Genomic DNA, 57,671 nt, shown 5'->3' with positions numbered 1-57,671 from the left:
AACTAGCTCTTTGTATTTTTCGATGGCTTTGTCGTATTCCTTGTTCTGAACTGCCGCTAGACCGGAATAGAAGGTAAGGGTAGTATCACCAGGAAGGTAAACTAAAGCGTCGCTAAAGTCTGAATAAGCTGTTTTATAATCTTGTTTATCCCAAGCTGCAACACCTTGGTTGAATTTGTATTGACCTAAAGTCTGACCCGCAACAGTGATGTTTTCAGCGTGTTTTTTGTCTTTGTCAAGTTCAGTAGCTTTTTTGATTGCGTCTTGCGCTTTGGCAGCGTCTTCTGCATTCTTGTCTAAGCTAGCTAAGTTTGAGTAAACTAGGGCATAATATGTCCATGCTTCTGGATCATCTTTCGTTTTGTCATGTACTACTGCAGCATCGATTGCTTCTTTTGCAGCAGTAAGGTTTGATTTACCTAATTCAGCAGAACCTGCTCCCTTAAGTTCTTCAAACTTTACAATTGCAGCTTTTGCTTTTTTCACATTGCCCGACTGTGCGAAAAGGGCAGTGGAACTGGTTGCAAAAAGCAATCCTACAAATAATATCGATTTTCTTAAATTCATATCTATTTATTGTTTGTTTAATTTGTAAGTTGGTTTAACAAAAGATTCACTCGGTCTAATTGAGCTTCATCTTCAGTCTTTTGATAGAATAAAGCTAAGGATTTCAAAGCATTTATTTCATAAGGCTTAATTTCATTTGCTTTTAGCAAATAATTTTGGGCATTATATTGTGCTTCTTGATTTTCATTATCCTTCAAGAAAGTATTCAAGTTGATTAGACCTAGGGCTAGATTAGACTCATAGTTATTTGGGTCCAATTCAAGTACTTTCTCATAATATGTCTTAGCTATCTCTAAATTATTGGCATTTTCATTTGCATATCCTGCCAAGTAATTTAATTCTATATTTTCCGGCTCGAGTTTGATGGCCTGTTCAATAATAGGAACGATGGCATCATATGCATCACTTTTTGCATATTTATCGATCAGCAAGAACAGCAAAGCTTTGTCATCAGCATATTTGGTCCTTCCTTCTTCCAAGGTTGAGAGCGCTTGTTGCTTCTCATCCAGTTGGTCGTATAGATTGGCCAATTCGATATACTGGTTTGGAGTCATGTTACCAGCTTCATGGATCTTTCCATAATACTTGATGGCTTCCTCCGGTTTACCTGCTTTGCTGGCTAAAAGTGCTAAATTGTAGGTTACATCTCCACTTTTGGCATCTAAGGCATCAACCTTGCTGAAATCTGCAAAGGCTTCGTCAAACTTTTTGTTTTCTAGCGATTTGTTTGCGCGATAAATCAGTGCGGCAGCCAAGTTTTGGTTGACATAGCTTATTTCTCCAGAGTATCCCGGTCTGTCTTTCTTATCGATTTTATCCATCGTCTGATAAGTCAGATCGATAGGGTCAGCATTCAACTTAATGGTCCTTGCAGAATCTGCATAAGCAATTGAACTCAAAACCATGGCTCTTAAGACATTCACGCGCGTTTTGGAAGAGTCGCGTCTTGTCTTGTAGATATTGTCGATTTGTTTCCTGGCATTATCAAGGTTGGCGATGTTACCAGTTTGGGTGTATAATGCAAAGGCATTGCTGGCTTCTTTATAAGCCGACTGTCCGAAAGCACTATTGGCACCCAATAGTAATATAGCTCCTAAAGCACTTGAAATATATCTATTCTTGTTCTTCATTCTCCGTGTTAGCTGATTCATTGTCTGTTGAGTTTTCTGCTCCTTCAGCACCTTCAACGTCTAATTCCTCTTCTTCCTCTTGTCTTTCAACTTTGGTCACTGATGCAATTTCGTCGTTGTCTTTCAAAGTGATCAATTTCACACCTTGGGTAGCACGACCCATTACACGTAAGCTTTCAACTCCGATACGGATTACAATTCCAGATTTATTGATGATCATCAAATCGTTCTCATCAGTAACACCTTTAATAGCAACCAATTCACCTGTTTTGTCCGTAACGTTGATTGTTTTTACACCTTTACCACCACGATTGGTAATTCTATAATCATCGATATCGGTACGTTTACCGTATCCTTTCTCTGAAACTACCAGTACAGTGGTTTCTTGATTATTAACACTAATCATGCCAACTACCTCATCTTTTTCATGCGCTAAGGTAATACCACGAACACCTGTAGCTGTCCTACCCATCGGTCTTACGGTCGATTCATTGAATCGGATCGCACGACCAGAACGAAGAGCCATGACGATTTCGCTCGTACCATTGGTCAATGTTGCTTCCAATAATTGGTCACCATCATTGATGTTGATCGCATTGATACCATTTGCCCTTGGTCTTGAGTAAGCTTCAAGTGAAGTTTTCTTGATGGTACCTTTCTTAGTACACATGATGATAAAGTTGTTCTCAAGGTATTCTTGGTCCTTCAGGTTGGTTACCTTAATATAGGCCTTGATCTTCTCATCTTTTGGAATATTGATGATATTCTGAAGGGCACGACCTTTAGAAGTACGGCTTCCTTCAGGAATTTCGAATGCCCTTAACCAGAAACATCTACCTGCTTCCGTAAATAACAATAGGTAGTTATGTGCAGATGCTGTAATGATATGTTCTGTAAAGTCTTCATCGCGGGTTGTAGAGCCAATAGCTCCCTTACCACCGCGACCTTGTACACGGTACTCGGTTAATGGAGTACGTTTTACGTAACTGTTGTGGGAGATTGTGATTACTACCTCTTCATCATCGATGAAATCTTCCATACGAAGATCTTCTGCAGAATGAACTATATGAGAACGTCTTTCGTCGCCATATTTTTCTTTCACTTCAATCAGTTCATCTTTAATGATCTTGAAGCGAAGGGATTCATCAGCAAGTACTTCTTTCAAGTATTCGATGGTTTTCATCAACTCAGCATATTCTTCTTTGATCTTGTCGCGTTCCAGTCCTGTCAACCTTCTTAGGGTCATGTCCAAGATAGCTCTTGCTTGGATATCAGAAAGCGCAAATCGCTCCATCAAGCCTACACGTGCATCTTCTGGGGTATCTGAATTACGGATCAATTTGATTACCTCGTCCAAGTGGTCTAGGGCGATCAGGTAACCTTCAAGGATATGGGCTCTTTTTTCAGCTTCAGCTAATTCAAACTTAGTTCTACGGATAACCACATCATGTCTATGTTCTACGAACTCGTGGATCATATCCTTCAAGTTCAACATCTGTGGTCTACCTTTTACTAAGGCAATGTTGTTAACCGAAAAAGAGGTTTGCAAAGCGGTATGCTTATATAGGTTGTTTAGAACCACATTGGCATTCGCATCACGTTTTATTTCATAGATAACGCGGATATCTTTAGAGGATTCATCCCTGATTTCCGAGATACCTTCGATTTTCTTTTCTTGAACCAAATCGGCAGTTCTTTTGATCATCTCCGATTTGTTGACTAGGTAAGGGATTTCTGTTACGACGATGATCTCTTTACCGGTCTTGGTAGTTTCGATTTCCGCCTTAGCACGCATCACGATACGGCCACGGCCGGTTTCGAAAGCTTCTTTTACGCCATTGAAGCCATAGATCAGACCGCCAGTAGGGAAGTCAGGACCTTTGACATAGGTCATCAATTCCGAGATTTCGATATCTCTGTTGTCGATATAAGCAATGGTACCATCGATAACTTCGCTCAGGTTGTGCGGAGCCATATTGGTTGCCATACCTACGGCGATACCAGATGCGCCATTGACAAGCAGGTTCGGGATACGGGTAGGAAGAACGGTAGGTTCTTCAAGGGAGTCGTCAAAGTTTAATTTGAAATCAACGGTGTCTTTGTTAATGTCCGCCAACATTTCTTCGGTAATCTTCCTTAAGCGAGCCTCTGTATAACGCATCGCTGCAGGTGGGTCACCGTCAATCGAACCGTAGTTACCCTGTCCATCGACTAGGGGATAGCGCATGGACCAGTTTTGGGCCATACGGACCATGGTGTCATAAACGGATGAGTCACCGTGTGGGTGGTACTTACCGAGTACATCTCCAACAATACGAGCAGATTTTTTATAAGGTTTACCACTCGTTACCCCAAGGTCTAGCATACCATACAATACACGACGGTGTACTGGTTTCAGACCATCACGGGCATCAGGTAATGCGCGTGAAACGATTACCGACATCGAATAATCGATGTAGGCAGATTTCATTTGGTCTTCGATATTGATGGGGATGATCCTGTTTTCAGCAGGAACTAAATTGTTTTCGTTTTCTGTTTCTTCAGCCATTATATTTTGGTTTCAATCAATATAATAAGTGTTATATCTATAAAAGACACGTAACAGGCGAAGATACACATTTTTTTAGGTTTTTGGTACGGATTTCATCATTAAAGATATCCACAATGGAGGCGATTTGTTAATATTTTTCATAAAGTTATTTGTTTAAACAGGTATATTTGTTCAATGAGAGAATGATACCAAATGTCTTTTTAATTTAAGATATTTTAAACAAATATGGATTTTGTTTTAAAAATTTTTAAAAATATTTTACCTTTGGGCATTCAAATTAAGGTCAAACGATTGTTTAATCGTTAACCTCCTAATTTTTAACAAATTATACAAGTCTAATGAAACATAATTTCGGTGCAGGCCCATGTATTTTACCAAAAGAGGTTTTTGAAGAAGCTTCAAGAGCGGTAATTGATTTTAATGGTACAGGTTTATCAATCTTGGAAATTTCGCACCGTTCCAAAGAGTTTGAGGAAGTCGTAATCGAGACTGAGAAATTGGTCCGTGAATTACTGGAAGTTCCTGCTGGATATTCCATTTTATTCCTTCAAGGCGGTGCGAGTCAGCAATTTGCCATGGTTCCTATGAACTTATTGCCTGAAAATGGCAAGGCTTCATACCTAGATACAGGTGTTTGGGCAACAAAAGCTGCCAAAGAAGCTAAAAAAGTAGGACAGGTGGAAATCGTTGCTTCGTCGAGTGACAAAAATTACAACTATATTCCAAAGGATTTTGTAGTACCATCGGATGCTGCATATTTCCATTACACTTCAAATAATACCATCTACGGAACAGAAGTATTTGAAAAACCTAGCACATCGGTAACAACCGTTGTTGATATGTCTTCTGATATTTTGAGTAGAACAATCAATGTGTCTGAGTTTGGTTTGATCTATGCTGGTGCCCAAAAGAATATGGGTCCTGCAGGTGTTACGTTGGTAATCATCAAAGATGATCTGTTTGCTAAGTCTGGTCGTACCATTCCAACGATCTTTGATTATGAAGCACATGCCAAAGCGGGTTCTATGTACAATACGCCGCCAGTATTCTCCATCTATGTTTCCATGTTGAACCTACGTTGGTTGAAAGCTAAAGGTGGAATTTCGGTAATTGAACAAGAGAATATCATCAAGGCACGTACTTTATACGATGAGATTGACCGCAACCCATTCTTCAAAGGAACGGCAGCCGTGGAAGATCGCTCTAGAATGAACGTGACTTTCGTGATGGATACGCCTGAGTTAGAAGCAGAATTTTTGGCCTTAGCTAAGGAGCGCAATTTAATCGGTATCAAAGGCCACCGTTCAGTAGGTGGATTTAGAGCATCGATCTACAATGCATTGAGCATCAGTTCAATTAATGCATTAGTGGATACGATGAGAGAATTTGAAGAAAAGAAGAAATAATTACTATGAAAATTTTAGCTAACGATGGGATTGATCCTATCGGTAAAAAAATATTAGAGGATGCGGGCTTTGTAGTGGATACAAACCATATTCCTCAAGATGAATTGATCAATAGATTGAATGAATATGATGCAGTTACGGTACGTAGTGCAACAAAATTACGTCAGCCTTTGATCGATGCTTGCCCTAATATCAAGGTTATTGGTAGAGGCGGGGTCGGCATGGACAATATTGATGTGGATTACGCACGTTCAAAAGGTATCGCTGTAGTGAATACGCCAGCGGCATCTTCACATTCAGTTGCTGAATTGGTATTTGCACATCTATTGAATGGTGTCAGGTTCTTATTTGATTCTAACCGTAAAATGCCTGTAGAAGGAAACAGCAATTTTGCTGGATTGAAAAAAGCATATGCTGCAGGTTCTGAATTGCAAGGAAAAGTATTGGGTGTTGTTGGTTTTGGCCGTATCGGTCGTGAAACTGCTAAGATCGGTTTAGGATTGGGAATGACGGTGATCTATTCAGATTTGTTTGAAGGACCAAATTCTCTGACTTTAAACTTTGCTGGAGATGTAAGTGTCAATGTCCCTGTTGAGCAGGTTGATATCGATGCCATCTTCAAGAAATCAGACTTTATTTCCCTGCACGTTCCATTCACAGACAAGCCTGTTATTGGTAAAGAAGAGTTTGCATTATTAAAAGATGGTGTTGGCTTGGTAAATGCTTCCAGAGGAGGCGTTATTGAAGAGTTAGCTTTAGTGGAAGCGTTGAATTCTGGTAAAGTTGCTTTTGCTGCGCTTGATGTGTTTGATAATGAACCGACTCCAAGAGCGGAAATATTGAATCATCCTAAGGTTTCCTTGACTCCCCATATTGGTGCTGCAACCAATGAGGCGCAAGAACGAATCGGAGAGGAACTAGCCCAGTTATTGATCGATAACTTGAAGAAGTAGTTCTTCCGCATTAAATTATATGCGGCACAAAAGCTTTTATTTGCATTTGTGCCGCTTTTTTTTGTCAAAAGACTTATATTCACAACCTCGTAAAAACAAATAGTTTAAAATAGATATGAAAATTCTAAAATTCGGTGGAACATCCGTAGGGAGTGCTGAACGTATCCAGAGTTTATTGGATATCGTTAATCCCGCAGAGCGTCAGATTGTGGTGCTTTCAGCAGTGGCTGGAACGACAAATGCATTGGTTGAAATCTCTAAAGCTTACTTGAATGGTAAGAAGGATGAAGCCAAGGAATTGATCAAGGAACACAAGAACAAGTACGAAGCTTTAATCAAGGAACTCTTCAGCACTGAGAACGGATATAAGCAGGGTAAGGAATTGATAGATTATCATTTTAACTTAATTGCATCTTTGTCGAACGATCTTTTTACACCTACGGAAGAAAAGATCATCCTGGCACAGGGTGAATTGATGTCCACTACATTGTGGCATCTTTACCTGAGTGAAAAAGGCATAAAATCCGTATTGCTTCCGGCTCTTGATTTTATGAAAATCGACGAGGACAATGAGCCAATGGTTCCATTCATCAAAGAGAAATTGGAAGCGATTTTGGCTGAGCATCCTGATAATAGCTTATTTATCACGCAAGGATATATCTGTAGAAATTCCTTTGGTGAAATCGATAATTTACGGCGTGGTGGATCAGATTATACCGCATCATTGATCGGTGCTGCCATACAAGCCGATGAAATCCAGATCTGGACGGATATCGATGGTATGCATAACAATGATCCTAGAATTGTAAAGGGCACTACGCCGATTGCAGAACTGAGTTTTGACGAGGCTGCCGAGCTGGCCTATTTTGGTGCTAAGATCTTACATCCGCAGAGTGTGTTTCCAGCGCAACGGTATAATGTGCCAGTTCGTTTGTTGAACACGATGGACCCCCAAGCTTTTGGAACCTTGATTTCTAAAAACGGTGGACAGAAAGGGTCGATCCGTGCGGTTGCAGCGAAAGATGATATTACAGCAATCCATATCCATTCATCAAGAATGTTGTTGGCATATGGTTTCCTGAGAAAGATCTTTGAAATTTTTGAACGTTATAAAACGCCAATCGATATGATTACCACTTCAGAGGTGGCTGTATCCTTAACAATTGATGATACCAAAAATTTAGATGATATCATCCGAGAAGTGGAGGATTTTGGAAATGTAAGTGTCGATAGAAATCAAACGATCATCTGTGTAGTGGGTGATTTTGGAGCTAATACACATGGTTATGCTGCGCGAGTTTTAGATGCAGTGAAACATTTGCCATTGCGCATGGTTTCTTATGGAGGTTCAGATTACAATGTCTCCATGCTTTTGGATTCTGAGCACAAGGTAGAAGCATTAAGGTCGTTACATAATAGAATTTTTTAAAGAGAATGAACATCAATCAAATTGATTTAGGACGTTTAAACGAATTTGAAACTCCATTTTATTACTATGATCTGGACCTGTTGAATGAAACATTGGACAGGGCCAAGGCAGCAGCTGATAAAAGAGGATTTCATGTTCATTATGCACTAAAAGCTAACTTTAATGACAGGATTTTAGGTTTAATCCAATCTAAAGGCTTTGGTGCGGATTGTGTAAGTGGAAATGAGGTTCAAAAATCAATTGATTCTGGTTTTCCTGCCAATCAGATTACCTTCGCTGGTGTTGGAAAATCCGACAAGGAGATTAATTTGGCATTAAGGCATCATATTTTTGCTTTTAATGTGGAATCTATCCAAGAGCTGTTGGTGATCAATGAATTGGCGGCTAAACAGAACGTTAAGGCTCAAGTTTCTTTGCGCATTAATCCGAATGTAGATGCCCATACGCACCATTATATCACCACCGGTTTAGATGAAAATAAATTTGGTGTGCCCAATTCTGAATTGGAAAAGGCGGCTTCCGTATTAAGGGAATGTGATCATATTGATCTGTTGGGTCTGCATTTTCATGTAGGTTCGCAGATTACCGATATCAATGTGTTCAAGAGTCTTTGTGTAAAGGTAAATGAGTGGAAGAATTGGTTTGAAGAGCGCGGAACTACCATTAAAGTATTGAACGTAGGTGGTGGGCTAGGCGTGGATTATCATGAACCAGATGCCCATCCTTTTGCTGACTTTGAAGCTTATTTTGATGTATTCGATAAGTTTCTGGAAAGAACTCCACAACAAGAGGTGCATTTTGAACTGGGCCGTGCTTTGGTAGCACAAGCAGGAACTTTGTTGAGCAGGGTATTGTACACTAAAAGCGGGGTTAAGAAAAACTTTTTGATCCTTGATGCAGGTATGACCGAGCTTATGCGTCCAGCATTGTACCAGGCATTTCATAAAATCGAAAAATTAGGCAAAAACGAGGGTGTTGAAAAATTGAACTACGATGTGGTTGGGCCAATCTGTGAGAGCTCAGATTGTTTTGGAAAAGAAGTAACACTTCCTGTTTCAGAACGTGGAGATCTGATCGCTATCCGTACTGCAGGTGCTTATGGCGAAGTAATGGCTTCGAAATATAATCTTAGAGATGAAATCAGGTTTGTGTTTTCTAACGAGATTTGAGAAATGAGATTTGAGATATGAGATAGTAGAAAGGGATTTTTAGGGATTTTTAGTTATTAGACAGGGGATATAGAAATTGTGGGACGTTTAATATCTCAATACTCAAATCTCAATACTCATATCTATATCTCGTTTGATATCTCAATACTCATATCTAAATAAAAAAGAACTCCTGAGCTAAATCAGCTCAGGAGTTCTTTTTTATTTATTCCTCATTCTTGTTGAGGAAGACGAATTTTCCATCAAATGCATCCAGTTTGATTACGGAATCTCTGGATATTTTTCCTGATAGGATCTCTTTAGACAGTTCGTTGAGGATTCTTTTTTGGATGACACGTTTCAATGGTCTTGCACCATAGACAGGATCGTATCCTAATTGTGCTAACCAATCTAGGGCTTCGTCAGAAGCTGTTAGGAAGATGTTTTGTTCAGCAAGTTGTTTTTCAACCCTGTTAAATTGCATCCTAACGATATCACCAATTTCTGTTCTGGACAGTGGAGTAAACATGATCACCTCATCAATACGGTTCAAGAACTCTGGACGGATAGATTTTTGCAATAGATCCAGGACTTCATCCTTAGTTTTCGCTACGACTTCTTCTCTGTTCTCATCATTCAATTTAGAGAAATTCTCTTGGATAATATGAGAACCGGTATTGGAGGTCATGATGATGATGGTGTTCTTAAAGTTTACTACACGGCCTTTGTTGTCTGTCAAATGGCCATCATCCAATACTTGTAATAGGATATTGAATACATCCGGGTGTGCTTTTTCGATTTCATCTAATAGCACCACTGAGTATGGTCTACGACGTACGGCTTCGGTTAACTGTCCGCCTTCGTCATAACCCACGTATCCTGGAGGCGCTCCGATCAAACGCGATACGGCATGTCTTTCTTGGTACTCCGACATATCGATCCGGATCATGGCCTGTTCGTCATCGAATAGATATTCTGCCAAGGCTTTTGCAAGTTCGGTTTTACCGACCCCTGTTGTACCAAGGAAAATAAAGGAACCGATTGGGCGTTTAGCATCACTCAATCCGGTCCTTGATCTACGGATCGCATCAGCAATAGCTTCAATAGCCTCATCTTGTCCTGCGACACGCTTATGTAATTCTTCTTCCAAGTTCAATAGTTTTTCCCTTTCGGATTGAATCATTTTACTGACAGGGATACCGGTCCATTTTGAAACCACATCAGCGATATCTTCGGAAGTTACTTCTTCCTTAAGCATACGGCTGCTGTCTTGTTTCTCTGAAAGTTCTTTTTTCAAAGCATCCACTTTGTCCTGAGCTTCCTTGATCTTACCGTACCTTAATTCTGCAACCTTTCCGTAGTCGCCCGCACGTTCAGCCTGTTCAGCTTCCAGTTTGTAGTTTTCTATGTTTTGAGCCTCCGCGTTGACCTGATCTACCAAGGTCTTTTCAGATTGCCACTTAGCCCTTAATGAATCTCGTTCATTGGAAAGGTTGGCGATGGTTTCTGAAAGTTCAGAGATTTTCTTCTCGTCTTTTTCACGCTTGATCGCTTCTCTTTCAATTTCCAGTTGCATGATCCTTCGTTCCAGTTCATCGACCACAACCGGAACTGAGTTCATTTCGAGCCTCAATTTGGACGCTGCCTCATCGACTAGATCAATGGCCTTGTCTGGTAAGAATCGGTCCGTAATGTATCTTTGTGAGAGTTCTACAGCCGAAATGATAGCCTCATCCAGGATCCTAACTTTGTGGTGGGTTTCGTAACGTTCCTTGATGCCACGTAGGATAGAGATCGCATCTTGGGTATCTGGTTCTTCCACCATCACTTTCTGGAACCTACGCTCTAAGGCTTTGTCCTTTTCGAAATACTTTTGATACTCGTTTAGGGTCGTTGCACCGATTGTCCTCAACTCACCACGCGCCAATGCAGGTTTCAGGATGTTTGCAGCATCCATAGCGCCCTCACCGCCACCAGCACCAACTAAGGTGTGGATCTCATCAATGAACAGGATGATTTCACCGTCGCTGTCGGATACTTCCTTAACTACAGCCTTTAGGCGTTCTTCGAATTCACCCTTATATTTCGCACCGGCAACCAATGCACCCATATCCAAAGAGAATACGGTTTTGGTCTTCAAGTTTTCAGGAGCATCACCTTTTATGATTCGGTAGGCAATACCTTCGGCAATCGCTGTTTTACCTACTCCAGGCTCACCAACCAAGATCGGATTGTTCTTTGTCCTACGGGATAAGATCTGCATGACGCGTCTGATTTCTTCATCGCGACCGATTACAGGGTCGAGTTTGCCAGATTCAGCATATTCATTAAGATTCCTAGCATATTTGTTCAATGCATTGTAGGTTGCTTCGGCATTTTGGTCAGTTACCCTTGAATTTCCCCTCAATTCTTTTATTGCGGTTTTTAGGTCTTTTTCAGTGACTCCTTGGTCTTTCAATAGGCTGGCAACCTTGTCGCCGGATAGCAATAGTCCTAACAGGATATGCTCAATGGAGACGAACTCATCGTTAAATTCCTTCAAAAAGCTCTGAGCTTTCTGTAATACAGCGGTAGCGGAGTTGCTTAGATAAACATTGCTTCCGCTTACCTTAGGGTAGGATTCGATAATTTTATCGACCTCTTTGCTCAGGTAGCTGATATTGACGTTTAGTTTCTTGAGTAAATGGGAAATGACATTCTCATCTACTGATAATAAGGCTTTCATGATATGCGCTGGCTCGATCGCTTGTTGCTGATGGCCAGATGCAATTTCTGAAGCTTTTTGTATTGCCTCTTGGGCTTTGATTGTAAAGTTGTTAAAGTTCATATGTAGTTTCGCTATATGTAATAAGAGGTTAACAAAAGGAATGCCTACAGTGTTTTTAGTTATTTTACTGTAATATTGACAGTTAAATTTAAATACACATGCCAAAAAGACATACGGTAACTAGTTTTTGTAAAAATAATGGCTTGTAGGTCATTTAGTTAGTATTTTTGTAAGAATGAAGGAGTTCAAAAGATTTGTAAAATTGATATGAAGTTCACATATTTGCATCGCTTTTAAGGGAAATGCCTCCTTAGCTCAGCTGGTAGAGCAACTGACTTGTAATCAGTAGGTCATTGGTTCGATTCCGATAGGAGGCTCAAAAAGAGGGTATCAATTGATACCCTCTTTTTTGTTTTTCTATTTTTTTTCTATTTGAGCATCATCGCCTCTTTATGGTTCAGTACCTGTTTAAAGGTTGGTGTACCGTTTTGGAAAAGGCTTTTATGGTGCGGGGCAGGGATCAGGACTTTTACTTCATATTTTTCGAGTGGGATAAAGAATAGAATTCCATGTTCGACAAAGTTTTCATCTGTTATCTCTGTGAATTTCTCTGCTTTATCGTTGATACGATTTAATGATTCTAATTTTTTAATGACCTGCTGCATGTTTATTTTTCTTCATGAAAAACCAATATTGGCACCTTTGAATGCAGAGCAAGGTTATTGCTGATGCTGCTGTTGAATAGGCGATCAAAGAAGCTTCGGTTTCTCTTAACGACACCTAATATATCAATATTGTTTTCAAGGATATAATTTGCAATGGTATTTTCTATGCTTTCAACCTCATCCAGGAGAACATAATTAATGTTTTCTTGTGGAAATTCCTTTTGCCAAGCTTCCGTCTGCAATAGTACATCGGCCACTTTATCATTGTGCATCACGTGTAAGCATTCGATTTTAGCATCCACAGCTTTTGCCATGATGAGCATTTCCTTCAACGCGGATTTGTCCTTTTCACGGAATAGAGTCGTGAAGACAGTGCGCTTGATACCTTGATATTTAGCATGTGGAGGGACAGCAAGAACTGGGTTTTGGATAGACTTGATAACACTTACGGTATTGGTTCCGATTAATTTGGAAAGAAATCCAGATTCACCATGTGTTCCCATAACCACCAAATGGATCTTTTCGCGTTCTACAATGCTTTTTACCACTGAAGCGACCGGCCCTTCTTCAAAAAGAAAAACTAATTCAACTTCTTGCATCCCGATCTCGGAAGCGATCTCTCGGAGTTTTTGGGTTTTCTTTTTATAGACCTCGAATTGGTTGAGCTCAATGGTCTGATAGACTTCTCCTAAAAGTTCCGGTTGTCCACCGTGCGTTGCGGAAAGTACCGGCTCTAGATAGGAGTATAGCACATAAATCTTGGCATCAATCGATTTGGCAATATGTAATGCATAGAGGAACGCATTATTGGCGATTTCGGAAAAATCTGTAGGAAATAAGATGGCTCTCATAGTCGTTAATTTTGTGTTTGTTAAATTTACCAAATAATGGGCAAGGAATTAATGACCTTTATCATTATTTTATACCAACTGTAGCATGGAATTGTTTTATATCGTTATCCTAATATAGAATATTTATAGCAGGATTTGTATGAATAAAGCTTAGCTTCATCTATAGTTTTTTTAATTACAGAAGATTAGAGAAGACATAGGTGGGAATTTTAAGGAAATATCTCAGTAACAGTACAGCATTGAACCTAAGGACAGCTTTGGAGCAATGTGCTATGTCTAATTCTGAGAAGAGTAAATCCTTCCTATACAAGAAATTCTATGGTTATGTGATGGCTATCGTGATCCGCTATATGAAGCATGAAATGGAGGCTGAGGAGCTCGCCAATGAATGTTTTGTGAAAGCCTTCAATAAGATCGGGACCTTTTCATTGCATGAAGATCCCAATGTTTTAGAGAAGACTTTTAAGTCTTGGATAGCGAGGATCGCAGTTAATACGTCGATCGATGCCCTGCGGGTTCGGAAGCAGATGTATATGCTGGACGATTTGAGTAGTAGTGATACCATACATTATTCCGTAGATAATGGAAGCAGGTTGGAATATGAGGATATGCTTTCCTTGATACAGCAGTTGCCAGATATTCAGCGATCGATCTTCAACCTGTATGAAATTGAAGGTTATTCGCATGAGGAGATAGGGAAGGAGCTGGGAATCCCAGAGAGTACTTCCAGGACTTATTTGACAAGAGCGAAGCAAAAGTTGCGCAAATTGTATTTGAGTCAAATTGATTTAGAAAATATTAAATCCTGATTCGTTTAGATAATGGAAGAGAAGAATAAAAAAGATATTGTCGAACAGATCGTCGAAAAGATGAAATCCATGGAAGAGCTTCCATATAAGGAAGGTGCATGGGAGAATTTTCAGAGTCGATATGGTGCTGCCCCGGTTAAAAGGAACAAAACTTTCTATTGGGCTGCCAGCGCTGCGGCAATTTTATTGTTGGGAATTGGAACGGTTATGTATTGGCCGGAAAATACCTCTAACAATATTGATAATCAAATTACCGCTAACCAAGATCCTGTTGTAGACAATGAAACCGGTTTTCAAGATAACGGCGGTGACCAGGATGTTGTAAGCGGTCAGGATGAAAGTGTAATTGGTTCCCAAGGTAATTTAATTGCAAGTCAATCTGATTTGAATACTCCAGTACAAGGGAATGGCCTAATAGCTCAAGCGAGAGTTGAGGATGCAAATGCAGAGATTAGAGGTTACCAGGACCTGGGATTGATATCCAATTATTCAAATGATGGGATTTATCCGAGCGGTATCCAGATCCCTAATGCACTTCATTCCTATAATCTATCCAATAAAAGAGCGAAGATTGAAATGGATAACGACCTGAGAGGTTTCAGGGAAAATAATGTCAATAGCGAATTGGCATATCAAGCCCAAGAGGCAAAGAATGGTGCTGAGCCCTTAATAAAAAATAGGAAATTCAATTTTAGGGAGAAGTTTGATTTAGGGCTTTTCGTTTCTCCGAATTCCACCAATGAACGGTTCAATTTTGGAGGCGGGATGTTGTTAGCCTATAATATCAATAAGAATGTAAGTGTTAGGACTGGATTGGCTTACAATCGCTATGATGTTTCTCAAATGAAAGATCCAGTGGCGAATTCAGAAACTCCTGTAGTGGCCAGTAAAGATGCCCTGCAGAAAATTACGGCTAACGGTCTGACCCAGAATTTTGCAAGCAGTAATGCCATCATTCTACCGAATGTAAATGCAATTTCGGGAAATGTCCAAGCATTGGAAGTTCCCTTAGATGTTCGAGTAAAGTCTAAGTCTGGGTTTTATGCTTCCTCTGGTATAACTTATGCCGCTGTATTCAATCAGAACAGATATGCACATTATGTAGAGAATGCCAATACTGAATTGTTTGGCAATGGTCTTCCTGAGAGTGAGGCGGATGTAAAAACGGCTGTTAAGCAGGTTTCCAGAGCAATCAAGACAGAGGATGAAAACGTGAGCAGCAATGGATTTGGTGGTTTTGTCAATTTCTCCATCGGTAAAGAAATGAAGATGAACAAAAACATCAATCTTTCGGTTGAGCCTTATTTTAAAATGCCTGTAGGCAGTTTTAAAAGAGCAGATATGAATTATACCAACGGTGGTATAAGGATCATCACTAACTTCTAAGCTACAGTTGGTCGATACGGACCCAAGCCATTCCAGCAGAAATTGCTCCTTGTACTCCAGGATCACCGTCTTCAAAGACCAAGCAGTCGCTTGGATTGACATTTAAGTGTTCCGCAGCCAATAAAAAAGGTTGAGGAGAAGGTTTACCTTCAGGCGTGTCGCCTGCACAGACCAAAGTCTCATATCTTCCGACTACGTTAATGACATCCAAAGTAATGTTGAGGGTAGATCGGCTTCCACCAGAAACAATCCCAATTTTTCTTGATTCAGCAAAATCATAAAGGACCTGTCTGACAAATTCTACGGGTTGTGTCTTTTGAATAAAATGTTCAATAAAGATGGCAGACTTTCGTTTTGCAAATTCAAATCTATCCAAAGGAACTTGATAACGGGAAGAGATTTCATCTGCCACATCCACTGTAGGCCATCCTGCCGTTTCATCGATCAGATCGGGGTTCAATAGAATGCCGTGTTCCTTGGCAGTTTCTACATAAGCAGCTTTATGGGCATGCATATTATCTGCTAGGGTGCCATCGACGTCAAACAGTAATGCTTTGAAAGGGGATGCGATTTCTTTTAGTTTAAGGTATTTCTGATAATTTTCTTCCGTCATGCCGCAAAAATAAGAAAGTCTCCATGAATTGGAGACTTTCGTGATCATTTTATGGTCATACCTTGAATCAAGGTATGTGTGTTAATCTTATTTTTCAGATTTACGACGTTTCAGCTCTTTCATGATTAAGCTCAACTCACGTCCAGTCTGTCCACCTACGGAGGTGTTTTCCTGAGCTCGGCGGAACAGATAAGGCATTACTGATTTTACCGGTCCGTATGGCATATACTTAGCCACATTGTAACCTGCAGCTGCCAAATTGAAAGAAAGGTTGTCCGACATTCCTAAAAGTTGTGCGAAAAACACGTTAGGAAGATTGTGAGGGATGTTTCTTTTTTCAAGTTCATTAGCCAATAACCTGCAGCTTTCCTCATTGTGCGTACCTGCCATCAGGCCGACTGTACCAATGTTGTCAAGACAGAAGTCCACAGCGGCATTGTAATCGGTATCAGATGCTTTTTTGTTAGGTTGGATCGGAGAAGGGTAATTGTTCTCTTTTGCCCTTTCTCTTTCAATTTCCATGTAGGCACCGCGAACAAGTTTGGCACCAAGGTGGAAACCTTGAGTTTTAGCATAGGCAAAATCAGCTTTAAGGGAAGCTAATTTGTCATGACGGTACATTTGATAGGTATTATATACAATCGGGCTTTCCGAATTGTATTTTTCCATCATTTCTCTAGCGATATCATCAATGGTATCCTGGATCCAGGAGTGTTCAGCATCGATAAGCACGCGGATGTCGTTATCATAACAAGCTTTACAGATACGGTCACATCTCTCCATCAGGCGTTTGTATTCCGCTTGTTCTTCAGGGGAAAGTGATTCTTTAGCATCGATTTTGGCCAATAGGTCAATTCTTCCCAAACCAGTAGGTTTGAACACACAGAAGGAGATCAGAGGGTTTGCTTTAGCAGCTTCTACGGTCCTGAGGATTTCAGCGCAGCATGCATCGAAGCTTTCTTCCGAGTCTTCGCCTTCCACAGAATAGTCAAGGATAGTAGTTACATGACCTTTACCAAGGTCTTGGATTGCGGTTTGGCAATCTTGGATACTTTCTCCTCCACAGAACTGTTTGTAGATGGTGTTTTTGATAATGCCTTGAATCGGTAATCCGATATTCAACGAAAAGTTTGTAATTGGTGTCCCTATCTTAATTAGGGTATTGCTCGCGACCATTTTAAATAACCAATACGCTTTGTTAAGGTCTTTGTCGCTTTTGCCTTGAAAGGCAATTTCGGTGTTGTTAAAGTCAAGCTTTAAGGGTGAAGCTATGTCCATATTACTTTAATTTGATGTTGGTAAAATTAGGCTTTTTTTATGAATTAAAAACATAGTTATAATGTAAATACTGTCAATTAAAATTACTTTTGTTTATGCAAACGTTTACATTAGAAGGGGACTATATCCAATTGATCCAATTATTGAAAGTCATGAACTGGGTTGAGCATGGTGCCATGGCTCAATGGGTGGTGGAAGAAGGACTTGTAAAGTACAATGGCCAAGTCGATTACAGGAAAAGATTAAAAGTTAAGGTAGGAGATGTCGTGGAATTCGATGGGAATAAAGTGAAAGTTCAATAATTCTTAAGCTCTGTAAAATATCTGTTTACAGTTTTAAAAATCCAATTACATTCAATAAAAAAATCTATCTTTAGGTAGAAATTATATATGAAGAAGATTAATAGTTTAGGATACGAAGTCGTATTCGATGATGAGTTAGATGAACTGCAGTCCTTTCTCATTGATCATGATTATTCGCAACTCTTGATTCTCGTAGATCGAAACACGAATGATCATTGTTTACCTGTCATTCAGGCTGCCATACCTGATATTGTTGATTATGATATTATTGAGGTAGATCCAGGAGAAGAGAACAAGAACATAGACTTCTGTATAGGTGTTTGGAAAACCATGTTGGACTTTGGCGCCGATCGAAAAGCCCTCATGCTAAACTTAGGCGGTGGAGTAGTAACCGATATGGGCGGATTTGCCGCTTCTACCTATAAACGAGGTATTGATTTTTTAAATGTTCCTACAACCTTGCTTTCTCAAGTTGATGCCTCCGTGGGTGGTAAGACTGGAATAGACTTGGATAATGTAAAAAACATAATAGGTACGTTCAGCCAACCAAAGGCTGTGTTTATATCCAATAAATTTCTTGAAACATTAGATGACCGTCAGGTCCTTTCGGGATTTGCTGAGGTCATCAAGCATGGTTTGATCCAGGATAAAGATTTATTTAGCCGTTGCAAAACAGTTAGTTTGCCTGTTATACCTGAAGGTATGGTGTACGATTCTGTTGTCATTAAGAATAAAGTTGTTCTAGAAGATCCTACTGAAAAAGGCTTAAGGAAGATCTTGAATTTTGGACATACGATAGGACACGCTATTGAAGGATATTCCTTGGTAACTGATGTAAATCCATTATTACATGGAGAGGCAATTGCTATTGGAATGATTTGTGAAGCTTATCTTTCACATAAGGTTAACAATTTGGATAAAGCCGAATTGGATGAGATAGTCAATTACCTATTGTCAATCTATCCTAAATACAATTTAAATTCAGCAGTTTATCCTGAGTTATTGGCATTGATGAAGAATGATAAGAAGAATGAAGGCAATAAACTTGGATTTGCGCTGTTAAGAAAAATAGGAGATTGCGACTTCAATAAATATGTGGAAGAGGATTCCATCATTGAGAGTCTAGATTTTTATCAATCAAAAACCAAATAAATCAAATGAAAAGAATTTGCATACTGACCCTAGTCTGTTGTTTAAGTATCTGTTTTACTTTTGCTTCAGGAATTGTAAAGCCAAAGAAAGTTTTAGTTTTTACCAAGACAGCAGGTTTTAGGCATGACAACATTGAAGAAGGAGTGAAGGTCCTGACCAAATTGTTGAAGGATGAAAACATTGGAATGTTTCATACGGAGGATGCAAATGTCTTTTTAGCGGATTCATTAAAGGATTTTGATGCTGTTTTGTTCTTTAGTACTACCGGTACCATCTTAGATGAGCAACAAAAGGTTGCTTTCCAGAATTTTTTGAAATCTGGTAAAGGTTTTATGGGTGTTCATGCAGCGACAGATACAGAACACGACTGGCCATGGTACAATAATTTAGTAGGAGCATATTTTGCCAGCCATCCTGCTGTGCAAGAAGCGAAAATTGATGTAAAGAACAGGAAACATTTGGCTACAAAGCATTTACCAAAGGTATGGATGCATAAGGACGAATGGTATGACTTCTCCAAAGTTAAACCTGATCTTAAGATTTTGATGACCATCGATGAGAAATCCTATGAAAATGGAAAAATGGGTGATTTTCATCCCATAGCTTGGTACCAGAAGTTTGAAGGAATAAAAGTCTTTTACACAGGCTTAGGACATACGAAGGAATCTTTATACGAACCGAACTTCCAAAAACAGCTCGTGGGAGGGCTAAAATATGTTTTAGGTTATTAATTGATTCTCAATAAATGATAATAAAAAGGAGGTATTTTACCTCCTTTTTTTATTGTAAATAAATTGTTGCGGAAAAGTCTTGTTTATTAAAAATTATTCATAAATTAGTTCTAATTGTAAACTTAATTCTAAACAAAATCAATTCCTGTTAATATTGTATTATTCCATTTTTATATGAAGGAAAAGTACAGCAGAAATTTAAAAGTGTTTGATGTACACTTTGTTAACATTAAGCAGAGGGGGTGAAGTGAAAGGGAAAGTACCATAAATACCGATAACTTTAATAAACTAAATAACTTTAACTAACAGCTTATGACACACGAGTACTTAAATCCAATTAGTAAACCAAAATAACTTAAAAGACTACATTTCTTTTTAGGAAGATAGAAATCCCATAAATGGGATTTCTATGGCTTTAAATAATAAATATTTAATTCATGGCTTTGCTATGCCTTGAGATTAAGATTTATTGCATCATTGAACTAATAATTTAACAAACTAACTAACAAATTCTATTATGGGAAGATCAATGAAGTTCCATAGCAATTCTTTTATTCCCAAAAGACTGCTAAAAAATGGACTTCTGATTTCAATGGGCGTGCTCGCGATGAGCAGTGTCTCCGCATCAGAAGTTTCAATTTGGAATAAAATCGCTATGCATCCATTATATGCGATGCAAAGTCCAGTAAAAGGTAAGATTATTAACCAGGCAACTCAAGAGCCAATTGCTGGAGCTACCATTAAAATCGTCGGCAAGACGTCGAGTACCTCATCAGATGCTTCTGGAAATTTTGAAATCGATGCGCAAGCAAACGATGTCCTAATCATTTCCTATGTAGGTTTTGCTTCTGCTCGTTACACGATCAGCTCTACCACTCAACCAATTACCATTACGCTTACAGAAGATAGCAGTAATCTGGAAGAAGTGGTTGTAACTGGTTATGGTACGCAAAGGAAGAAAGATTTGACAGGATCCGTTGCAGTTGTAAACGTGTCGGAATTGAAGTCTCAACCTGCAGGTAGTGCCGTTGAAGCTTTGCAAGGACGTGCAACAGGGGTTCAGATTGTCAATGACGGTGCTCCAGGTTCAACTCCTCAAATCCGTATCCGTGGTTATTCAACCATTAACAACAACGAACCACTGTACATCATCGATGGTGTACCTTATGAAGGCAAGTTGAGCTGGTTGAACCAAAATGATATTGAAAGTATGCAGGTGTTGAAGGATGCTTCTGCAGCTTCAATCTACGGTGCCCGTGCGAACAATGGGGTTGTAATCGTGACGACCAAATCTGGAAAAGAAGGAAGTACCAAAATCACCTTAGATGCTTATGCAGGTGCAGGTGTTCCAAACAAGGGCTCCTTTCCCAAGATGCTGACTCCTCAGCAGATTTTGGATATCGACAATAAATTCAATGGAACGAGTTTACAGCTTCCTGACTATCTATTGGCCGGTTCTAAAACCAACTGGGATGTGACAGCAGCAGATGCGGACATGAACAAGTACAATTATTTTGCTAAAGATCGTGCATCGTTCTATCAAATTACTAAAGCCAATAAAGCAGGTACGAAGTGGTTTGATGAATTATCGCAAACTGCTCCAATCCAATCGTATCAATTAGCTGCCACGGGAGGAAATGAAACTTCTCAATATGCTTTCTCAGGAGGCTACCTTGATCAAAGAGGTAGTATTATACATACCGGTTTCCGTCGTTATAACGTAAGGACCAATACCCAATTCAATGCCTTCAATAAGAAACTAAGATTTGGTGAAAATCTTTCTTATGCTTATACAGAAGGTCATGGTATGGGTGTTAACCCAAATACTGCGGGTGGTTATCAGGGAGAAGGATCTGTATTGGGATTCGCTTACCGTATCCAGAACATTATCCCAGTGTATGATGAGGGAGGAAACTTTGCGGGTTCATTTGGTAAGGATTTAGGAAACGGTGAAAACCCAGTGGCTTTAGCTTATCGCGCTAAGGATAACATGAACCGTTCGAATTTCTTCTTCGGTAATGCATTTGCAGAGTACGACATCATCGATGGTTTGACATTACGCTCAAACTTCGGTTTGAGATATGAAAACTACAATGGCGTAAGTTACACTTATCCAAACCCAGAGTTCTCTGAAGGTAGTTTCAATAACGGTATGAGTGAGTACCAGGGATATACCACAGAATGGACTTGGACCAATACGTTAAACTACAAACCTAATCTAGGTGAAGATCATAGTCTTAACGTAATGGTAGGTACTGAGGCCATCAAAAACCGAAACCGCGGTATTGATGGAAGTAGGAATGGTTATTTTATCATGAACAGTTTAGACTATTTGTATCTAAATGCAGGTAGTTCGAACTTCAACAATAATGGTTCAGGTTCAATTGGAAGTATGTTCTCATTGATGGGAAAAGCAGACTATGCTTACAAAGACCGTTATTTATTGAGTTTAATTGCTCGTCGTGATGGTTCATCCAATTTCGGTGAAAACCATTTATACGGGGTATTCCCAGGGGTAAGTGCTGCATGGCGTATTTCTCAAGAGGAGTTTGCTAAAAGCGCAGAATGGTTAACTGACTTAAAACTTCGTGCAGGTTACGGGGTGACAGGTAACCAACGTATCCCAGGATTCCAGTATTTGAACAGATATTTAGCTTCCTTGACAGAATCTTCATACCCGATCAATAATGGTGTAGTGAATGGTATCTGGCAAAACTCTTACTCTAACCCAGATATTAAATGGGAGCAGGTTAAATCATTGAACGTAGGTTTGGACTTCACGGTATTGAACGGTGATTTAGACGGATCGATCGACTGGTTTGACAAGAAAACAACTGATATGTTGTTCTTGGTTCCACTTCCAGCTGCTGCTGCAGGTAGAGCTGCCTCTCCGTACCAAAATATCGGTGATATGAGCAACAAAGGATTTGAGTTCTCTTTGGGCTACCACTATGGACACAGACAAGAGAAACCATTTACTTTGGATTTAGCTGCTAATTTCTCAAACTACAAAAACGAAGTGGTTGCATTAGCTCCAACCGTATCACAGGTTAACTATGGTGCCTTCCGTTCTATGGAAACTTCAATCTTACAGAAAGGTCAACCATTCGGTTCATTCTATGGTTATCAAGTAACCGGTATCTATCAAAGTGTGGATGATGTAAATAATTCACCTTCATATGATGATGCAAGACCAGGAGGTTTGAAATATGCAGACATAAATGGAAACGGTGAGATCGACCCAGGTGATAGAACTATTATTGGTAATCCACACCCAGACTTCACTTATTCATTGAATATTAACGCTGCTTACAAAAACTTTGACGTATTGTTATACTTCTATGGTTCCCAAGGAAATGACCTGTATGAAGCTACTCGTTACTTTACAGACTTCGGGGTATTCCGCGGACAAAAGAGCGTAAGGGTATTAGATGCATGGAGTGAATCAAACAAAGGTAGCAATATCCCATCTCTACCTAATCCAGCTGACAAAACAAGTGCGATGGAATACGCAACATCCTCTTATTATGTACAGGATGGTAGTTTCTTGAAGCTTAAGAATTTCCAAATTGGATATAACTTACCAACTAAAAAGCTGTTTGGTGAGAACACTACATTCAATAGGTTAAGATTATATTTAGGTGTTACCAACTTATTCACGATTACCAAATACGAAGGCTTAGATCCTGAGGTTTCAGCTACTCCATCTGCCTACCCAGCATTGGGTGTTGACTTTGGGGTATATCCACAGGCTCGTCAGTACACATTTGGACTTAATTTAGGATTTTAGTAGGTAGAGAATATTAAATAGAACAATCATGAAACGAAATAAATTAATGATTCTTTTAGGCGCGGGAATGCTACTTGTTACTTCCTGTGGAAAAGAATTTTTACAGAAATTACCTCAAGGCCAGTTGTCTGAGCCTCAGGTAGGGAATAAAGATGGTGTGGAAGGTGCGCTGATCGGTGCATACAGTATTTTAAATGGTAATGTAAGTGGCACTTGGGGCAACTATGCTTCTGCACCTAGCCAGTGGCTATTTGGTGAAGTTGCATCGGACAATGCACACAAAGGTTCGGAGCTTACCGACCAGACACCAATGAACATGATCGAAACCTATAATGCGATCAGTACAAATGACAACCTGTCCCAAATGTGGCAAGTATACTTTGAAGGGATTTTACGCTGTAACAATACCTTGAAGTTACTTACCGCAGATCAAGCAGGACCAAAGGAAATCTCTGCCGAGCGAGCTAAGGAAATCGAAGCTGAGGCAAAAATGTTGAGAGGCCATTACAACTTCTTCCTATGGAGGATTTTTAGAAATGTCCCAATCATTACCGAAGCAACGACTACTGCTGAAGCACAGACCATTCCAAATGACAAGGATATTACTCCGGCTATTGAAGAGGACTTCAAATTTGCGGTCGCTAATTTGCCAGCTACCAAAATCAAAGATGAGTTTGGTCGTATGGACAAAAATGCTGCAAAAGCATATTTAGGTAAGCTTTATCTATACCAAAAGAAATACGCTCAAGCATTGACTTTGTTTAAAGAGGTTATGGCAGGTAAGGATATCACGACCATGCCTTACTGGAATAACTTTGATGTAACGAAAGAAAACGGACCTGAAGTGGTGATGGTTTCAAAACACGCCATCAATTCCAATGGTGCTGCTGATAACTCCAACGTAGGGGATATGTTATCCGGTCTGTATGGAAGTTCACCAGTAGGATGTTGTGGATTCTATCAACCAACTATTGATTTGGTAAATTCATTCCAGGTAGATGCCAATGGTCTTCCATTATCAACTACCGCTTACCGTGCTACTCCATACCTTTCCGATTTGAAAAACCCAACAGATTCATACGTATTAGATGTGAACTTGAAATTCGACCCGCGTTTAGATTATACCGTTGGTCGTAGAGGTGTTTCATATTTGGACTATGGAATTATGCCAGGTAATGCATGGATCCGTGACGCTAAATACGCTGGACCTTTTGTAACCATCAAAACCATGATCCCTGTATCTCAATTTGCTACCAATGCAGCTCCGGGAGCCAATTACCTTACCGGTTTGGATGTGAATATCATCCGTTTAGCTGATGTGTGGTTGATGGCTGCAGAATGTGAGGTTGAAGCAAATAACCTTCCAGGAGCTTTGAAATTGGTGAATGATGTTCGTAAGCGTGCTGCTACGCTTCCTGCAAAGAAAACAGGAACCGGTGCCAATGCCGCAGCATATAACGTAAAGCCATATCCAGCCTTTGCATCCCAAGCTGATGCACGTACTGCCGTAAGAACGGAGCGCCGTATCGAATTGGCAATGGAAGGACACCGTTTCTTTGACCTTGTACGTTGGGGAGTAGCTAAATCAGTATTAGAAAGCTATTCAACATTTGAAGGTTCATTTCTGCCTGCATACAAAGGTTTAACCTTCTCTGCAAACAGTGAATACTGGCCTGTTCCTCAGGTAGAGATCGACCGTAGCAACGGTGCTTTAAAATAGAACTATTAGGTTAATTCAATAAAAGAAGATGGGGCTGGTCGAAAGATCAGCCCTTCTCTTTTTCTATAAAATCTTTGTTTCATACTTCCTTAAATTCTAAACAATGATTATGTTTACAATATGAGAAGCATACTAATCCTAATGGGGTTATTGGCCTGCTTGACAACCAAAGCGCAATCTACCCTCAACCTAAATGATGAATTCCAAAAATCAACCGTTTTACCAAAGCATTACTACGGCTTTAGTCTTTACGATGTCGATCAACAACGCTTTGTTTACAACCATAATCAGGACAAACATTTTACTCCAGCATCAAATACCAAGGTTTTCACTTTATTTGCCTCCCTAATGCTCATTGGTGATTCTATCCCAGGGATTGCATATGTTGAACGTGGAGATTCCTTGATTTTCTGGGGAACCGGTGATCCTAGCTTCTTACATCCAAGGTTAGATAATGGAAGAGTATATAACTTCTTAAAAAACAGCAAGAAAAAACTATTCTACTCAAGTTCTCCTACGCAAGAACCAACCTACAGAAACGGTTGGTCGATCGAAGACTATGAATTCTACTACCAACCAGAACTGTTTCCTTTTCCGATCTATGGTAATGTTGTGCAGTTTAGGGAGGTTGATGGCAGACTCAGATTATTCCCTTCCTATTTCGAACGCGATGTCAAACAGCTATCTGATACAACAACTCGATATAGAATACATAGAGCAATGGAGAATAACAGCTATGAAATCAATGAGCTTCCTTTGCCTAAGAATTATGTCAATGAAAAACCTTTCCGCCCTAGTGATAGCCTTTTGGTGCTATTGCTACAGGATACCTTGAAAAAGGATGTCGGATTGGTAAATCAGAAGCTGCCTCAAGATTTCAAGATCTATAATTCTGTAGAAAAAAGAGCAGTAGAGCGTGAAATGATGCTTCCAAGTGATAATTTTTTGGCTGAGCAACTAAACATGGTTGCATCCTTCTTGAAATACAATAGCTTCAAAACAGAAGACTTGCGCCAATATATGACCGACACCTATTACAGCAAATTAAGTGATAGCATTGAATTGAGAGATGGTAGCGGTTTGTCGAGTTACAATAAAATAACACCAAGGAGTATGGTGGAGGTTTTGCTTCAGATCAGTAATGAAGTCCGTGATGAGAACGCCAAGCTATATTTATTTCCAGCAGGAGGATTAGAAGGCACGCTAAAGAATGTTTACCCAACACCGGGAGGAAAGGCCTTTGTTTGGGCTAAAACAGGAACAATCAACAGTGTTCACTGTCAGAGTGGTTATATCATAACCAAACGAGGTAAGCGCTATGTTTTTTCTTTTCTGAACAATAATTACTTGGGGAGTTCAAGTCCAGTTCGCAAGGAAATGGTACGGATAGTTACCCATATCTACGAAAATTTTTAAACCAGTTCTAAAATCAAATGGTATATTCGCATAAGCAAATCTTATGAAAATATTCAAGAAGAATGATAAAAGATTAATCAGATCATGGTCCATGTACGATTGGGCCAATTCTGCCTATAATCTGGTCATCAACTCCACCATTTTTCCAGTATATTATACGGCCATCACGAAAAATCCGGAAACCAATGACACGGTTTCCTTTTTTGGTATTGAGGTCATTAATACTGCACTATCCAATTTCGCACTTTCCATTGCTTATTTATTGATGGCTTTAGGCTTGCCGTTTATTTCAGCATATTCTGATGCGGCAGGAAAGCGTAAGTTCTTCATGAAGCTCTTTACCTATATCGGTGCCATTGCCTGCATGGGATTGTTTTTCTTTAAGATAAATACCTTGGAATGGGGGATCTTCTGCTATGCAATAGCTGCTATGGGCTATATTGGCGGAGTAGCCTTCAATAATTCCTACCTGCCTATTATTGCTACGCCAGATCAGCAGGATAGGGTCAGTGCACAGGGATTTGCCTATGGCTATGTTGGATGTGTGACACTTCAGATCATTTGTTTCGTGTTTATTTTTAAACCAGAGTGGTTTGGGATCAGCGATGCTTCTTTCCCTGCAAGATTTTCATTTCTATTGGTGGGACTTTGGTGGTTGCTGTTCGCGCAGATTCCATTCCGATTCTTGCCAAGAAATAGACCTACTGTAGGTTCTGAGCGCTTGCCTTTCTTTACGAAAGTGAAGAAGGAATTCAGCAGTGTATTGGGACAAATAAAACAGATCGAAGCCATCAAGACCTTTTTACCGGCCTATTTTTTCTATTCCATGGGAATTCAGACGCTATTGATCGTTGCTGCGGCATTTGGAGAAAAAGTGTTGAATTTAGGTGCAAGTAAACTGATTGCATCCATTTTATTGATACAGATCGTAGCAATTGGTGGGGCATACATCATGTCTGTTGCAGCCAAAAGGTTTGGAAACATCAAGGTTTTGCTTGTTGTGGTGTTCTTCTGGATACTGATTTGCTGTGCCTCATTCTATATGACTACGGAATATCAATTTTACGGAATGGCCTTTGCTGTAGGATTATTGATGGGAGGGATACAGTCCTTGTCTAGGTCGACCTATTCTAAGCTTATCCCAGAACATATTGAAGATACCACATCCTTCTTTAGTTTCTATGATGTTTCGGAGAAGGTAGCCATAGTGATCGGCTTATTCAGCTTTGGTATCATTGAACAGATCACGCAAAACATTCGATATTCGGCATTGTTCCTGTCTGTATATTTTATCATCGGGTTTTTGTTGTTGTTTCGTGTTTTAAAATTTAATAAATTACAGATTATTGAAAGCGATTAATGCATAAAGTAGAGTTATTTATCCCTTGTTTTATTGATCAATTATATCCTGAAACAGCCTTTAACACCGTAAAACTATTGGAGAAGGCAGGTTGCAAGGTCATATACAATACCGATCAGACCTGTTGTGGACAACCAGCATATAATGCCGGATTTTGGGATGATGCCAAGAAAATTGGCCAGAAGTTCCTGAATGACTTTCATGAAGAACATCCCATCGTCAGTCCATCGGCATCCTGTGTGGGAATGGTTAGGGGAGGTTATGATGATCTTTTTACCAATTCCATTGAGCACAATAAGTGCAGGGCCATACAGCGCAATATTTTTGAAATCAGTGATTTCTTGGTCAATGTTCTGCAGAAGGAATACTTCGGGGCAGAATTAGTCGGGACAGCGGTCTATCATGATTCCTGTTCAGCATTACGGGAGTGCAAGATCAAGGATGAACCAAGGCGCTTATTAAGCCATGTAGGAGGATTGGATATCGTAGAAATGAGAGATCAGGAAACATGCTGCGGTTTCGGTGGTACCTTTGCGGTTAAATTTGAAGGAATATCGACGGCCATGGCGGAACAGAAAGTTCAAAACGCCCTGGATGTCAAGGCGGATTATATTATATCTACTGATTCGTCCTGCTTATTGCAATTGCAGGCTTATATTGAAAAAAATCAACTTCCCATTAAGACCATGCATCTTGTCGATGTATTGACTTCTGGATGGGCTAATATCTAATAACTTTATATAACAAAATCATGAGTTCAAGAAGAGAGTTTTTAAGAAACTTAGGTCTAGTAACAGCTGGAGTAACATTAGCACCTTCGCTAGATGTATTCGCTGCTAAGAAAGACTGGTTTCAAATTTCATTAGCGGAATGGTCTTTACATAAAAAACTATTCAAAGGGGATTTGAAAAATATTGATTTTCCTGAGTATACAGCAAAAAACTTTGGTATCCATGGAGTTGAATATGTAAATCAATTCTTCAAGGATAAAGCTAAGGATATGACTTACTTAAAAGATTTGAATAACCGTGCTAAGGACAATGGCGTGAAAAACGTATTGATCATGGTGGACGGGGAAGGAAGTCTAGGAGATCGTGATGAAACTAAACGCAAGCAGGCTGTAGAGAACCATTACAAATGGATCGATGCCGCTAATTTCCTTGGATGTCATGCCATCCGTGTAAATGCTGCGGGTGAAGGAACTAAAGAAGAAGTTAAGGAACAAGTGGTTAAAAGCTTGTGTACCTTAGCTGATTATGGAAAAAAAGGGAAGATATCTGTAGTCGTTGAAAATCATGGTGGAATTTCTTCCCACGGTGATTGGTTGGCAGATGTATTGAAAACTGTAGGTAAGAAAAACTGTGGTAGTTTACCAGATTTCGGTAACTTCTATGAGTACGACCGCTATCAAGGGGTTAAGGATTTAATGCCGTATGCTAAAGGCGTAAGTGCTAAATCTCATGCTTTCGATGCGAATGGTAATGATACGGGAATCGACTATGCCAAAATGATGCAGATCGTTAAATCCGCTGGCTACAATGGTTATGTAGGTATCGAATTTGAAGGTGATAAGATTTCTGAAGACGAAGGAATCAAATTAACAAAGGCTTTATTGGAGAAATTCAAATAATAGTCAAGAATATGATAGAAAGAGGCAAGGATTTATATTCTTGCCTCTTTTTTATTTGATTTAACCAATTCCATGTTTTGTCGTAGCATCGTAATAAATTGTTTACACAACTATTTTATTTTTTATTTTCCGAGAATTCGCTGTTACTGCCTTTTGATTTTAATTGAAATTCTAAAAACAAGAAAAATAAATTTATTTCTAAAAAAGTATAGATTCTTTACCTTTTTTACGCTCTAATTTGTGTTGCGTTTCAAAAATATCAACAGAAGGATTGTTTTCATTTAAATCTTTCATTAAAAAAATTAATAGGACTTTGGTGGATTGATTAAACTTTTGGCTGAAATTGATATCTTAACAATTGAATGTTAAATACCGATAGGCCTGTTAACTTAGTATTAATTGTAAATAAAAATTTGTTAATTTGCTATCCGTAAAAAATATTGTTCTAAAAAAATCTTAATTAACGTAAATATCAATAACCGATGAATCAAGAAAAAGACCAAGAGTTGGTCCAGCACCTTGCCAAACAAGGAGTTGACGACAAAATGGTAATGGGACATCCTGCAAGTCTATTTGTCCTATTCTTTACTGAGATGTGGGAGCGTTTCAGTTATTACGGAATGAGAGCCCTTCTGACCGTATTCCTAATCACTGAAATTTCTAAGCAAGGCTGGGGATGGAGCAATAAAGATGCCATGGAATTGTATGCTTGGTATACAGGCTTGGTTTATTTGACACCATTAATTGGAGGGATGATTGCCGATAAGTTGACCGGTTACCGTAAAGCCATCCTTTTAGGTGCCTTAATCATGACCCTAGGTCATGCCTCAATGGCTCTCGAAGGGACTTCGCAATCCTTTTTCTATGTCGGACTTGTCTTGATGATCTTAGGTAATGGTCTATTCAAACCAAATATTTCATCCATGGTAGGTCAGTTATATCCAGATACATCTGCGAAAAAAGATGCAGGTTATACAATTTTCTACATGGGTATTAACTCAGGTGCATTCTTAGGAATGTTATTATGTGGTTATATCGGTGAAAAAGAGGGTTGGCATTACGGATTTGGATTAGCTGGGGTATTTATGTTCTTCGGTATGATCCAATTCTATTTCGCACAAAAGATCTTTGGTGTAATCGGTGAAAAACCAGGTACTGTTCATTCACCAGAAGAACATGTCCACAACATTCAGGAAGAAGACCATACGCCTAAAAACGTGGTTAGAGACCGTTTGGTAGTGGTAGCCGTATTGATGATTGCCAGTATCTTTTTCTTCTTTGCCTTTGAGCAAGCCGGTGGATCGATGACCATTTTTGCAAAGAACTACACCCAACGTGTCCTTGATGGGGATACCGGTGAGATCTTTAAATGGGTAGATGCAGCCTTGACCATATTCCCGATCCTGATCGTAACATATGTCCTTTTCAAACTATCACAACAGATTTTCAGCAAGTATCCTTTGACCGTAATTTTTACAGCCATCTCTTTTGCTATCATCTGGGCATTGGGTATTTGGAAAGTGAATAAGGAATTCTCTGTTGAAACGACAGAAGTTACAGTTTCTTGGTTCCAGATCTTGAACTCCTTCTTTATTATCACGCTTGCTTCTTCCTTTTCTAAATTATGGGAAAAGGTATGGAATCCTTCAGGTCCAGTGAAGTTTGCTTTCGGATTGATCTTGGTAGCCGTAGGTTTCCTTGCTTTGGCATATGGATCGATGTCTATCCCTTCAGGTGCGCAGACAGCCTCAGTGAGCATGATCTGGTTAATCTTGGCCTATTTCTTTCATACAACTGGAGAATTATGTGTATCGCCGGTAGGTCTTTCTTATGTAAGTAAGCTTTCGCCTAAGAAATTTGCTGGTTTGTTATTTGGATTATGGTTCACTGCCTCTGCGATTGCTAACTTTATCGCAGGTATGACCGGTTCATTTATTGATAAGATTACCGAAACTTACTCGATGACCGTTTTCTTCTTGATCATCGCAGCTCTTCCAATTTTGGTTGCTTTCCTATTGTTGATCTTTAATGGTAAATTAAAGAAAATGATGCATGGCATCCAATAATTGAAGATTTTAATTCATTTTGAAAAATTTTTGAAACAAATATAAAAGCCGAATCCTAACAACATTCGGCTTTTTTCATTCAAAATAATAGACCCTTAGAGGCCTTAAGAAAATTTAACCTTAAAATTGAATCCTAAGGAATCCTGAAAGTTTTTTTATTTTTACAAATTCAAACTTAGCGTTTGATTGAAATTACAGTTTATGAGTCAAGCTTCAGATGCTTCTTTTTCAGAAGAATTAGAAAAACAGGGAATCGATGGAAGCCTTGTATTAGGTCACCCATCAGGTTTATTTGTTTTGTTTTTCACAGAAATGTGGGAGCGTTTTTCCTTCTACGGAATGCGCGTGTTACTTATCAATTTTTTAACCAGTGCAATTATTTCAGGTAGTCCATTTTCCGGATGGGGTTGGGATCCAGTCCAAGCCGGTGCATTATATGGTACCTATGCCATGTTGCTGTATATCTCACCCATATTTGGTGGTATTTTAGCCGATAAGTATTTGGGGTATCGATATGCCATCGTTATCGGGGCTGCCATCATGACCCTAGGGCACCTGTTCATGGCTTTTGATACGCCGCTGTTTCTTTATCTAGGTCTCGGAGCATTGGTTGTCGGTACGGGATTCTTTAAGCCGAATATGACCTCCATATTATCCGAGATGTACAAGAAGTTCCCTCAGAAGAAAGATGCTGCCTACACCATATTCTATATGGGGGTGAATTCAGGCGCTTTCTTTGGTATGATGCTTTGTGGTTATTTAGGGGAAAAGGTCGGTTGGCATTGGGGTTTTGGTTTAGCAGGTATCTTTATGTTTTTAGGAACATTACAGTTCTGGTATGCCAAGCCAATCTTCGGAAAGGTTGGAGATAAGCCAACGGCAGAGATAAAAGCAGAAAAAGCTGAAGCTGCAGCCTTGGCAAATCCAGATGATAAACCAAATCCATTTACAAAATTAGATATCTTCCTGATTGTTATCATGACCATCCTAGGATTGGGTTATGCATTCAATGACCCACTATCTAAGATTTCAGGCATTGATATCTTCTCCAGTCTTCAGATGGGATCTATGGCTGGCCAAAATGTTGCCATATTTGCAGCATTGATCATCTTCCTGTTTGTTGTTATTTCAAGATTGTCCAGATATACAAAAGTTGTTCGAGACCGATTGATTGCCGTCATAATCTTTGCGTTTTTCGTTATCTTCTTTTGGATGTCCTTTGAGCAAGGTGCCTCTTCCTTGGTCATTTTCGCTCGGGATAGTGTCGATAGAAGTTTATCAGGAAATTCCCTAACTATTTTCAATGTGGTCAATAGCTTATTGACTATCGTTCCATTAATCTTCGTGACCTATGCGGTCACCATGCTAACCAAAAAGACTTTTGGCAAAGCACCACTTTCCAATATAGTTCAGGTGATTTGTTTTACAGCAGTATGGGGTTTAGCCTTATGGATGCTGTACCGTGAGTTCACTGCCGAATCTTCAGAAATTGCGGTTTCATGGTTTTCCATCATGAATTCCTTCTTTATCATCACATTTGCCAATTTTGTGTCTAAAATATGGGATTCCAAATATAATCCACCAGCAACCGTGAAATACGGAATGGGCTTGATTGTCATGGCGATAGGTTTCGGGTTATTGGCCTTTGGTGCAAATGGACTTCAAGAAGGCGTAAAGGTTTCTATGGTCTGGTTGATTCTGGCCTATATGTTCCATACCCTTGGCGAGCTCTGTCTTTCACCGGTAGGTCTGTCCTATGTTTCTAAACTTGCCCCTGCCAGGATGATAGGATTTATGTTCGGGATGTGGTATTTGGCATTGGCTATCGGAAATAAATTAGCGGCCATTATTGGTGGGCAAATTGAAATCATTACCAATCAGTATTCCTTGAGTACGTTTTTCTTGATATTTACCATTGTGCCGATCGGAGCTGGGATTATCGTGATGTTGCTCCACCCAATCGTGAAGAAGCTGATGCATGGCGTAAAATAGAATCTTAATACAATTAATATAATGGCTACTGAGGCGCATAAAACTCTTGAGGAGATTCAAGATTTTAAAGGCAAATATCCGAAACAGATCTGGAGACTTTTCTTTTCCGAGATGTGGGAGCGATTCTGTTTTTACGGAATGCGCGGGATGTTGGTCTTCTTTATGATTACACAACTGAATTTTGGCGAAAAAGAAGCCAATCTTCAATATGGAGCTACCCAGGCATTTGTTTATGCCTTTACCTTCATCGGGGGGCTCTTCGCAGACAAAATCCTAGGTTTCAGAAAATCCCTCTTTTTTGGAGGATTATTGATGATCGTGGGGTCTGTGTTACTAGCAATTGATACCCACCAATTTTTCTTCTTTGGTTTGGCCTTTATCATTATAGGTACAGGATTCTTCAAACCTAATATTTCAACCATGGTAGGGGAGCTCTATAAGGATAATGACAACCGCCGTGATGCCGGATTTTCACTGTTCTATGCAGGGATTAACCTAGGTGCATTTTTAGGTGGATACATCTGTGTTGCTATTGGAAAGGGCTACATGTTGAGTTCTGTCATTGATGAGGCTTACCGTTGGAATGTCGCTTTTGGTCTTGCTGCCTTAGGTATGTTGATCAGTTTGATCAATTTCCAATTTACCAAGCATGAGTTAGGACCGATTGGTCTGCAACCTGGACATCCAGATGCTATTGTTAAGACTAAGCCCCTCCCAAAATGGGTGGAATATGCCGTGTATGCGAGTACCTTGATTTTCGTGCCCTTGATCCAAGTGATGGTCTCCAAAACCGAGTACACAGACTATTTTATGTATACCATTGGTCCATTGACTTTGATCTATCTTTTCTATGAGATGTCCAAAGTCGAGAAAAAGGAACGCCATAAATTGCTTGCCGCATTGATATTCATTTTATTTTCTATTGTATTCTGGGGTATCTACGAACAGAGTGGAGGTTCATTGAGCATCTTTGCCGCCAATAACCTAAATGATTCTGTGGCAGGCGGAGCTTTCCGTTTGGACCCTAATGGAGTCAATAACTCAGGTGGGGCATTCTTCATTATTATTTTGGCACCGCTGTTTGGACTGTTATGGTTGTGGTTAGCAAAAAGGAAAATCGAACCCAATACCATTATTAAATTTGGTTTAGGCTTTATCTTCCTTGGCTTGGGCTATTATGTATTGTTCGCTACGCGTTTCTTCGCGGTTGAAGGTATGACATCCTTAGACATATTTACTGCGGCACTATTGGTGATTACGATAGGGGAGCTTTGTCTTTCACCAATAGGTCTATCCATCATGACCAAATTATCCCCAGCTAAACTACAAGGGATCATGATGGGAATGTGGTTTTTGGCCAGTGCCTATGGGCAATACGTTGCGGGTCTAATCGGAGCCAATATGGCCGAAGCCCGAGAAGGTGCATCTTTGATGGATAAGCTATTGACATATACCGAAGGCTATAAGCAATTGGGCTTATATTCCTTGATCGCAGGTGCAATCTTGATTATTCTATCTCCATACATTAAGAAATTAATGCATGGCGTAAATTAATATTTAATTCAACAATTAATCAAAGGCCGGGTGAGAAATCATCCGGCTTTTTTGTATGTGTTAATTAATCCTGTATTTGGTCTCAACGGATATCGAGCGAAACCCAGATCCCGCTCGACCATCGGAATAGATCTTGGCCCATCCTCCAATCCATTCTATCCTGGTTCTCGCCCAAATCTTGGTCCATCCTCTAATCACTTGCATCCTGGTTCAATCCCCCAATATCTTCTGGTACCGAACCCAATTGTTTGAGACTAATTGCTTAACTTTACGCCATCAAAATTTAAGGCGTGTCAGATAGCATTGTAATCATTCCTACATATAACGAAAAGGAAAACATAGAACGAATCATACGAAAGGTCTTTTCATTAGAAGTAGATTTTCATATCCTTATCGTTGATGATGGATCTCCGGATGGAACTGCAAATATCGTGAAAGAACTTCAGGCTACTGAATTCGCTGATCAGCTCTTTATCGAAGAACGAAAAGGTAAATTGGGATTAGGTACAGCCTATATCCATGGGTTCAAATGGGCTTTGCAGCGTTCGTACGAATTTATCTTCGAAATGGATGCTGATTTTAGCCATAATCCAGATGACCTGATCCGTCTGCGTGAGACCTGTAAAACAGGCGCTGCCGATATGGCGATTGGTTCCCGATATATTAAGGGTGTAAATGTAGTAAATTGGCCTATGAACAGGGTTTTGATGTCTTATTTTGCATCAGCTTATGTTCGGTTGATTACCCGGATCAAAATTCAGGATGCTACAGCAGGCTTTGTTTGTTTTAGGAGAGAGGTTCTAGAAACCATACCTTTAGACAAAATAAAGTTTGTGGGTTATGCCTTTCAAATTGAAATGAAGTTCACGGCCATACAATATGGTTTCAATGTTGTGGAAATTCCTATTATTTTTACAGATAGGACCTTAGGTACTTCAAAAATGAGCACCAAGATATTTAAAGAAGCTTTCTTTGGAGTAATCCAGATGAAAATCAATAGCTTGTTTAAAAAATACGAGAGATAATTGTTCACTAAAGATTTGTGTTCTAAGATATGAATGAAAACCTTGACCCCAATCCTGAAAGATTAACCTCGACTGATAAAGACTTGGAGAGGGTGCTTCGTCCGCAGACTTTCGAAGATTTTACCGGTCAGGCTAAGATATTGGAGAACCTTTCCATCTTTGTTAAAGCAGCTAAGCTCCGTGCCGAAGCGCTTGACCATGTACTGTTACATGGCCCTCCCGGATTAGGCAAAACTACCTTATCCCATATCATTGCCAATGAAATGGGCGTAGGGATCAAAATAACTTCAGGACCTGTATTGGATAAACCGGGCGATCTAGCTGGGCTATTGACTAATCTTGAAGAGGGAGATATTCTTTTTATTGATGAGATACACCGTTTAAGCCCCTTGGTTGAAGAATATCTGTATTCCGCAATGGAGGATTTCAAAATCGACATCATGCTCGAAACGGGTCCAAATGCACGTTCTGTGCAGATTTCTCTAAATCCTTTCACCTTAGTGGGAGCAACGACACGTTCTGGTTTATTGACAGCACCGCTAAGGGCTCGTTTTGGAATCAATTCCAGGTTGCAATATTATGATTCCAAACTATTGACGGATATCGTCATGCGTTCTGCCCAGATATTAAAGGTTCCTATTTCGGAAGAAGGGGCTTATGAAATTGCCAGAAGAAGTCGAGGAACCCCGAGGATCGCCAATGCTCTTTTGAGAAGAACACGTGACTTTGCACAAATCAAAGGAAATGGATCTATTGATAAAGCCATCGCTCAATTTGCCCTTAATGCCTTGAATGTGGATGAACATGGCTTGGATGAGATGGATAATCGTATCTTGAGTACCATTATCGAAAAATTCAAAGGTGGACCTGTAGGGCTAAAAACCATTGCCACCGCCGTGGGAGAGGATGAAGGGACCATTGAAGAAGTGTATGAACCATTCTTGATCCAAGAAGGCTATATCATGCGCACTTCAAGAGGAAGGGAATGTACGGAATTAGCTTTTAAGCATTTGGGGAAGACACATTTCAATAAAGGAAATACCTTATTTTAATCCCATTTTAGCTAATCTATTTAAGATATAGGTACCTCTGCTCCTTAAAGCAGGGGTATTTTCTTTTTCTAGGCTCAGTTCAATGATAAGCTTTAATTCTTTCGCAACCCATTCAAAAGAAGGGATTAACCTATACAGGATATCGAAGGCATTGACCTTTACAGCAACAGGACAATCGTTCAGGTCAATGATGGCAAAGCTCTTTGCCAGGATTATTTCTCTTTCTTTCTCAGTTAAGGTGATACATGTGTTGGATTTGGATAGCATCCACATCAATAGCTTAGTATAGCTCCTTAAACTGCTCCAATTTTTCAGGTCTCGATAATTTATTATCAATCTTTTATAGATAGCATTAAAGTGTTCTGGGTTCTTCAATAGGATATGTTCCATTGCCCAGGCACTGCGAAAACATAAGCGGGGATTATTCTCTTCTATACTCCATTGAAGAAGTTGATCTAGGCTGATTACCTTTAAAATTTCCTTATTTAAATCAGAAGCCCCAAAATGCATTAGGGCTTCTTTAAATTTATCTTCAGTTTTTTCGCTCATATTTTACCCACTAAAATGGATCATAAAATAAGGATAAAAACTGTTTATATAAAAATGGAATTTTTATTTGAGCGGTTTTTCCCGATTCATTTCCATCATATCGACTTCATTCATTTCAGATGCACCTAAGAGATGCTGACTGAAGTAATCTGCCATTCTCCAAAAGAAATATTCGGTCATATCGCCAAATCCATGTCTTTGACCTGGCAATAATAGGAAATCAAACCTTTTATTGGCTCTGATTAAAGCATCTACCATGCGGATTGAATTCGCTGGATGCACATTATTGTCAATATCCCCAGTTACGATCAATAATTTTCCTTTTAAATTCTTTGCCAGTTCTGTGTTCCGTTGGATATTATAGCTAAAGGTGGTGTCGCCTTTTGCACTGATTTCTTCTTTCACGCCGTGGTGCCTTTCGCTCCACCAACGGTTATAGATGTTGTTTTCATGGTTACCTGCGCCAGAAACAGCGACCTTAAAGAAATCTGGGTAGACCAACATAGCGGCCGTAGACATGAAACCTCCGCCTGAATGCCCGGTAATCCCAACTTTACTGATATCTATAAACGGATATTTATCGGCTAATTGTTCAGCTGCGACCTTTTTATCTTCCAATCCATAATCGCGAAGGTTTCCATAACCATAGGTATGGTACCATTTTGAACGGGAAGGATGTCCGCCACGGTTACCTACTGAGATCACGATAAAACCCATCTGTGCCAATCTGTCGATCCTGTCCATGGATTTTCCAAAGCTTTTGTTTACTGCTTCAGTCTGTGGTCCTGGATAAACATATTCAATGATAGGATAGGTTTTTGTTGAATCAAAGTCGAATGGCTTGTACATCACGCCATATAGGTCAGTTATCCCATCTCCAGCTTTAACCTTAAAAGGCTCAGGGAATTTATAGCCTGCTGCAAATAGGTTTGATAGATCGGTTTCTTCCAGTTTCATAATCAGCTGTCCGTTAGCATTGTATAGGTTGCTAACTGGAGCTGTATTTACCCTAGAATAATTATCAATGAAGTAATTACTGCTTTCACTGCTCACGACCTGATGGTCGAAGTCTCCCGGGGTCAATAATTTTATCGCACCACCGCTCTTATTTACGGAGTAATAATACGAATAGTAAGGATCCATGTTTTTTTCCTTACCATTCGCCTTGAAGTACAAGGTTCCTGATTCCTCATTGTAACGGGTCAAATCGTCACAGTGGAATTCACCTTTGGTGATCTGATTGATCATTCTTCCATTTTTATCATACAGATAGAAATGTCCCCAACCATCTCTCTGGGACCAATGGATAAATTGACTGCCATTATTGACGAAATAAGGCTTTTTGATATCTTGGTAAACATTCGAACGCTCTTCTAATACCGTTCTGCTGTTTCCGTTCACATTTACGGCAACAATATCTATACGCTTCAAATCGCGACTGGATCTGGCTATATAGAATTCTTCATCGTTCCCCAACCAATAGTTGATGTAATGTTTGCCTTTGTAGCTTTCTTTTGTTCTGTCCTTATTCCAGTTGCTGATCGTTTGATTTTTGAAAGCAGCTACATTGATCTGCTTTGCTTTTAATGTACTACTATCGAATAAATAAAGCTCAACTTCAGTGGAATCGGTTTCACCTGGCATCAGGTATTTGTAGGTTTCCAAGGTAGGGCGTTTTGCTGCTACATTGTTAATCACCCATAATGCGCTGTATTCTCGGTTATCTTTGCGGGTCAAAGTGAAATATTTTCCATTAGGTGACCAATTGATCCAAACAGGTTTTCTTTTTTTCTTCTCCTCATCTTCGGATTTCTTATCACCTGTCGTGACACTGTATTCATCCCCACCCCAGGCATAATATTGTACACCATCTGTGGTGATCTGATGCTCAACTATCGTGGAATCCTTCTCATCTTTTTGGGCCTTTAGGTAATTGCTATAATCCATCCAATATAGATTATAGTTCTTGGCATAATAGACCCTGCTGGTATCCGGATTGAAATTTGCCCAGAACAGTTTGGTCTTTTCCTTACTGTCTTCACCTAATTCCCTTAGATTGCTGTTGCTGATGTTATATTCGAAATAATACAGCTTCTTTTTGATGGTATCTTTCTTGTTCGTCAGCTTTTGGATTTCTTCTTTTGTTTTTACTGTATCCTTTGTGCTTTGTACTTCGAATCGAATCAGGTTTTCATTATCCATGAAACGAAGGTTCCTGATTTCTAGATGTTGTGCATCAAATGGGTTTTTGACAATGGAAGTGATCCTGGAAGCCATATCAGCATGGTCAAACAATTCAGACTTCTTTTTGGTTTTTGGATCTACCAGGTACCATTTTTTGCCTGATGGACTATTGTATTCGTACCAGAATTTATCACCAAAATTTATCCAATTGGGATTGACCTCTGTAGAGAAGATCAATTTACTAAGTTTGCTTGGTGAAAACTTAGAAGCCAATTGGTAGTTTGGTTTGGTTAAGGTAGATTTTTCTTGTCCTTGAGAAATTATAAAACTTAGCAATAGGACAAAGGTTAAAAAATGCTTCATTTGAGTAATTTAGTCAATATTTGATTCAGCGAAAATATCCAATTATTGACCCAAAAAAGAAGCTATCATGTATTATTTTTGATAGGATTAGGCTTCGTAAAACTTTTCGTTGAAATTAACCAGGAATAGCTCTTGGCTTGCACGGGTGATGGCCGTATATAACCAGCGCATGAACTCCGTGTTCAGCATTTCATCGTTCATGTAGCCTTGGTCAACGAAAACCAATGGCCACTGTCCACCCTGGGCTTTATGACAGGTTATCGCATAAGCAAACTTGATCTGTAGGGCATTGTAATAGGCGTCTTTTTTGATGGAATCCATCCTATCTTTTTTGGCAGGAATATCCTGATAATCCTCAGCGATACTGTTATACAGTTTCTGTTGTTGCTCGTAAGGAAGATTTGGAGAATCTACATAGAGACTATCCAATAAGACCCGACATCGGATTGCATCCCCTTCATTGTTGTCCATAAACTCGAGGTAGAGATCGGCAAACCTAAAGCCGTGCATCTCATGTACATTACTTACTTTCTTGATGACTGCCATATCCCCATTGGCAATAAACCCAGTGTTCTTCTCATCGTTGTCCTGTAACCAATAATAGTTATTCTTGACCACCATGATGATGTCACCACCAGTAATTTCCTCATCTCTAAAGAGGATCTGGTTTCGGATATGCTGATTATAAAGGTTTGCTGATTTATTGGAGCGGCAAATGACCATGGAGTTTTCGATGCCAAATTTATCATAGGCATAGTGCAATCCTTCAATCAGCCGCTCACCATTCATCCGAAAGATATCCTTGAAGGCTTTGGTGACAAACTGAGGATAGCTGTATTCTACAAACTCCTCATCCAATCGGATCTCATTCCTGATTTTGGTGGCATTATAGAGAATTCCTGAATTTTTGTCCTGACGGACCACATCGGTCATTTCATAGGTGAATATCTGCAAACCGAATTCTGCATTCATATATTCAGCGTCCAATGCGGGGCTCTGTTCCAAGCCTATGGGTGGCAACTGCGCCGTATCTCCAACCAGCATCAAGCAGCAGTTCTCACCGGATTGCACAAACTCGATCAGGTCATGCAATAGTCCATTGGAAAACATACTATGGCCTTCATTGCTGATCATGGATGCCTCGTCAACAATAAAAAGCGTGTTTTCGTGTATGTTTTCAGCTAAACTGAACTGCATGTCCAGGGAAACCGCATTTTTCTTTCTGTAGATTTTTTTATGGATGGTCAGTGCATTCCTGCCCGAATAGGAGGACATCACCTTTGCAGCTCGTCCAGTCGGTGCCAATAATACAGATCTCTTCTGGAATTTTGGAAGTGTTTTGACCAATGCACTGATGATGCTGGTCTTTCCTGTACCTGCATAACCTTTTAGTATAAAGCATGATTCCTCAGAAAAGGTATGCAAAAATTCCCCCAGTAGGGCAAATACCTGTTCCTGCTGTTGCGTTGCTTGGTGTGAAAACTGTTGTAAAAGGCTGTTTTTTATCTGCACAACCCAAAGTTATCCAAAAGGTTGGTCAATCCAATTTTAAAAACTAATTTTGTGTTTATACCATCTGCAAAGAATGAATTATACTTCAAAACAATTTCATATTCATTATATAACGCAATACACCCTGATCGTTAAAGCAAATTATCAGTATGATAAATTATATGTTTTGGATCAAGACAATCAACTTTTGCTGTACATGAACTTTGAAAGCCATAATCCTTCTGAAGAGGCACTCAAGCTATTGAGCTTACCTTTTCAAAATGTTTATGTCAGTATTCCAAGCCATAACCTGACTTTTGTACCGGATGACCTTTATCAAGAAGTAGATCTGGAGAAATATCAGGAATTTATGGAGAATCCTGCTCAGGAAATGAATCGCACTTCGATCGATTTCTTGCAAATCCAGGCATTTTACCAATCGGATGTATTATTGCAACACCGATGGAAAACACTTTTTCCTGACGCTAAATTTGTTCCTGAATTTAAACTCAACCTGCTTCAGGCTAGACAATTCATTCCTTTAAAAGGCGATGTGTTAGGTGTTGTTTTTGATGATAACTCAGCTGATATCTATCTATTTATAAATGGTCATTTCAAGTTTTATAATACCTTCGAGATTGTAAGCGATGATGACCTGAGTTACTTTATCTTGAACATCTTCGATAACTTTGGAATTGAAGGAAAGGTTAATAAAGTCCTATATTCTGCTATCCATGCAGACCAATCCTTTATTCAAAAACTGAGAACCTATTCTAACGAACTGATTGAAATTTCGGCAAGTAAACCAGCTGTTTCTTTAGATGATGAATCTGAGGATTACAACAAAAGCTACTTAATAGATTTACCTACATGCGAATAATAGGAGGAAAGGCTGCCGGACTGCGGTTAAACCCTCCGCAAAACCTTCCTGTAAGACCAACGACGGATATTGCAAAAGAAGCCCTGTTCAATATCTTGAACAATAGGATTGATTTTGATGGACTGGAATGCTTAGATTTATTTGCTGGAACAGGTAATATATCCTTTGAATTGGCGTCTCGAGGGGTTAAGAAGGTAAATGCTGTGGACTTGCATGGAAAATGTGTCCTATATATTTCGGAGACTTCTAAAAAATTAGATCTTTCCCAGATCAAGGCTAGAAAGGCTGATGTTTTTAAGTTTATTAAAGCGGATAAGGAAAGCTATGATTTGATTTTTGCAGATCCTCCCTATGATTTAGGTCAATTGCCGATGTTGGCTTCCATGGTTCTTGAAAATAACCTCTTAAAGGATGGAGGTCTTTTGATTGTCGAACATCCTAGTAACCGCAAAATGATCGATCACCCCAATTTTGTCGAAACCAGGCAATATGGGAATTCCTCATTTAGCTTTTATTCTAAATAATTATGAAAATAGCTGTCTTTCCAGGATCCTTTGATCCTTTCACCATTGCCCATCAGGATTTAATAAAAAGAGCATTGCCTCTCTTTGATAAGATATATATTGCTATTGGTGTAAATAGTTCCAAGGTGGGAATGATGGATGTAGAAAGCCGCCGATCTTCAATTACGGACCTTTATAGAGACAATGATCAAGTGGAGGTCGAATTCTATAATGGTCTGACCGTTGATTACTGTGAATCTATTGGAGCTAATTTTATTTTAAGGGGTCTGCGAAATGGTACCGATCTCGATTACGAAAATATCATTGCTCAGAACAATTTGTTATTGGCCCCTCAGATCGAGACTTACTTTTTGGTAAGCAGGAGCGGAGAGGCTCATATTTCTTCTACTATTGTTCGCGATATCTGGAAAAACAATGGAGATATCAGTCACCTTGTTCCCGATATCATCCTGCAGTATATCAAGAAATTAGATTAGGTTTATCCTGACTTTTTGTCCCTTGATTTTACCGTTAGTGCCATTTTTGACAACCTTATTGGCGACTTCTGAACGGATAGCCACATAGGAATCATGAGGTTTCACTACGATCAAACCTAAATCATCTTTGCTAATCTCGGGTAAGTTCAAGATATATCCTACGATATCGATCTTGTTGACCTTCTGTTTCTTCCCGGCATTGATCCTTAAGGTCTTAAATTCTGGTTCTTCAGGAATAGGATAGAAGCCATCCAATTCAAGGGTCTCCGCACCTTCTAGATAATGAGCTGCGCGATCCTCATCGGTCAGGATACCATATACATAGCCCTTTTGTCCATTTCTGCCTGCACGTCCGTTTCTATGGATAAATTCATCCTCCTTATAAGGGAATTGATAGTGTACCACATGGTTCATTTCAGGGATATCCAAACCTCTGGCGGCTAAATCCGTGGTCACCAAAATGTTCTGGCTGCCATTCTTGATCTTAATGATTGTCAACTCACGGACAAACTGTTCCAATCCTCCATGGTAAGGAATGCTCTCGATCCCTTTCCCTTCCAATATCTCGGAAATATTATCTACAGCTTCCCTATGGTTACAGAAAACCAAAACCCGTTCGTTCCCAATTTTACAAAGCAATTTGAACAGGGACTCCAGTTTTAATTTAGTACTGCTCATGACCTTATAGTAAGTCAGGTCTGGTCTTAAACCGTGGTTATCTACATAATCCAATTTAATTGGGTCATTCAATTCCAGGAACGCTGGAATCTCTTCCATATCTGTTGCAGATGTCAGGATCTTATGCTTCACATCTCTACATGCCCTGACGATATAGCTTAATTGGTCCTGGAAACCTAATTCCAGTGATTTATCGAATTCATCCAATACCAATGTATGGCAACCTTCCAAAAGTGTAGGAACGCGGTCGATATGATAGATGATCCTTCCGGGAGTACCGATGATCAAAGTAGGTTGCTGTTTTATTTTATCTTTCTCCAGTTGGCTGTTGTTTCCGCCATATAATAAGGCAACATTGATAGCACTGTTCATTTGCTTGATAACCGATTCGATCTGCAATGCTAGCTCACGAGTAGGCACAACGATCATGGCTTTAGTACCTTTACTGATGTTGTCACCCAATAATTTGAACAATAACAAACTAAATGCTAGTGTCTTACCAGAACCAGTAGGAGATAGGAGTACAAGGTCACGGGATGTACTGAACTCTTTTAATACCTCTTCCTGCATAGGATTTAGTGCTTCGATGTTCAGATTTTTTAGATAGGTGTTCAAATGTTGCATGGACAAAATTATCATTAATGATCGGTATTTAAGCTTCCTAAGCTAAATTGAGCAAAAAAATTATAGGTTTGATTTTTTGGCATAGGTTTTGAGTATAAGATAGTATTCATAATTTAGGTTAATAATTGGTTAGTTAAGGATTGAAATCTCCCCGATTTCAATCCTTTTTTCTTTGAGACTAATTTGACCTTATTCGAGGCATATTCCGAAAATTCGCAAAATGGATAAAATAATTTCAAACAGATGTTCGAATGTGTCCCGACTATGTCTCGAATAAGGATAAGATAGAAACTATGCAATCGACAGAATTTTATCCTCCTTTGGGAAGGTAATTGGTGAACTATTCTTTCCTTCGGTTAGCACCTAATTGTTATCCTGACGTAGGAAGGATCTCGGAACAATGAAAACCTAAATTTAGCTATGATTGTCTTGGTGAATAGTTCCTTTACCTTCGGTTGCCACCAAATTGTCGTCCTGACGCAGGAAGGATCTCGGAACAATGAAAACCTAAATTTAGTTATGATTGCATTGGCGTACAGTTCACAATTCTTCAGTTACCACCAAATTGTCGTCCTGACGCAGGAAGGATCTCGGAACAATGCGAACCTAAATTTAGCTATGATTGCATTGGCGTACAGTTCCTGTACCTTCGGACCAGAATGACAGGCAGTTTTGGGAGGAGAAACGTACAGATTCCTCACTGATCGTTCAGAATCAACATGCGCTAAAGAGGGATTCAGAGTGAAACGAAGAATCTATTGTTGTTAATTTTAGGAATGCTGTCATCGTGAGTAGAGCGAACGAACTATTTTTCTTTCTTCGGGAAGATATTTGGAACAACATTTCGTTGAACAATCCGATTTTCTACAAAGATGTCACCCCTTCCAGGGGTTCTCAATTTATACAAACAACAATCCTTCCGCAGGAAGTCCTTTAGCAACCGGCTCATTTCCAGTGGCGGAGAGATGGAAAGAATGCCGATGCCCCGTGCGATGGGATTGGCCTTGGGATGCTTCCTTCAAAATTCTCCATCAAAAAGGAGAGTTTTGAAGGAAGATATCCCCGACAACAAGGCATTCTTGTCCATGTGCGGATGACCGTGCGAAAAGCCACCTTAAATGGGCCGAAGCGTTTTGGTTACTTTTGGGCTTCAAAAGTAACGGAGAATAAGTATTTTTTTCCTTAACTTAATGACATTGCCCGATGGGGTTCCTATCTCTAAATTTCAATACCCATTTTCTTATTACTTACCTACCTATGTCATCACATTCTAATAAAAATTACATGCCTTTGTTACTTGTCCATTACCAAAAAACAAATTGCTTTACAGCTTACCCTTGATGGAATTGAATAGGATGTATTTTTTATTGTTTTGTAATAAAACTATAAGATTTTCTTTTGGTTTATTCAAAGGAAAGAGCTTAAATTTAAAATAAAATATTTTTAAATATTCGCTGCTTATAGGGGTAAAACAGGGGATTATTTAGAAAATCTGTTTTGGCGGAATGCTAATTTTGCATAAAAGGCATTCCTTTTGCTTAACAGTAGCGTAACATTATAAGAATACAAATAAAATCAAGCGTTATGATTAAAAGAATTAGCGTACCATTACTGTTGATGTCAGCCTTGTTTATTACCTCATGTGGTGTAAGCAAGAAGACTCACCGAGCTTTGGAAGCTCAATATAAGGAACTGGGTGATAAATATAATCAGAGTCAGTTAGACCTTGCAGAAAGTAAAACCAGAGTGAAGAGCTTGGAGGAACAACTTGAGCAAGAACGCAAGAACAATGCGGGCTTAAGAGAGGCCTTAGCTAAACTTCAGGGAACATTGGATAACAGTATCAACCAAAATACCCAAGGAAATGTCAATATTTCCAAATTGGTCGATGAAATCAATGCTTCCAATAAATACATTCAGCACTTAGTAAACACCAAACAAAAAAGTGATTCACTTAATATGGTGTTGACAAACAACTTGACACGTTCATTAAGTCGTGAAGAAATGAACGATGTGGATGTTCAAGTATTAAAAGGTGTGGTTTATATTTCATTGTCTGATAATATGTTATATAAGTCAGGTAGTTATGAGATTTCAGACCGTGCAGGAGAGACCTTGTCGAAAATTGCCAAGATCATCCAAGATTACAAAGATTACGATGTGCTGATCGAAGGTAATACCGATACGGATCCGATCTCAAAGCCTAATATCCGCAACAACTGGGATTTAAGTACATTGAGAGCCTCATCAGTCGTTCAAGCATTGCAGAACACCTATGGAGTTGATCCTAAGCGTTTGACAGCCGGTGGACGTGGTGAATATAACCCTGTCGCCAGCAACGCCAGCGCAGATGGTAAATCTAAAAACCGTAGAACACAGATTATCATTACCCCTAAACTGGATCAGTTTATGGAGTTGATCGATAAAGCTCCTGAAACCGAAAATTCAGAAGTTCCGGTGGATACAACATCATTTTAATAAAAACCAAAAAGGGAGTCGTAGAAGACTCCCTTTTGGTTTTTAGACATAAGACAATAGACACAAGAAATTAGAACTTTCTTGTGTCTTTTTTTGTTTAAACCAGGATGGAAAGGATGTGAGGATGGGCCAAGATCTGGATTTGAACCAGGATTAAAGGGATTAGGGAAGTGTTTTTTGTTTACTCTTATTCTGAACGATCAGTGAGGAATCTGTACGATTCTCCACCAAAATGTCCTGTCATTCTGGACCGAAGGTCCAGGACCTGTACGCCAATACAAACTATATTTTAGATTCAAATTAACTATAGTTCCGAGATGTTTTGTGCCTAAACATGACAGGCATGGAGACAATAAAAGGCATGGTTCCGAGATGTTTCGTACCTCAACATGACAGGCAAGGGGACAATAAAAGGCATAGTTCCGAGATGTTTCGTGCCTCAACATGACTGGCGCAGGGAAAATAATAGGCATAGTTCCGAGATGTTTCGTGCCTCAACATGACTGGCGCGGGGAAAATAATAGGCATAGTTCCGAGATGTTTCGTGCCTAAACATGACAGGTGTGGGGATAATAAAGGGTATGGTTCCTAGATATTTCGTGCCTCAACATGATGGATTTGAGGATAATAAAAGGTATGTTTCCGAGATTTTTCGTGCCTCAATATTTCTGATGGTGAAAATGCTCTAATGTCTTATGTCTTGTGTCTTATGTCTAAAATCACCCAAACATCAACATCAGCGATGATATAATCACCAATGCCAGAATGACGATCTTAAATTCTTTTTCAGGAATGATCTTGACCAGTTTTATGCCGATGTAGCCTCCTAGAAGAATAAAAGGAATGGCAAGGCAATTTAGGATGATGCCTTCCCAGGTCAGGTTTTTCCAGACAAAAAGCTGGAGGGGTATCTTGGAGAAGTTGAGGATCATGATAAACCAAGCTCCGGTTGCGACCAAGGTTACTTTGTTGAGCTTGCGGGTCAGCAGGTAAATGGTGAGGGCTGGACCTGCGGCATTTCCGATCATCGTTGAGAACCCGACCAAGAGACCGAAGGAAGGAGAATACCACCAATTGTCGGTGAAATCCTTAGCGTCCTGGTTTTTCTTGGCTTTGTTGGTTCCCCAGATCATCAACAGGACGGAGATAAAGATACAGGCCCCCATGATAAACTTAAAGGTGCCATCGTCTATATATTCTCCGACAAAGAGACCTATTAAGAGTCCGATCATTGAAAAGGGGAGCATGGATTTAATTTCGGACCAAATAAATTGTTTCCTATAATAGATCACCGCAAGGAGATCTGCCATGCAGAGGAGAATCAGAACGATCCCTGTAGAGAATTTGGCTCCAAAAAGAAGAGCAAACATTGGGATCGTAAAAGTTCCTACGTTCTGGATGCCGGTTTTAGAAACGCCAATGAGCATGGCACAGAAAAAGTAGAGTATCCATGCAGCTGGAGTTGGGATCAGTTCTAATGCATTATCCCACATTCTCTTTGTAAAGTGATTTTAGCCTGTCGACATTCATGTATTTATAGTCGTCGATATATTCGAGACAAACAGGCAGATCTTCTTTCTTATGGGAACTTAGGACCCCAATGACATTCATATTGGCATTTAGGCCAGCAGTAACACCGGAAAAAGAATCTTCAAATACAAAACAGTTTTGCGGATCCATATTCAGGTTATTTGATGATTTCAGGTAAACTTCAGGATGAGGTTTGTGCAGTTCCACATTTTCGGATCCGAGGGTTGACTTAAAGAAACTACGGATGTCCAGGGCGTCCAATATCAAGTCCATATTAGCACGTGGAGCGGAGGTCGCAACTCCCAGTTTAATGTCGTTGTCTATTAAGTTGCTCAGGAAATCTGGTAGGAAGGGGATTGGTTTCGCTTCCACTTTATATATTTCCCTGAACAGGCCTTCTTTTTCCATTTCAAGGTTTAAAAGTTCCTGTCCTGCAATGGGTCTTTTAAAGAAGTGGGTAAATATATAGCTATTATGTTTGCCATACATATGTTTTTCAAACTCCTCATCGGAATAAGGGATTTGGTACTTATCAAAAAATGCTTCAAAGGCTTTGGCGTGGTATGGATTAGTGTGGGCAATTACACCATCCATATCAAAGATGACGGCTAATTCTTTCATTGGGGCAAAAATACAAATATTATCTTTAAAACTGCTTTAATTCAGTAGTTTGGCTAATTTTCTTTGATTCTGTCGCCAAGCATGATATAGGCTTGGTCAATGAAATTATAAAATGCGGAATCTGGATTGGATCTTGGCTTGCCACCGATGCCATGACCTAAACGAACAATGATCAAGTCATCCTGCGGGATCGAAATAACATATTGGCCAAGGTGGCCATCCATATAGAAATAATCTTTGTCCTTGTATTTACCAATCCACCAGCCATATCCATATTCCGGAGAGTCCGCAAAGGTATTGGTGACAGATTGTTTGATATAGGCAGAGTCCAAAAGCTGCTGACCATTCCAGTTTCCGTGGTCCATGTACAATTTGCCGAATCGGGCAAAGTCGCGGGCATTGGAAGCTACACAGCAATAGGCTTTTTCAATTCCGTGTTTTTTGCTGTCAACCTGCCAAAGTGCAGTATGCTCAGCGCCCATTGGCTTCCAGAAATATTGGGAAAGCAATTCCGATAAGCTCTTTTTCGTAGCTCGTTGTAACGCTATTCCAAGTAATTGGGTATCTCCGCTTTTATAGATGAACTTTTGTCCCGGTTGGTTGTTGATGGGAAGCTGGTCTAAAGTTCCAACGATATCTTTATCAAAGTACAATCTTGTTGTGATGGAAAATGGGTCGTAATAGCTTTCGTCCCATTTCATACCGGAGCTCATGGAAACGAGATCAACCATTTTAAGTGAGTCTGCATAGGGACCGATCAGTTCTGGAACAAAATCCTTGACTTTCTGTTGCAAGCTCTTTACCTGTCCGCTTTCAATTGTTTTTCCCAAGAGGGCGGCGACCATGCTTTTGGCCATGGAGAAAGAGTTGGATCGGGAGGAATCAGAATATCCTCCATAATACTCTTCAAACCAGATACTGTCTTTATGGATGATCATATAGGCCACAGATTTCCATCTGTCATGAATGCTCCTCAAGCTATCGGTTATTTTAACGCTATTATATTCTTTGGAGATGTTCCAGGGCTGCGGGGTTCCGGTTTCAATTTCATGGTTGTCGAAAAAGCGGTAATCATCGAGATAGGCCGTTTTATGGCCATGTAGGTAAGTGACATAGACCCCTTTGAGCAGGAAGTCTTTTCCGGTGGCATATAAATACACAACGGCGATGAGGAGAACCGACACAATGACGATTCCCAACCATTTAAGGAGCTTCAAAATAATTTGCATACGACAGGTTTTGTACCGTATTAAAGTTATCAAGAAAAAAACACAAGTACAATTATTTCAGCTTTTTAGCTTCGTTCCAGTACACATCCATTTCTTCCAGGGTCATGTCCTTTAATACCTGTCCGTTCTTGGCCGCTTGGGTTTCTAGATAGGTAAAACGATGGATAAATTTTTTATTGGTTTTTTCCAATGCATTTTCCGGATTGATACCGATATGTCGAGCATAATTGATCAAGGAGAATAGAAGGTCACCAAATTCCTCTTCCGCTTTTTCTGCATTGATAGTTCCGTTTTTAAGGTCAAATTCAGCTTTGAATTCCGCTAATTCTTCCTCGACTTTATTCCAGACTTCGGTTTTATCTTCCCAATCAAATCCTACACCACGAACCTTATCTTGTATCCGGTAAGCTTTAACCAGAGCTGGAAGGCTTTGCGGTACTCCCTGAAGGACGGATTTGTTTCCTTCTTTAAGTTTGATGGCTTCCCAGTTCTGCTTTACATCTTCATCATCCTTTACTTCCGTATCCGAATAGATGTGTGGATGTCGTATGATCAGTTTGTCACATACCGCGTTTAGGACATCTACGATGTTGAACCTGTTTTCTTCCGCTGCAATTCGAGCATAGAATACCAAGTGCATCATTATATCACCCAACTCTTTTTTTATTTCTTCATAGTCTTTTTCAAGGATTGCATCCGTAAGTTCGTACAGCTCCTCAATGGTCAGGTGCCTTAAAGATTCCATAGTCTGTTTTTTGTCCCAGGGACATTCAATCCTTAATGTATTCAGGACTTCGAGTAATCTTTCAAAGGCTTCTGAAGCTGTATTTTTTGCTGGAGGAGGTGTGTGAGCCATAGTGAGGAAATAAATTAAATGATCATTTTGAAACAATAGCCAAAGTTATGTGTTTTTAAAGAAACGTACATTAAGAATATAAAATGGATAAAACATTTAAATATGCAACAATGACAGAAGCTTTAGATAATCTGTCGAAGAATGGGTATTCAATTGATTATAATGTTGAGTTTGATAAACTTTCGGATGAGGCTGCAGTTTATGAAATTGATGTGCTTTATCGCTATGAAGGCGAGTCAGATCCGGCAGATGAATCATCGGTCTATGGTATCCGGAATACCAAGACAGGGGAGAAGGGCGTATTTGTTGCCGGAAACCTATCGTTGATCGAAGGTAAAAAGAGGGATATAATTTTAGATTTAGAAATGAAATACAAGCAGCATCATCATTAAAATGAGCTGTTGATTAACACAAAGCCTGGGGATTCCCGGGCTTTGTTTGTTTTATGTCCTTTTTAAGTTAGGATTCTAAATGGCATAATAACTTCATTACATTTGTATAGTTAAAATTTATAACATGACCCTAGTCCAATTAGAATACATAATTGCCGTCGATACCTATAGAAGCTTTGTGGCTGCTGCTGAGAAATGTTTTGTAACCCAACCCACTTTGAGCATGCAGATCCAAAAATTAGAAGAATCATTGGGTGTAAAGATTTTCGATAGAAGTCGGCAGCCCGTGGTACCCACTGAAATTGGGGAAAAGATCATCGATCAAGCGCGTACAGTCCTAACGGAGAGCAAAAAGATCTCTGAGATACTGCAAGCTGAAAGGGGCGAGTTAGCTGGAGATCTAAAGATAGGGGTAATCCCGACTGTTGCTCCTTATTTATTGCCGAACGTGATTTCGAATTTCATGAAGAAATACAACAAGTTGAAATTGCAGATCTGGGAATATACAACGGAGCAGATCATTCAGGAATTAAAGATAGGTACACTGGACTGTGGTATCCTTTCCACACCATTACATGATCCGGGTATCCAAGAAATCCCGTTGTTTTATGAAACTTTTGTAGCCTATGTATCGGATCGCAGTTCTGTTTATGAAAAGAAAATGATCAATGTGGAGGATATTTCCAGTGAAAAGCTATGGCTATTGAATGAAGGACATTGTATGCGGGGTCAGGTCTTGAATATCTGTAATTTCAAGCACAACCAATCCAAAGAAGGTACCTTTGATTATAATACGGGCAGTGTAGAAACGTTGAAGCGGATGGTAGATCTCAATGGCGGTCTGACGATCCTTCCAGAGATGAGTATTTCCAACTATGATGAAGACCAATTGGCGCATGTACGCTATTTCCGGAATCCGGAGCCAGTGCGGGAGATCAGCTTGGTGACACCGCAGAATTACGTCAAGAAACATGCGATAAACATGTTGAAGAATGAAATCCTGAATATTGTACCGGAGAAATTTAAGACAAAACGCAAAAAAGAAGTAATGGGCTTTTCAATATAAAAGCCCATTTTTTTTTATTGTCTCATAGCGAGCAGTTTGCTTACATACTTACCAAGGATATCAAATTCCAGATTGACGGTGGAACCAATCTCGATGGTTTTGAGGTTGGTGTTATCCAGTGTATAGGGGATAATTGCTACGGAAAAGCTATTCTTGCCAGAATTCACTACTGTTAAGCTGATGCCATTTACGGTAATGGATCCTTTTTCTACAGTCAGGTTATTCAAAGCGGCATCATATTCAAAAGTATATACGACACTTCCTTCCTGAGGCTCAACGGCGGTACAGATGGCGGTTTGGTCCACGTGGCCTTGAACAATATGTCCATCCAATCGTCCATCCACTTTGACACATCTTTCAAGATTCACTATATCGCCAACTTTGAGTTTTCCTAGATTACTTTTTTCAAGTGTTTCATGAATCGCCGTAACCTGATGGGTATTTTCTTCAATACCGACCACTGTTAAACATACGCCGTTGTGGGAAACACTCTGGTCGATTTTAAGGTCAGGGGATATGGGCGATTCGATGAAGTAATGAATGTTGCTTTGTTCCAACTCAATTTTCTTAACCGTTCCTAAAGTTTCTATAATGCCTGTAAACATATTTCTGAATGTTTTTTTCAAATATAATATAAACAATTTTCTTCCTAAACGGGCAGGGTTGAAAAAATATTTTAAAAAAGATTTGCATATGTGTAAAATGTACACTATCTTTGTGGTATCATAATTTAGGTTTATAATTGGTTATTAAAGGTTTTCATTCTCCCCGTTTGAAAACCTTTATTTTTTTAATTTTATTCTCCTGATTTCCAACAAGTTAAATATTTTATATACAAGAATACGGTTTAAATCCTTCAATAAATTTGGAATTTATATAAGTAAATCTCTATCTTTGTCTTAGGTTTAGGTTGATTACCTCATAAAAGAGGTTATTTTTTAAAGCTTGAGCAGTCGCCCGATTGACTCAAGCTTTATTTTTTTTATGGCCTTTTTTCCTTATAAATTTCCAGATATCTGTAGCTTAATATTTCCCATAACGATAATCCGATTGAATATAATATTTATTAAAAGTAGAATGCGCGCATATTATTTTATATAAGCGCGCATTCTTTTAATATATATGCAAAAAGGACGTTGTAACGTCTATTTTTTAATCAACTTTAAATTTATCTTTTTTTGCCACAAAGGATAGGTATAAATACCCGCAAGTACCTGATATTAATGAACCTATGAGAACTGCGAATTTTGCTTCTTCTATAAATACAGGGTCTTTGAAGGAAAGCATGGAGATGAAGATAGACATGGTAAATCCAATACCACCCAACATACCTACGCCGATCATGTGTTTCCATCCGGCCATATCTGGGAGATTGGCCAATTTGGTTTTTACACAGATCCAGGTGGTCAGGTAGATTCCAATGGTCTTTCCGAAGAAGAGGCCTAGGATAATTCCTAACCCAAGTGGTGTATTGAGGCCGTGGACCATTTCACTATGGATGGTAATATTGGTGTTGACCAGGGCAAAAAGAGGAATAATGATAAAATTTACTGGATTTGCCAACGCATGTTCCAGTTTTTCCAATGGGGATTCTGTTGCATCCGGTGTTGTTGGCAAGGTCATGGCAACCAATACACCGGCAATGGTAGCGTGGATTCCAGAGTGATGGATAAAGTACCAAATGAAGAGTCCTGGGATAATATAGGCCCAAACGCTTTTTACACCGGTACGATTTAAAACTACCAATAATCCGGTAATACCTGCGGCGTATAGCAAATAGGTGTAATGCAGTTCCGTAGAATAAAAGATGGCAATGACCAAGATTGCCAAGAGGTCATCGACAATGGCCAAGGCAGCCAGGAATATTTTCAGGCTTGGTGGAACTCGTTTATCGAGTAGGGATATAATGGCCAGAGCAAAGGCAATATCAGTTGCCATTGGAATACCCCAACCGTGATGTGAAGCTTGGTCATGATTAAAAATGGTATAGATTACGGCCGGAACAATGGCACCACCAACAGCAGCCAAAATAGGCAATATTGCATTTTTAGGGGAGGAAAGTTCGCCTTCCACCAGTTCACGTTTTATTTCCAGGCCTACCAAAAGAAAGAAAATGGCCATCAAACCATCATCAATCCATTGCTTAAGGCTGTAGCGTAGTTGGATGGTTTCGTTTTCGAAACCTAATTTAACTTGTAAAAGCTCATTGAATGCGGTTGAGGAGGAGGTGTTTGCAATGATCAGGGAGATCACAACACATAAAAAAAGTAGAATACCGCCGGATGTATTCGAGGAGAAGAACTTCTTGAATACCGACAGATTAATTTTATCAGTCATTTGAATTCTGTTTGTATTTAATTACAGCGATGGTAAAGGTATAAAAAATTTAAAAGCCCTTCCTAAAATTAACTTTCAGAAGGGCTTTTAAAATGTATCTTTTTGGTTGCTAACTTTTGTATCGGAACCATTTAATAAGTTCCTTAAAGCTGGCTTTCTTGCCGTACATCAGAATACCGATACGGTATATCCTTGCCGCAACCCAAGTCGTGAAAATAAATCCGGCGACGAGGAGGATAAAGGATACGATGATTTGCCAAGTTGGCACGCCAAAAGGAATCCTAACCAGCATAGCAATAGGGGAGGTCAGCGGGATAAAGCTCAACCAAGTCGCAATTGGACCATGCGGATTATTCACCAGTACGCCGAAAGATAGGATGTAGGCCAATAATAAAGGTGTTGTAATGGGCATCGTGAACTGATTGGCCTCTGTTTCATTATCTACGGCTGAACCCACTGCTGCAAACAGTGCGCTATAAAGCATATATCCTCCAATAAAGAACAGGAAGAACGTTATCAAAAGTTCTGGGATATTTACAGCGTCCATTGCAGTACTGATTTCAGTAATGATGGAATTATTGTCCATTTGGATTTCAGCACCTTGTGGCGCATTCTGCATCATTTCTTTTTGAAAGTCAGATTTATCGATCAAGGTATTGGAAGCAATGCTGATCAATCCAAAACTTAGGATAATCCAAAGGACGAATTGGGTGATGCCTACCAAGCCGATCCCGATTATCTTTCCCATCATCAATTGGAAGGGCTTGACAGAAGAAATAATGACTTCAATGATCCGGTTTGATTTTTCTTCAATAATTCCCCGCATCACCTGGGCTCCATAAAGGAAAAGGGATAAATAGATCAATACGGAGAGCGCCATGGCAATTCCCATTGCAATCCTTGTATCACTGTCTTTGGCTTCACCTGAGGCTGTGATTTCTTTAGCAGCAGTCTTGATCTTGGTGTCGATGCTTTTGATCTTGGAGGCGTCTATATTGAGTTCCTTGTACTGATAATTTAGCAAGATATCCTCCAGTTGTGATTCTACTGCGGATTTGGTGCCAATATTCGGTTTTCCGGAAGAAAGGAATTCAATATGGTGGGTTTGATAAAAGTCATCAGGGATCATGAGGATATTGGTATTTCCATCAAGGTCCTTGATTTCCTGGATCTGCTGATTGAGTTCTTGGGTGGATTGGGTAAATGTAATCTGATCTGTATTCTTGAGTTGTTGACCGACTTCTTTAGTGTTGTCGACTACATATATCAATGCTTTGGAGTCTTCGAAACTCTTTTTGGTCAAAAAGAATACACCAACATACATCCCTATGAAAAATAGAGGCACCAGAAAGGTAGTGAGCAGGAAGGATTTTTTCTTGACCCTACTTAAATATTCTCTTTGAATGATTAATAATATCTTGTTCATATACTTTTCGGCTGTTATTTAGTTACTTTATCAATAAAGATATCGTGCATGGAAGGGATGATTTCAAAGATCTGTTGGATTTCGATCTGAGGAATCAAATGGGTCAATACATCATTTAAGGATTTGTCTTCAGGAACCTGGATAGTGAGGGCATTGCTGCCGTTGGATTCGTTTTCCATGATTTGCCATAAAGTTGGATCGAGCTGAATGCGCTCGGTTTCTGGTTTCAAGCTGTATTCGATCTTATAGGTTTGATTTCTATAATTATTCTTGATTTCCTTAACGGAACCTTCTAGTATAACCTTTGATTTGTTTAGGAGTGCGATGTTATCACATAGGGCTTCCACAGACTCCATACGGTGGGTGGAATAAATAATGGTGGCACCCTTTTTATTGAGTTCAAGGATTTCATCTTGGATAACCTGGGCATTTACGGGGTCAAATCCGGAGAAAGGTTCGTCTAGGATAATGAGGTCAGGTTCATGCAGGACAGTTGCAACGAATTGTACTTTCTGCTGCATCCCTTTACTCAAATCCTCTACTTTTTTGTCCCACCAGCTTTCTATTTTCAATTTTTCAAACCAGTATTTGATCTTTTCCTTTGCGTCGTTTTTGCTAAGGCCT

The 57,671-nt window shown here is 39.5% G+C and carries 48 protein-coding genes and 1 tRNA gene (2 of these 49 only partly in view); 29 read left to right on the top strand and 20 right to left on the bottom strand.

From position 1 onward, the window contains the following. The 3 genes in view from ACWIB3_RS06650 to gyrA are tightly spaced (at most 17 nt apart) and all read right to left on the bottom strand, a layout consistent with a single transcriptional unit that may run on beyond the window. Positions 1 to 567, bottom strand: the beginning of a protein-coding gene (locus tag ACWIB3_RS06650) for a tetratricopeptide repeat protein (protein ID WP_185212215.1). Its footprint begins 609 nt before the window's first position; 567 of the gene's 1,176 nt are visible here — the first part of the coding sequence; it begins with the start codon at positions 565 to 567; the stop codon falls past the left edge of the window. A 17-nt stretch (positions 568 to 584) separates the two neighbouring features. Next, the gene (locus ACWIB3_RS06645; protein ID WP_214648410.1) at positions 585 to 1,718 is read right to left on the bottom strand and encodes a tetratricopeptide repeat protein; all 1,134 of its coding nucleotides are present in this window, start codon (positions 1,716 to 1,718) and stop codon (positions 585 to 587) included. Further along, positions 1,681 to 4,245, bottom strand: a complete 2,565-nt coding sequence (gene gyrA, locus ACWIB3_RS06640) for a DNA gyrase subunit A (protein WP_454291225.1) — start codon at positions 4,243 to 4,245, stop codon at positions 1,681 to 1,683. Before gyrA ends, ACWIB3_RS06645 begins: the two co-directional genes overlap by 38 nt. Before the next feature lie 341 nt (positions 4,246 to 4,586). On the opposite strand from gyrA, the gene serC reads away from it, so the two are divergent. From serC to lysA, 4 genes are all read left to right on the top strand, one after another. Further along, positions 4,587 to 5,654: a 3-phosphoserine/phosphohydroxythreonine transaminase gene (gene serC, locus ACWIB3_RS06635; RefSeq protein WP_185212212.1), complete on the top strand. Its 1,068-nt coding sequence runs from the start codon at positions 4,587 to 4,589 to the stop codon at positions 5,652 to 5,654. Between the two features lie 5 nt (positions 5,655 to 5,659). Beyond that, positions 5,660 to 6,607, top strand: coding sequence for a D-2-hydroxyacid dehydrogenase (locus ACWIB3_RS06630; RefSeq protein WP_454291224.1), 948 nt, complete (start codon positions 5,660 to 5,662; stop codon positions 6,605 to 6,607). Between the two features lie 115 nt (positions 6,608 to 6,722). Continuing rightward, positions 6,723 to 8,036, top strand: coding sequence for an aspartate kinase (locus ACWIB3_RS06625; RefSeq protein ID WP_185212210.1), 1,314 nt, complete (start codon positions 6,723 to 6,725; stop codon positions 8,034 to 8,036). 5 nt (positions 8,037 to 8,041) lie between these two features. Beyond that, a complete protein-coding gene (gene lysA / locus ACWIB3_RS06620; RefSeq protein ID WP_454291223.1) occupies positions 8,042 to 9,205 on the top strand; it encodes a diaminopimelate decarboxylase in 1,164 nt (387 codons plus the stop codon). Between the two features lie 205 nt (positions 9,206 to 9,410). Here lysA and clpB read toward each other — a convergent pair whose 3' ends face one another. Then, positions 9,411 to 12,011, bottom strand: a complete 2,601-nt coding sequence (gene clpB, locus ACWIB3_RS06615; RefSeq protein WP_454291222.1) for an ATP-dependent chaperone ClpB — start codon at positions 12,009 to 12,011, stop codon at positions 9,411 to 9,413. A 244-nt stretch (positions 12,012 to 12,255) separates the two neighbouring features. Here clpB and ACWIB3_RS06610 point away from each other — a divergent pair. Continuing rightward, a tRNA-Thr gene (locus ACWIB3_RS06610) sits at positions 12,256 to 12,328 on the top strand. Between the two features lie 51 nt (positions 12,329 to 12,379). Here the strand turns inward: ACWIB3_RS06610 and ACWIB3_RS06605 are convergent. Further along, positions 12,380 to 12,616 (bottom strand): hypothetical protein, encoded by a 237-nt coding sequence (locus ACWIB3_RS06605; protein WP_185212207.1) that lies wholly within the window; start codon positions 12,614 to 12,616, stop codon positions 12,380 to 12,382. 2 nt (positions 12,617 to 12,618) lie between these two features. Further along, a complete protein-coding gene (locus tag ACWIB3_RS06600) occupies positions 12,619 to 13,467 on the bottom strand; it encodes a universal stress protein (RefSeq protein ID WP_185212206.1) in 849 nt (282 codons plus the stop codon). Between the two features lie 200 nt (positions 13,468 to 13,667). Between ACWIB3_RS06600 and ACWIB3_RS06595 the strand changes: the two genes are divergently transcribed. Together ACWIB3_RS06595 and ACWIB3_RS06590 are read left to right on the top strand one after the other, a co-directional pair. Next, positions 13,668 to 14,276 carry an RNA polymerase sigma factor gene (locus tag ACWIB3_RS06595; RefSeq protein WP_313189320.1) on the top strand — a complete coding sequence of 203 codons (609 nt, stop codon included), beginning with the start codon at positions 13,668 to 13,670 and terminating at the stop codon, positions 14,274 to 14,276. A gap of 12 nt (positions 14,277 to 14,288) precedes the next feature. Continuing rightward, the gene (locus tag ACWIB3_RS06590; RefSeq protein ID WP_454291221.1) at positions 14,289 to 15,662 is read left to right on the top strand and encodes a hypothetical protein; all 1,374 of its coding nucleotides are present in this window, start codon (positions 14,289 to 14,291) and stop codon (positions 15,660 to 15,662) included. A 1-nt stretch (position 15,663) separates the two neighbouring features. On the opposite strand, the gene ACWIB3_RS06585 is transcribed toward ACWIB3_RS06590, so the two are convergent. Both ACWIB3_RS06585 and ACWIB3_RS06580 read right to left on the bottom strand, forming a co-directional pair. Next, positions 15,664 to 16,275, bottom strand: coding sequence for an HAD family hydrolase (locus ACWIB3_RS06585; protein ID WP_185212204.1), 612 nt, complete (start codon positions 16,273 to 16,275; stop codon positions 15,664 to 15,666). An 87-nt stretch (positions 16,276 to 16,362) separates the two neighbouring features. Then, positions 16,363 to 17,553, bottom strand: coding sequence for a proline dehydrogenase family protein (locus ACWIB3_RS06580; protein ID WP_454291220.1), 1,191 nt, complete (start codon positions 17,551 to 17,553; stop codon positions 16,363 to 16,365). A 95-nt stretch (positions 17,554 to 17,648) separates the two neighbouring features. Between ACWIB3_RS06580 and ACWIB3_RS06575 the strand changes: the two genes are divergently transcribed. The 14 genes from ACWIB3_RS06575 to ruvB all read left to right on the top strand — a co-directional run bounded on the left by ACWIB3_RS06575 (position 17,649) and on the right by ruvB (position 37,343). Further along, a complete protein-coding gene (locus ACWIB3_RS06575) occupies positions 17,649 to 17,855 on the top strand; it encodes an RNA-binding S4 domain-containing protein (protein WP_313259335.1) in 207 nt (68 codons plus the stop codon). Positions 17,856 to 17,942: 87 nt separating this feature from the next. Continuing rightward, entirely contained in the window at positions 17,943 to 19,007 is a 1,065-nt protein-coding gene (aroB, locus tag ACWIB3_RS06570) for a 3-dehydroquinate synthase (protein WP_313259333.1), read from the top strand. A gap of 5 nt (positions 19,008 to 19,012) precedes the next feature. Further along, a complete protein-coding gene (locus ACWIB3_RS06565; protein ID WP_185216379.1) occupies positions 19,013 to 19,738 on the top strand; it encodes a ThuA domain-containing protein in 726 nt (241 codons plus the stop codon). A 517-nt stretch (positions 19,739 to 20,255) separates the two neighbouring features. Then, a complete protein-coding gene (locus ACWIB3_RS06560; RefSeq protein WP_313259330.1) occupies positions 20,256 to 23,528 on the top strand; it encodes a SusC/RagA family TonB-linked outer membrane protein in 3,273 nt (1,090 codons plus the stop codon). A 28-nt stretch (positions 23,529 to 23,556) separates the two neighbouring features. Next, positions 23,557 to 25,248, top strand: a complete 1,692-nt coding sequence (locus ACWIB3_RS06555; RefSeq protein WP_313259327.1) for a RagB/SusD family nutrient uptake outer membrane protein — start codon at positions 23,557 to 23,559, stop codon at positions 25,246 to 25,248. 120 nt (positions 25,249 to 25,368) lie between these two features. Next, positions 25,369 to 26,664, top strand: coding sequence for a D-alanyl-D-alanine carboxypeptidase (locus tag ACWIB3_RS06550; RefSeq protein WP_454291219.1), 1,296 nt, complete (start codon positions 25,369 to 25,371; stop codon positions 26,662 to 26,664). Between the two features lie 43 nt (positions 26,665 to 26,707). Next, positions 26,708 to 28,024 carry an MFS transporter gene (locus tag ACWIB3_RS06545; RefSeq protein WP_254527247.1) on the top strand — a complete coding sequence of 439 codons (1,317 nt, stop codon included), beginning with the start codon at positions 26,708 to 26,710 and terminating at the stop codon, positions 28,022 to 28,024. After that, the gene (locus ACWIB3_RS06540) at positions 28,024 to 28,755 is read left to right on the top strand and encodes a (Fe-S)-binding protein (protein ID WP_185212197.1); all 732 of its coding nucleotides are present in this window, start codon (positions 28,024 to 28,026) and stop codon (positions 28,753 to 28,755) included. The genes ACWIB3_RS06545 and ACWIB3_RS06540 overlap by 1 nt, the downstream gene beginning before the upstream one ends. A 20-nt stretch (positions 28,756 to 28,775) precedes the next feature. Beyond that, a complete protein-coding gene (locus tag ACWIB3_RS06535) occupies positions 28,776 to 29,654 on the top strand; it encodes a sugar phosphate isomerase/epimerase family protein (protein WP_454291218.1) in 879 nt (292 codons plus the stop codon). Positions 29,655 to 30,136: 482 nt separating this feature from the next. Next, complete coding sequence (locus tag ACWIB3_RS06530; RefSeq protein WP_313259322.1) at positions 30,137 to 31,720, top strand: peptide MFS transporter; 1,584 nt, start codon at positions 30,137 to 30,139, stop codon at positions 31,718 to 31,720. Between the two features lie 201 nt (positions 31,721 to 31,921). Next, entirely contained in the window at positions 31,922 to 33,712 is a 1,791-nt protein-coding gene (locus ACWIB3_RS06525) for a peptide MFS transporter (protein WP_185212194.1), read from the top strand. A 21-nt stretch (positions 33,713 to 33,733) separates the two neighbouring features. Beyond that, positions 33,734 to 35,266, top strand: a complete 1,533-nt coding sequence (locus ACWIB3_RS06520; RefSeq protein WP_454291217.1) for a peptide MFS transporter — start codon at positions 33,734 to 33,736, stop codon at positions 35,264 to 35,266. A 290-nt stretch (positions 35,267 to 35,556) separates the two neighbouring features. Next, positions 35,557 to 36,291 (top strand): polyprenol monophosphomannose synthase, encoded by a 735-nt coding sequence (locus ACWIB3_RS06515; RefSeq protein ID WP_454291216.1) that lies wholly within the window; start codon positions 35,557 to 35,559, stop codon positions 36,289 to 36,291. Positions 36,292 to 36,320: 29 nt separating this feature from the next. After that, positions 36,321 to 37,343, top strand: coding sequence for a Holliday junction branch migration DNA helicase RuvB (gene ruvB, locus ACWIB3_RS06510; protein WP_185212191.1), 1,023 nt, complete (start codon positions 36,321 to 36,323; stop codon positions 37,341 to 37,343). Here the strand turns inward: ruvB and ACWIB3_RS06505 are convergent. The 3 genes from ACWIB3_RS06505 to ACWIB3_RS06495 form a co-directional block, all read right to left on the bottom strand. Next, entirely contained in the window at positions 37,335 to 37,892 is a 558-nt protein-coding gene (locus tag ACWIB3_RS06505; RefSeq protein ID WP_454291215.1) for a hypothetical protein, read from the bottom strand. The genes ruvB and ACWIB3_RS06505 overlap by 9 nt on opposite strands. Before the next feature lie 63 nt (positions 37,893 to 37,955). Next, positions 37,956 to 40,439 (bottom strand): DPP IV N-terminal domain-containing protein, encoded by a 2,484-nt coding sequence (locus tag ACWIB3_RS06500; protein WP_454291214.1) that lies wholly within the window; start codon positions 40,437 to 40,439, stop codon positions 37,956 to 37,958. 87 nt (positions 40,440 to 40,526) lie between these two features. Then, positions 40,527 to 41,951, bottom strand: a complete 1,425-nt coding sequence (locus ACWIB3_RS06495; RefSeq protein WP_454291213.1) for an ATP-dependent DNA helicase — start codon at positions 41,949 to 41,951, stop codon at positions 40,527 to 40,529. A gap of 73 nt (positions 41,952 to 42,024) precedes the next feature. On the opposite strand from ACWIB3_RS06495, the gene ACWIB3_RS06490 reads away from it, so the two are divergent. From ACWIB3_RS06490 to coaD, 3 genes are read left to right on the top strand one after another with little or no spacing between them, the layout of a single operon-like run. Continuing rightward, positions 42,025 to 42,810, top strand: a complete 786-nt coding sequence (locus tag ACWIB3_RS06490; protein WP_454291212.1) for a DUF3822 family protein — start codon at positions 42,025 to 42,027, stop codon at positions 42,808 to 42,810. Then, positions 42,801 to 43,334 carry a 16S rRNA (guanine(966)-N(2))-methyltransferase RsmD gene (gene rsmD, locus ACWIB3_RS06485; RefSeq protein WP_313259308.1) on the top strand — a complete coding sequence of 178 codons (534 nt, stop codon included), beginning with the start codon at positions 42,801 to 42,803 and terminating at the stop codon, positions 43,332 to 43,334. Before ACWIB3_RS06490 ends, rsmD begins: the two co-directional genes overlap by 10 nt. 2 nt (positions 43,335 to 43,336) lie before the next feature. Then, on the top strand, positions 43,337 to 43,810 hold the full coding sequence (gene coaD, locus ACWIB3_RS06480; RefSeq protein ID WP_185212185.1) for a pantetheine-phosphate adenylyltransferase: 474 nt from the start codon (positions 43,337 to 43,339) through the stop codon (positions 43,808 to 43,810). Here coaD and ACWIB3_RS06475 read toward each other — a convergent pair. Continuing rightward, positions 43,802 to 45,112, bottom strand: coding sequence for a DEAD/DEAH box helicase (locus ACWIB3_RS06475; protein WP_454291211.1), 1,311 nt, complete (start codon positions 45,110 to 45,112; stop codon positions 43,802 to 43,804). The genes coaD and ACWIB3_RS06475 overlap by 9 nt on opposite strands. A 420-nt stretch (positions 45,113 to 45,532) precedes the next feature. On the opposite strand from ACWIB3_RS06475, the gene ACWIB3_RS06470 reads away from it, so the two are divergent. From ACWIB3_RS06470 to ACWIB3_RS06460, 3 genes are all read left to right on the top strand, one after another. After that, positions 45,533 to 45,775 carry a hypothetical protein gene (locus ACWIB3_RS06470; protein WP_313259304.1) on the top strand — a complete coding sequence of 81 codons (243 nt, stop codon included), beginning with the start codon at positions 45,533 to 45,535 and terminating at the stop codon, positions 45,773 to 45,775. A gap of 209 nt (positions 45,776 to 45,984) precedes the next feature. Further along, a complete protein-coding gene (locus tag ACWIB3_RS06465; RefSeq protein WP_313259302.1) occupies positions 45,985 to 46,209 on the top strand; it encodes a hypothetical protein in 225 nt (74 codons plus the stop codon). A gap of 487 nt (positions 46,210 to 46,696) precedes the next feature. After that, a complete protein-coding gene (locus ACWIB3_RS06460) occupies positions 46,697 to 47,590 on the top strand; it encodes an OmpA family protein (RefSeq protein ID WP_185212183.1) in 894 nt (297 codons plus the stop codon). A gap of 719 nt (positions 47,591 to 48,309) precedes the next feature. On the opposite strand, the gene ACWIB3_RS06455 is transcribed toward ACWIB3_RS06460, so the two are convergent. The 4 genes from ACWIB3_RS06455 to mazG are packed head-to-tail and all read right to left on the bottom strand — an operon-like array spanning position 48,310 to position 51,826. After that, entirely contained in the window at positions 48,310 to 49,083 is a 774-nt protein-coding gene (locus tag ACWIB3_RS06455) for a sulfite exporter TauE/SafE family protein (protein WP_454291210.1), read from the bottom strand. Then, a complete protein-coding gene (locus tag ACWIB3_RS06450; RefSeq protein WP_454291209.1) occupies positions 49,073 to 49,741 on the bottom strand; it encodes an HAD family hydrolase in 669 nt (222 codons plus the stop codon). The genes ACWIB3_RS06455 and ACWIB3_RS06450 overlap by 11 nt, the downstream gene beginning before the upstream one ends. A gap of 53 nt (positions 49,742 to 49,794) precedes the next feature. Then, positions 49,795 to 50,970, bottom strand: a complete 1,176-nt coding sequence (locus ACWIB3_RS06445; protein ID WP_454291208.1) for a serine hydrolase domain-containing protein — start codon at positions 50,968 to 50,970, stop codon at positions 49,795 to 49,797. Between the two features lie 52 nt (positions 50,971 to 51,022). Continuing rightward, the gene (gene mazG / locus ACWIB3_RS06440; RefSeq protein ID WP_185212179.1) at positions 51,023 to 51,826 is read right to left on the bottom strand and encodes a nucleoside triphosphate pyrophosphohydrolase; all 804 of its coding nucleotides are present in this window, start codon (positions 51,824 to 51,826) and stop codon (positions 51,023 to 51,025) included. Between the two features lie 110 nt (positions 51,827 to 51,936). On the opposite strand from mazG, the gene ACWIB3_RS06435 reads away from it, so the two are divergent. Both ACWIB3_RS06435 and ACWIB3_RS06430 read left to right on the top strand, forming a co-directional pair. Continuing rightward, complete coding sequence (locus tag ACWIB3_RS06435) at positions 51,937 to 52,218, top strand: hypothetical protein (protein WP_237235784.1); 282 nt, start codon at positions 51,937 to 51,939, stop codon at positions 52,216 to 52,218. A gap of 124 nt (positions 52,219 to 52,342) precedes the next feature. Beyond that, positions 52,343 to 53,284, top strand: a complete 942-nt coding sequence (locus ACWIB3_RS06430; RefSeq protein ID WP_454291207.1) for a hydrogen peroxide-inducible genes activator — start codon at positions 52,343 to 52,345, stop codon at positions 53,282 to 53,284. 14 nt (positions 53,285 to 53,298) lie between these two features. Here ACWIB3_RS06430 and ACWIB3_RS06425 read toward each other — a convergent pair whose 3' ends face one another. The 4 genes from ACWIB3_RS06425 to ACWIB3_RS06410 all read right to left on the bottom strand — a co-directional run. After that, positions 53,299 to 53,889 carry a riboflavin synthase gene (locus ACWIB3_RS06425; RefSeq protein ID WP_185216354.1) on the bottom strand — a complete coding sequence of 197 codons (591 nt, stop codon included), beginning with the start codon at positions 53,887 to 53,889 and terminating at the stop codon, positions 53,299 to 53,301. 547 nt (positions 53,890 to 54,436) lie between these two features. Then, the gene (gene nhaA / locus ACWIB3_RS06420; protein WP_454291206.1) at positions 54,437 to 55,621 is read right to left on the bottom strand and encodes a Na+/H+ antiporter NhaA; all 1,185 of its coding nucleotides are present in this window, start codon (positions 55,619 to 55,621) and stop codon (positions 54,437 to 54,439) included. 109 nt (positions 55,622 to 55,730) lie between these two features. Next, a complete protein-coding gene (locus tag ACWIB3_RS06415; RefSeq protein WP_254527209.1) occupies positions 55,731 to 57,047 on the bottom strand; it encodes an ABC transporter permease in 1,317 nt (438 codons plus the stop codon). Between the two features lie 14 nt (positions 57,048 to 57,061). After that, positions 57,062 to 57,671, bottom strand: the 3' portion of a protein-coding gene (locus ACWIB3_RS06410) for an ABC transporter ATP-binding protein (RefSeq protein WP_185212174.1). It continues 296 nt past the right edge of the window; 610 of the gene's 906 nt are visible here — the last part of the coding sequence; the start codon falls outside the window, past its right edge — the gene reads right to left on this strand; its stop codon occupies positions 57,062 to 57,064.

Source organism: Sphingobacterium sp. NPDC055431 (assembly GCF_053644255.1).
Note: the sequence above shows the minus strand (reverse complement) of the source record. Positions and strands in the feature narration are given on the sequence as shown.

Coding starts and splice junctions, on each gene's coding strand:
- aroB (WP_313259333.1), top strand. CDS start 17,943: ATGAAGAAGATTAATAGTTTAGGATACGAAGTCGTATTCGATGATGAG.
- ACWIB3_RS06505 (WP_454291215.1), bottom strand. CDS start 37,892: ATGAGCGAAAAAACTGAAGATAAATTTAAAGAAGCCCTAATGCATTTT.
- ACWIB3_RS06625 (WP_185212210.1), top strand. CDS start 6,723: ATGAAAATTCTAAAATTCGGTGGAACATCCGTAGGGAGTGCTGAACGT.
- clpB (WP_454291222.1), bottom strand. CDS start 12,011: ATGAACTTTAACAACTTTACAATCAAAGCCCAAGAGGCAATACAAAAA.
- ACWIB3_RS06645 (WP_214648410.1), bottom strand. CDS start 1,718: ATGAATCAGCTAACACGGAGAATGAAGAACAAGAATAGATATATTTCA.
- ACWIB3_RS06425 (WP_185216354.1), bottom strand. CDS start 53,889: ATGTTTACAGGCATTATAGAAACTTTAGGAACGGTTAAGAAAATTGAG.
- ACWIB3_RS06535 (WP_454291218.1), top strand. CDS start 28,776: ATGAGTTCAAGAAGAGAGTTTTTAAGAAACTTAGGTCTAGTAACAGCT.
- ACWIB3_RS06475 (WP_454291211.1), bottom strand. CDS start 45,112: ATGCAACATTTGAACACCTATCTAAAAAATCTGAACATCGAAGCACTA.
- ACWIB3_RS06445 (WP_454291208.1), bottom strand. CDS start 50,970: ATGCAAATTATTTTGAAGCTCCTTAAATGGTTGGGAATCGTCATTGTG.
- ACWIB3_RS06605 (WP_185212207.1), bottom strand. CDS start 12,616: ATGCAGCAGGTCATTAAAAAATTAGAATCATTAAATCGTATCAACGAT.
- ACWIB3_RS06580 (WP_454291220.1), bottom strand. CDS start 17,553: ATGGACATAGCTTCACCCTTAAAGCTTGACTTTAACAACACCGAAATT.
- ACWIB3_RS06630 (WP_454291224.1), top strand. CDS start 5,660: ATGAAAATTTTAGCTAACGATGGGATTGATCCTATCGGTAAAAAAATA.
- mazG (WP_185212179.1), bottom strand. CDS start 51,826: ATGGCTCACACACCTCCTCCAGCAAAAAATACAGCTTCAGAAGCCTTT.
- ACWIB3_RS06540 (WP_185212197.1), top strand. CDS start 28,024: ATGCATAAAGTAGAGTTATTTATCCCTTGTTTTATTGATCAATTATAT.
- ACWIB3_RS06600 (WP_185212206.1), bottom strand. CDS start 13,467: ATGAGAGCCATCTTATTTCCTACAGATTTTTCCGAAATCGCCAATAAT.
- ACWIB3_RS06460 (WP_185212183.1), top strand. CDS start 46,697: ATGATTAAAAGAATTAGCGTACCATTACTGTTGATGTCAGCCTTGTTT.
- ACWIB3_RS06430 (WP_454291207.1), top strand. CDS start 52,343: ATGACCCTAGTCCAATTAGAATACATAATTGCCGTCGATACCTATAGA.
- ACWIB3_RS06590 (WP_454291221.1), top strand. CDS start 14,289: ATGGAAGAGAAGAATAAAAAAGATATTGTCGAACAGATCGTCGAAAAG.
- ruvB (WP_185212191.1), top strand. CDS start 36,321: ATGAATGAAAACCTTGACCCCAATCCTGAAAGATTAACCTCGACTGAT.
- ACWIB3_RS06520 (WP_454291217.1), top strand. CDS start 33,734: ATGGCTACTGAGGCGCATAAAACTCTTGAGGAGATTCAAGATTTTAAA.
- ACWIB3_RS06450 (WP_454291209.1), bottom strand. CDS start 49,741: ATGAAAGAATTAGCCGTCATCTTTGATATGGATGGTGTAATTGCCCAC.
- ACWIB3_RS06550 (WP_454291219.1), top strand. CDS start 25,369: ATGAGAAGCATACTAATCCTAATGGGGTTATTGGCCTGCTTGACAACC.
- ACWIB3_RS06575 (WP_313259335.1), top strand. CDS start 17,649: ATGCAAACGTTTACATTAGAAGGGGACTATATCCAATTGATCCAATTA.
- rsmD (WP_313259308.1), top strand. CDS start 42,801: ATGCGAATAATAGGAGGAAAGGCTGCCGGACTGCGGTTAAACCCTCCG.
- nhaA (WP_454291206.1), bottom strand. CDS start 55,621: ATGACTGATAAAATTAATCTGTCGGTATTCAAGAAGTTCTTCTCCTCG.
- lysA (WP_454291223.1), top strand. CDS start 8,042: ATGAACATCAATCAAATTGATTTAGGACGTTTAAACGAATTTGAAACT.
- ACWIB3_RS06530 (WP_313259322.1), top strand. CDS start 30,137: ATGAATCAAGAAAAAGACCAAGAGTTGGTCCAGCACCTTGCCAAACAA.
- ACWIB3_RS06565 (WP_185216379.1), top strand. CDS start 19,013: ATGAAAAGAATTTGCATACTGACCCTAGTCTGTTGTTTAAGTATCTGT.
- ACWIB3_RS06555 (WP_313259327.1), top strand. CDS start 23,557: ATGAAACGAAATAAATTAATGATTCTTTTAGGCGCGGGAATGCTACTT.
- ACWIB3_RS06470 (WP_313259304.1), top strand. CDS start 45,533: ATGATTGTCTTGGTGAATAGTTCCTTTACCTTCGGTTGCCACCAAATT.
- ACWIB3_RS06455 (WP_454291210.1), bottom strand. CDS start 49,083: ATGTGGGATAATGCATTAGAACTGATCCCAACTCCAGCTGCATGGATA.
- serC (WP_185212212.1), top strand. CDS start 4,587: ATGAAACATAATTTCGGTGCAGGCCCATGTATTTTACCAAAAGAGGTT.
- ACWIB3_RS06560 (WP_313259330.1), top strand. CDS start 20,256: ATGGGAAGATCAATGAAGTTCCATAGCAATTCTTTTATTCCCAAAAGA.
- ACWIB3_RS06545 (WP_254527247.1), top strand. CDS start 26,708: ATGAAAATATTCAAGAAGAATGATAAAAGATTAATCAGATCATGGTCC.
- ACWIB3_RS06500 (WP_454291214.1), bottom strand. CDS start 40,439: ATGAAGCATTTTTTAACCTTTGTCCTATTGCTAAGTTTTATAATTTCT.
- ACWIB3_RS06525 (WP_185212194.1), top strand. CDS start 31,922: ATGAGTCAAGCTTCAGATGCTTCTTTTTCAGAAGAATTAGAAAAACAG.
- ACWIB3_RS06490 (WP_454291212.1), top strand. CDS start 42,025: ATGAATTATACTTCAAAACAATTTCATATTCATTATATAACGCAATAC.
- ACWIB3_RS06435 (WP_237235784.1), top strand. CDS start 51,937: ATGACAGAAGCTTTAGATAATCTGTCGAAGAATGGGTATTCAATTGAT.
- ACWIB3_RS06415 (WP_254527209.1), bottom strand. CDS start 57,047: ATGAACAAGATATTATTAATCATTCAAAGAGAATATTTAAGTAGGGTC.
- coaD (WP_185212185.1), top strand. CDS start 43,337: ATGAAAATAGCTGTCTTTCCAGGATCCTTTGATCCTTTCACCATTGCC.
- gyrA (WP_454291225.1), bottom strand. CDS start 4,245: ATGGCTGAAGAAACAGAAAACGAAAACAATTTAGTTCCTGCTGAAAAC.
- ACWIB3_RS06585 (WP_185212204.1), bottom strand. CDS start 16,275: ATGACGGAAGAAAATTATCAGAAATACCTTAAACTAAAAGAAATCGCA.
- ACWIB3_RS06465 (WP_313259302.1), top strand. CDS start 45,985: ATGTCACCCCTTCCAGGGGTTCTCAATTTATACAAACAACAATCCTTC.